The organism is Pseudofrankia coriaricola (assembly GCF_032027725.1).
GTDB lineage: Bacteria > Actinomycetota > Actinomycetes > Frankiales > Frankiaceae > Pseudofrankia.
Genome location: NZ_JASNFO010000018.1, coordinates 57,672 through 115,342, shown reverse-complemented (window position 1 = coordinate 115,342; position 57,671 = coordinate 57,672). Strand labels below are relative to the sequence as shown.

The following is a 57,671-nucleotide window of genomic DNA, read 5'->3' as shown; positions in this document are numbered from 1 at the left end:
TGCAGATCTTCACGGTCGGCACGGCGTCCTTGCCCATCTGCCACTTGCGGGTCTGGCCCATCTTCAGGTCGCCCGTGGAGAAGGCCTTGAGCGCGGCGGTGAAGTAGTCGCCCGGGCTGAAGATGACCGACACGGCGAAGTCGGCCGTGGGGTCGCCGCACCGGTCGGTGCCCGGGGTGAGCGAGGGCACACCGTGCTCGGTCGCGACCTTGGCGGCGGCGTCCGTCGCGCCGCCGAGATACGGGTAGAGCATCTGCACGCCCTGGTTGATCTGGGCAAGCGCGGCCTCCTGTCCCTTGGCGGAGTCGTCGAAGTCGCCGGTGTAGGTGGCGACGACGTCCGCGTTCGGGATGACCATGCGGATACCGGCCTTGAACGCCTTGTAGGCGACGACGGAGAAGTCCAGCTCCGGGCCGGTGACGTAGCCGGCCTTGGTGGCGCCCTTGTCCTTCATCAACAGACCGGCGGCGTAGCCGGCGGCCATCAGACTCTCGTTCGCGTCGTCGGTCGAGGTCGAGATGTACTGGGTCTGCTCGACGCCCTGGCCGGCGGCGACGTACCAGTTGGACTTGGCGCAGACGGGCTCGGCGGCGACCGGGATCGCGTCCTTGAGCTCGCTCGCGCCGACCGCGACCAGGTCGACGTTCTGCCGGCACATGTTGCGGGCCGCGGTCGCCGCGTCGGCCGGGTTGAGCTTGTCCTGGGTGATGACCTTCCAGCCCTTCTCGTCGGCGAAGGTCTTGGCGGAGGCGACGAAGCTCTCGTAGTAGCCGTTGTCGTTGGTGTCGCCGGGGCTGAGGATGCCGATGACGACCTTGCCGTCGCCGTTCACGTCGGGCTGCTTCGCCGCGGCGGGGGTACCGCTGGCCGCGGCCGTGGTGGTGTCCGCCGAGTTGTCGCCACAGGCGGAGACCAGGAGCATCGACAGGGCCGCGGCCCCGGCAGCGAGGGCGGCCGTGCGTGGGCGCAGAGACCTAACAGTCACGTCGTACCTTCCGCGAATGAGCTGGTGAAAGATCTTTATGTCGCGGCCTACGACGTTGTAGGGCCGCCTCCGCCGGGATCCGTCGCGCCGTGGAGGTGGATGCAGTTGTCGTTCCGGTGGGTCGGCCCGTGTCGGCATCATCGCCACCCCACGGTGGCTGTGGCGACGTCGAGCGTTGTTCTAACTCCGCGGTGTGTCCGGGTTGTGGCATGGGGATGGCCGATGCTCGCATCTGCGGCCCGTGATCCGACGGGCACAGGTTCGTGACACTGGTCGCTTCCCGACGATCCAGCCGCGGCGCTCGCCACCCGCGGCCGGCTCTCGGCGCCGGGCTCGTGACCGGCCCGCCGGGCGAACCAGCCAACCGGCAAACCGGCCTGCCGGCGGGATCAGCCCGGCGGGTCCGGGCGGGCCTCCACACTGCCCTGAAGGCTAGACGGGCGCGCGTCGCGCTCCCATGTGCCTTGGGCACCAACCGTTCCGGGCGGTCCCGGCCGCCCCCCGGTTCGTTACATGGACCTGTCCCGATCGCCATATGCCGGCAATCTTCGGGCGGGCCGCCGCCGCGGCCGTCGGCCGGGCTCCGTGCCGGCCTGCTCTGGCCGCCGCTACACCGTGCGCGCCGTCGGCATCCGCGCCGCGGGCGGGATCACCTCGGACGGGTCGTAGGGGGTCCGGTCAAGCTCGATCATGGACTCGGGCTGGGCGACCACGAACCAGGGAAAGCCCAGCCGGCCGACGGCGGGGATCTTCGTCGGGTCGATCCGGTGCCCCTGGGCGAGCAGCTCGTCGTCGACGACGACGCAGATCACCTCTGCGAGCACGAGGTGGATGCCGGCGAACGGCTCGTCCGGGTCGCCCCGGTCGATGATCTCGCGGACCCGGCACTCCAGCTGCGCCGGGCTGTCCGCGAGCGACGGCGGCGCGACCCGCTGCGACGGCTTGAGCTTCCAGCCGACGAGGGCGGCCTCGTTCACCCCGGCCGGGTACTCGCGGGCGATCGTCTCAAGGTGCTCGGCGAGCGGGGCGGTGGCGACGTTGATGACGAACTCGCCGCTGGCGGCGAGGTTCGCGAACGTGTCCTTGGGCTGCGGTGTCGCCTCCCGGCGGGTGCCCATCGTGATCGCGACCGTCGGCGGCAGCCCACAGACCGGCATGTAGTAGCTGTACGGCGCGACGTTGACGGCGCCGTCCGCCGACATCGTCGAGATCACCGCGATCGGCCGCGGTACCACCAGCTGCGACAGGATCCCCTGCCGCTGCGCCGGAGTCCGATCGGCAAGGTCGATGACGGGCATGCGTCTCCTTTCTGGTAGGCCCGAGAACTGGTGGGCCCGCGGTCCTAATCGCCCCAGCGCTCGCGGATGGTGGCGGCGTCGGCGATGCGGAAGCGACCGGTGTCGTCGCCGGGGCCGACCTGGCGGGCGTCCGGCGCGGCGACGACGACGTGCTTGCCGAACCTGGGCACCAGCGGCCGGTCGACGTTGCGGCGCAGCCAGATCCGCAGCAGGTGGCGCTGGTGCGCCCGGTCGGGGCCGTTGACGAACTCGGTCCGCGAGTGCAGCGCGGCGTAGTTCAGCAGCCACTGGATGTCGCCGGGCTGGAAGTCCATGTCCAGGGCGACGCCGGGCTCGTAGGTGATCTCCTCGACGAGTGCCAGCAGCTCCTTCTGCGCCGCGGTGAGGGGCGGTACGCCCGGGTAGCGGTGCGCGGACTCGATCATGTCGCCGCCGGCGTACATGCTGAACGTGCCCTGGGTCCAGCTGACGATCGGCGAGGTGTAGGTGTCGGCCGGGGCGTTCGGGTCCTGGCGGCGCCAGTCGTAGTGCCAGGGCTCAAGCAGCAGCGGCGCGAGGTCGGGGCGGCGGGCGAGCACCTCGTTGTAGACGGTCGCGCCGCTGACCAGGCTGGACAGGCCGCCGGCGGCCGGCGGGCGCAGGCACATGAGCGCGACGGCGTCGGAGCTGTCGGAGTGGAACGGCAGCTTGTCGCGGGTCCGCGACGGCAGGCCACCCTCCAGGTACTTCTTGTTCGAGACCCCGACGATGTGGTCGAGGACGTCGCCGAGCAGGTTCTGCCGCATCGGCTCGCCGAGGTGCAGCGCGAGGAGGTAGAAGATCGCGGCGGCCAGGGCGTCGTCGTAGTCATCCATCCGCAGGCCGCGGATCAGCACGAAGCCGCGGCCGGAGTCCAGGTCGGCGCCGAAGACGCGGACCGCGCCGGCGCATACCGGCAGCGGGTACTCGGCGGCGGTGACGAACCGCAGGTCCGGGTCGTCGGCGACGAACCGGCGGCCGGCCTCCTCCAGCTCGGCGACCTGGTCGCCGCTCAGCCGGAAGATCCACTCGTCGGTCCTGGACAGCTGGTCGCCGCGCCAGACGAACGGCCCCCGGACCGGTTCCAGCGTCGGCGAGGTCGTGGTGCTCATGGGTCGGTCATTCCCTTCCACGGGCGAGGGTTTGGGCGAAGACCTGCGGAGATACCCGACCGAGGCTTCTCGATCACGAGACTCTCCGCATCGCGAGTAGCCGAGGAGTAGTACGCGGGCGCCGCTGCCCGGCCGACCTGAGCGAGGCCGCGCATGCGTCCGCGCCGGGCACGCGTCCGGGCGGGCATGCGGCGGGCTACTCGCCGGCGGCGAGCGGCCAGGAACGGGGGATCTCGATGCCGGCGCGGGAGAGCAGGGACGCGGAGCGCTCCCGCGCCCACGCCCACAGCTCACCCTCGTCGACGGTGGTCACATGGCCGTCACGGACGACCGGGCGGCCGGCGACGAGCACGTCGCGGACGGTGTGGGTCGGCGCGTTCCAGACGAGCTGGCGGGCATGCTCGCCGAGCGGCACCCAGGCCGGGTCGTCGGTACGGAAGACGACGAGGTCGGCCTGCCTGCCCTCGACGAGGGCACCGGTCACCTCGCCGAGCCCGATCGCCTCCGCGCCGCCGACGGTGGCTACCTCGAACGCCTCGTGCGCGCGCAGCGGCGGCACGCCATCGACCGGTGCGTCCTGGGACAGGCCCGCGAGCAGCCGGGCGGCGCCCAGCACGTCGACCCGGTCGCCGGCGTTGTGCGCGTCGCAGCCGAGCGCGAGCCGCCCGCCGGACCGCAGGAACGGCACGTGCCGCCCGGCCCTGGTCAGGCCCTGGCCCAGGCGCAGGTAGGCCCACGGGCAGCAGGCGACGGCCGTGCCCGTCTCGGCGAGCGTCGCGATCTCGCGTTCGGACATCCAGACGGCGTGGCCGAGCAGCAGCCTCGGCCCGAGGACGCCGAGCTCGGCGAGGTGCTCGGCCGGCCCGCGCCCGCTGCGCTCGGCGTAGGCGTGCCGGTCGTCGACGCTGGGCGCCAGGTGCATCGTGAAGCCGGTGTCCAGCTCCTCGGCGAGCTGGGCGGCCCCGACGAGCAGCTCATCGCTGGCCAGGTAGTGCCCGACGAGCGTCACCCAGCCGGTGACCAGCCCATCCCCGCCCGCGCCGGCCGGCGGGAACGCGCGGATCACCTCGGCCTGGCGGGCGAGCGCCTCGCCGGTCGGCAGCGAGAACGGCACGTCCGGGACATCCCAGCCCCAGGTGCCGAGCGTCGCCCGGATCCCGGCCCGGCGCAGCGCCGCGCCGACCGTCATCGGGTGCGCGACAGTGCCCGGCTCGACGATCGTCGTCACCCCGGCCCGCAGCGCCTCGACCGCGGTCAGCAGCGCCGAGACCTCGTCGTCCTCGGCCTGGTGGGCGGCGTGCAGCGGCACCGCCCACTCGAAGATCGACGCCCGCGCGTCGATGTCATCAGGGATCGCGCTGCGCGCCAGTGGGTCCCCGGTGGTGTGCTGGTGCGCGTCCACCATTCCCGGGGTGACGACGCACCCCGTGGCGTCCAGCTCCGGCGTCCCCGGGAACGCCGCCCTGACGCCGGCGGCGGGCCCCACCATCGCGATCGTCGTCCCGCGCACCGCGACCGCCCCGCCGGCGACGACCCGCCGCCCCGCGTCCATCGTCACGACGTCACCGCCGATGACAAGCAGGTCAGCGCCCGGCGCCCGCGGACTCGGGCTGGTCGGCTCGGCTGTCATAGGCCGGATGCTAGAAACCACTCCCGCGAGCCCCTATGTGCTCGCGCCACAAGGCCGCGCCGGCGTGCTCACCACCAGCCGGACCATCGGGTGGCGATGCTCACAACCAGCGGGGCTCACAACCAGCGGGGCTCGCGGCCGGCGCGGTGGCGCGCTCAGGCTCCGGCCGCGAGCCGGTACGGTTCCGCCTCCGCCAGCCTGGATGCGAGCTGCGCCCTGGTGGTCACCCTAAGCTTGGGGAAGATCCGGTAGAGATGGGCCTCGACGGTCCAGATACTGTCTAACCTGCCACTGTCGGACACGACACGTCAGACCGAACAAGGTCCGGCGCATCTTGACACCTTGATCGTTAGGCATCATGATGACAGACATGCGTACCACCCTGACCCTCGACGACGACGTCGCGCGGCTCGTCGAGGACGCCGTCCACCGCGAGCGGCGTTCGATGAAGAAGGTCATCAACGACGCCCTGCGGCAGGCCTTGGCGCCACGAGACGCCCAGTACGAGCCCTATCGCCTAGTACCGCACGAGTCGGCCATCCGGCCTGGGTTCGACATGACCAGCCTCAGCCGGGTGGCCGACGAGCTCGAAGAGGAAGAGATCCTCGACAAGCTCCACCGCGCCTCGTGATCATCCCTGACGTCAACCTGCTACTGTATGCCGTCTTCACCGGCTATCCACAACACGCACGCGCGCGGGCATGGTGGGAACAGTCGATCAATAGTCACGCCCATATCGGCCTGTCCCACCCCGTTCTCTTCGGATTTCTGCGCATAGCCACGAATCCACGTGTCCACGCGTCCCCTATGGCCATCGAGGCCGCCGCCGGTTACATGCGCGGCTGGCTCGCACAGCCCAACGTGGAACTCTTGCCACCCGGCCCGAACCATCTGGAGACCGTGCTCGGACTGCTCCAGGACATCGGCTCCGCCGGCAACCTCACCACCGACGCCCAGATCGCCGCCTACGCCATCGAGTACCGCGGCGAGCTGTTCACCAACGACACCGATTTCGCGAAATTTCCGCGCCTAAAGTGGAGCAACCCACTGAAATAGGAAAGCCCGGGGCCGACGCGGCCGGTATGGCAACGGAAGTAAGCGGCGTTGGTGACCGCCGCGCCGCCGGGTGCCAGCCTAGGTGTCGTGAGTTGCCGCCGTGGTCAGGTGATGGGCGAGGGCGGCGGCGTGCAAGGTGGTGAGGCGGCCCGTCGTCGGGTCGGCGCCGGTGAGCCCGTCGACGAGCGTGGGCAGGCGGCGGCGCAGCTTCGCCGGCTGGGTGTCCAGCCGGTCGGCCACCGCGTCGAGGGTGCCGTCGGTCTCCAGGTAGGCCGACAGGAGGTCGACGCCGCTCGGGTCGAGGCCGGCGAGCGCCCGTTCCGCGAACGCCCGCAGCTTGGCGGCCGGGACACCCAGCAGGAGGCGTTCCAGGCCCAGCTCGTCGAACAGCAGCGTGGTCCGCTCCTGGTCCGGGGCACGCTCGTGGCTGGTGCGCAGCAAGGCGAGGACGGCGTCCGCCGAACGGAACGAGGCCGCCGTCTCCGCCGGGTCGACCGGGTCGCCGGGGACCGCGGGCCCGGCGGCGGCCAGCACCGCACGCGGCGAGCCGAGCTGGTAGGCGAGGTGGTTGCACAGGCGGGCGAGCTCGGCGGGCACGTCACCGGACAGCAGCGTCCAGGCCCGCTCGCCCTCGCGCAGCACCGGGAAGCCGATCGGCCCCCAGGCCACCGCCCAGGCGCCAGGATCCGTCCCCATGTACTGCAGTACGACTCCGGCGTGAGGGATGCAGACGTCCAGGCCGAAGCTCTCGGCGACCCGGACGAACTCGGCCGCCGGCCGGATCGCGCCGTGCCGGATGTCGTCGATGACGACATCCACCCTCCGCGCGCGGGCCGCCGCGTGTGCTTCCCGCCGGACCGCGACGATCGCCAGCGCGGTTCCGGCCGCCGCGACCAGATGGCAGGCACATGCGTCCGCGCTCTCCTCCGCGACCGCCTCTATGAGCAGGGCGCCGAGGTAGCGGTTACCCATCCGGACCGGATCCCCATGACCGCGCCATCCGTCGCGGCACACGACCGGGGCGTCCGCCCTCCCCAGCGCGTCGCTGAGGACAGGCCCGAGAGCCGGGCCGACCAGGAGCGCGGCCATGGCGACCGCGGTGCTGCCGCGGGCCGCCTGGCCGGCGGCGGGGTCAGAGGCGGTCGGTGCCGAGGCCGCGAGGAGGTTGCCCGTCATGTCGAGGAGGCGGACCGAGCGGCCGACGGCGCAGGCGAGCTGGGCCAGCAGCTCTGGCCATTCGGCCCCGTCGAGGGCGGCCGCGACGAGATCCGCCTCCAGCCGGGCCAGGTCGGGGCCTGTCATGACGGTGGCGCCTGGCCGGGCTCGGTGGCGACGACGACGAGCTGGCCGGGCAGCAGCTGACGGGTCGTCCACGGGACCAGGCCGACCTCGGCGAGCCAGGACAGCAGCGTGGGCAGCTCGACGACCTCGGCCTCGTAGGTGTTGGCGAGGATCGTGAGCGCCATCGACTGCGGCAGGCTGCTCTCCAGGTCGGGCGCGGTGGGCGGCTCGGCGGGGCGGAAGTAGTCGGAGATGACGACGAACCCGCCGGGGCGCAGGGCACCGCGGGCGCGCAGCAGCAACGCCTTGGCGAGGTCGGCCGACTGCAGGCCGATGACGTGGCCGATCATCACGACCGCCGCCTCGCCGATGGGGAGCACCGCGTCCAGGTAGCTGCCGGGGAGCACCTCCAGGCGGTCGGCGACGCCGTGCTCGGCGGCGGCCGCCTCGGCGAACGGGGTGATCGTCGGCAGGTCGACCGCGAGGGCGCGGGCGTGCGGCCAGGCGAGCAGCATGCCGATCGCCCACGGCGCCGCGCCCGCGCCGAGGTCGAGGACGAGCGCGCCGGGGCCGGGGTCGGGCAGCAGCGTGGCGGTGGCCCGGGCGACCGCCTGCTGGGTGGGGGCACTCGCGGCCGCGAGCCGGCCGTAGAACAGGCCGGCGTCGTCCTCGACGGAACGGGTCGGCCGGCCGCGCCGCAACGTCGCCGACAGCTCCGGCCAGGCCGTGCGCGGGCCCGGCGAGTGCCGGACCATCTCGACCATCGACAGCGGCGCGTCGCGCAGCAGGTAGCCGCGCGCCGCCGAGGCCAGCTCGAAGCGCCGGTCGCCGGTCGTCTTCAGCAGCCCGACGCTGACGAGGTAGTCGAGCACGACGGCGAGCCGGCCGGCGGCGACCCCGGTCGCCTCGGCCAGCTCGTCGAGGCGACGTGGCCCGCCGGCCAGCTCCTCGAACACGCCGAGGTCAAGCGCCGCGACCACCAGCCAGTACCGGGTGTAGCCGGTGATGACCTCCCAGACGGGCGTCGGCGGCCCAGCCGGAAACGCCAGCCCACCCGGCTGTGCCGTCCCCTCAGCGGTCATCGCCACCTCCCGTCCGCGCATCGTATGTACTCGCCCCACCGATCCCGCGGCACCGGCGGCTGTCGCTAAAGCGCCGGGAAGTCGCTCTTGCGGATCTTGCAGTGGACTCCCTTGACGTCGTCGACGACCTGGCTGACGGCGAAGTCGGCGGCGGCGGACAGGTAGGCCATCGCGTTCGCGCGGCTCATCCCGACCTTGGTGGACAGGAAGCCGATCGCCGCGCGGGTGGCCTTGCGCATCGCCTCGTCGAGGTCGCGGTCCATGCCGACGGGGATCCAGTACTGGTCGGTCTCGCCGAACGGCTCGCGCAGCGCGCCGATGACCCGGTCGGCATCGAGGCCCCTGAGCACGTCAAGGACGACGGTCGCCCGCAGCGGGGCCTCGAGCGCGGTGAGCGCGACCTCGCCGTCGCCCTGGGCGTAGTGCGGGTCGCCGACGTAGAACAGGCCGCCGTCGACCTGCACGGGCAGGTAGAAGGTGCTGCCGGCGCCGAGCAGGGCGATGTCGTGGTTGCCGCCGTGCGCGCCCGGCGGGACGGAACCCACCGCGGCGGTGGTGTTCGGCGCGACGCCCATGATCCCGAGGAACGGGGCGAGCGGGAACACCGCCTCGGCGTTCGGGAGGCCGGGGTTGCCGAAGGGCAGGACGCCGTAGTCGACGCCGCCGACGCTGCGGGTGCGGGCGAAGGTGAGCACCGAGCCGTAGCGCTCGGGGTGGTCCTTGTCGGCGTCGGGCTGGCGGACGGTGCCCTCGGGAAACTCGCCGGCCAGGCAGCCCAGGCCGTGGCGGTTGCTGATGACGCCGAACGTGGCGCGCAGCTCGAGGCCGACGACGCGCACGCGCAGCACGTCACCGGCCGTGGCGCCGTCGACCTGGATCGGGCCGGTGACGATGTGCGGGCCGGCGTCGAAGCCGTGCTCGATGCCGGACGCGGCGATCGCGACCTGGTCGGCCGGGATCTCCTCGGGCCGCACGCCGTGCGAGCCGAAGTAGGCGACCGGGTCGCGGCCCTGGTCCTCCATGACCCCCTCGTGGCTGACCGTGTCGACGGTGACCGCGGTGCCGGGGGCGACCCGCAGGACGGGCTCGGCCGCCGCGTTCGGCAGGAAGCCCCAGCGGACGGTTTCCGGCGTGGACGCGAGGAAGGCGGCGCCCGTGGCTGGGTTGCTGGTACTGCTGCTGGTACTGCTGCTGCTGACGGTGGTGGTCATGCGGCAACCTCACGGTCGGTCGGGTTGGAAACCGGCGCGAGGGCCGGGGTGTTGGCGCTGGTGCTGGCGCTGGTGCCCATGCTGCTGGACGAGACGCCTCGGCCGCCGCCGGGCCAGTTCTCGGTGTAGCGGCGCACCAGCCACTGGTTGAACTGCTGCTGCGCCTCCTCCAGGTAGGAATACCGGCCGCGCGGGGCGAACCGGCTGGTCAGGCCCCGCTGGACGCCGGTGGTCGCCATGACGTCCTGCGCGACGATGCTGTTCACGCCGGCCTCGGAGAGCTGGAACTTCTCCTCGAAAAGCCGGTCGCGCAGTGCCTCGGGGTGGAAGAGGTAATGCACCTCGACCTCGATGTGGCCGGCGTTCTTCGGCCGGATCAGGAAGTAGAACGCCTGGTCGGGCGCGACGCCGAGGCACAGCGTCGGCGGCACCAGCGCGAACGCCGCCCGCGACCGTTCCTCCTCCGTCAGCCCCGGGAAGATCGGCAGCAACGCCTTCTGCAGCGCGTTGAAACCGCCGTCGGGGAAGAGGAACCCGTTGGTCCGGGCGATCGAGGCGTCGTCCGGCTCGTATGGGAGGAACGACGAGCGGTTGGACGGGCAGAAGTCGTGCACGCCCGCGTGCAGCCGGCTGGCGTGGTAGCCGTCGTTGAAGTTCTCGAACATGACCTTCCAGTTCCACGGCATGGAAGGGCTCTCGAACGACTTGCGGGACACGCACCTGCCGAGCTCGTAGTGGGCGAACAGCTCGTCGAGCTTCGCCAGCCGCGGCGCGAGCGGCTCGGGATTCGTCCGGAGACTGGTGAAGACGAAGCCCTGCCAGGTCTCGACCGGCAGCGACGGCAGGCCCCACTGGGACCGGTCGAAGCCCTCGGTGCGGTCCATCTCGCGGGCGCCGACGAGGCTGCCGTCGAGGCCGTAGGTCCAGTGGTGGTAGGCGCACTTGAACGCCCGGCAGTTGCCCCGGCCCTCGGACACGAGCATGCCGCGGTGCTGGCAGACCGGGGAGAGCACCCGGACAGTGCCGTCCTGGCCGCGGACGAGGGTGAGCCGCTCGCCGATCATCTCGACGTTGACGAAGTCGCCGGGGTTCGGGACGTCGGACTCGCGGCCCAGGCAGAGCCACTCCTGGCCGAAGACGGCCTCCTTCTCGAAGGCGAAGAACTCCTCGTCCGTGTAACAGGTGGCCGGCAGGGTGCTGGCCTGGGACGTGGGCAGGACGGAGGCGGCGAAGGACTCCAGCAGCTGCGGGCTGAGCACCGTCATGGCATCTTCTCGCGTTTCGTCTCCACGCGTTTCGTGCACGCGCGCATCGTGAAATCGTCTACGGGTTCCGTGTCGAGACGGTTAGACCAAGGGCCAGCGGGCCTTGTTGGGGAGGCCCGAGCGGGCGGTGATGGCCTCGCCGGCGGCCTGCGCCTCGGCGTAGAGGCGGTCCTCGTCGATCGCCGTGTGGTGGTAGTGCTCGACGACCCTGCGGCCATCCACCCAGACGCTGTGGACGCCCCGGCCGTCGGCGGACCAGACCAGCTGGTTGGCGACGTTCAGCAGCGGGCGCCACTCGGGCCGGTCGGTGTCGTGCGCGACCAGGTCGGCCTTGCGGCCGGGCTCCAGCACGCCGATCTGGTCGGTGAGGTTCAGGCCGCGCGCACCCGCGAGCGTCGCCATCTCGAAGGCCTGCTCGGCGGGGAACATGGTCGCGTCGCGGCGGGCGTCCTTGAACAGGCCGGCGACCAGGTAGGTCGCCCGCATCAGGTCGGAGTAGTTGGACGCGTTGTTGCCGTCGGTTCCGATGGCGACGTTCACGCCCCTGGCGACCATCTCCGGGAACCTGCCGATCTGGGTGACGCCGTAGGAGACCTTCAGCGCCGTCGTCGGGCAGTGCGCGACGGACGTGCCGGTCTGCGCCATCAGGTCGATCTCGTTGTCGTCGACGTGGACGGCATGCGTCAGGATCACGTTGTCGCCCAGCACGCCGAGGTCGGCCAGATGTTCCATTGGGCGGCGGTTGTAGGTCGCGAGGAAGTACTCCGGGTCCAGATGCGCCGGGGACATGTGGAACGACAGGCCGGTGCCGCGCTCGCGGGCGAGCTCGGCCGCGGCCTTCCACAGGTCGTCGGTGCAGGTGGTGTGGCCGACGAGGATCGGCCAGGCCGACAGCCGCCCGTCCGCGACGCTCGCGAACCGGTCCAGCTCGTCGACCAGGCCCTTGACCGCCTCGTCCGTCGTCTGCCGGTAGACCTCCGGCTCCGGCGGCAGGTCCCACGCCCAGCGGCCGACCCGGCCGCGGATGCCGGTCTCGACCAGCCCGTCGACGACGGCGTCGAGGAACCGGATCGTGCCGGCCTCGAGAAACGTCGTGGTGCCGCTGCGCAGCATCTCCAGCGCCGCGAGCTGGCCGGAGATCCGTTCCTCCCGCTCGGTGTGATGGGAGTACAGCGGGGTGAGCCAGACGAAGACATTCTCGAAGAACGGCGTGTCGTCCGGGACGTAGCCGCGGGTCAGCGGCTCGCCGGTGATGTGGATGTGGGTGTTGACCAGACCGGGGGTGAGCACGAAGCGCCGCCCGTCGACCAGCTCGCGGGCACTGAACGCGGCGAGCACGTCGGCGGTGCGCCCGACAGCAGCGATCGTGTCGCCGTCGATCGCCACCGCGCCGTCCCTGATCACGCGGCGCTCGGCGTCCATCGTGACGACGAGAGCCCCGGAGATGATCGTGTCGACCTGGCGGGGAGCGGCTCCGGCGGCGGACGGGGGCTCTTCGGGCGGCATGCGTTACTCCCGGCTGTCAGACGGTGGAAAGACCGACCCGAGGGGCCGTAGCCCGGGCCGCGGGACAGGCTGGGCGCCGGCCGTGCCGGCCGCCCCAGCCGCGGCGGCGGGGCTGAGGCCGCCGGGCCGGGTCGCGGTGAGCACGGTCTGGCCGGGCAGCGGCATGTAGGTCGCCCCGGGTGTCAGCCCGGCGCCGCGCGCCCAGTTGTGCAGGTCCGCGGCCCGGAACGCGCCCTGGCCGCCGGTGGTCGCCAGGATCGTCAGCGCCATGAGCGTCTCGGTGGTGGCCGCGGACGAGGGCACGTCGGGGCGCGGGTAGTCGGCGACGACGAGGGTCCCGCCGGGCCGCAGCGCGGCGGCGGCACGGGCGACGAGGCGGCGGGCGGCTTTGCGCGGCTCGGTCCGCAGCACGTGGCCAAGGATGACGACATCCGCGCCCCCCACCGGCAGCTCCACCCGGTGGAAGCTGCCCGCGACGACGTCCAGCCGGTCGCCGACGGGGTCCGCGGCCGCCGCCTCCCGGGTGACGTGGACGACCTCGGGCAGCTCGACGGCGAGCCCGCGGGCGTCCGGCCAGGCGTCGAGGAACGCCAGCGCCCATGGGGCCGCGCCGGCGCCCAGGTCGACGACCAGCGCCTGGCGCCCACGCGGGGCCGCGAGCTCGCGCGCGACGGCGGCGGCGGCGACCCGCTGGATCGGCGCCGTGCCGCGCGCGAGGTCCGGGTAGAAGGCGCCAGGGTCGTCCTCCACCCGGGTGCTCGGGGCGCCGCGGCGCAGCGTCTCGGCGAGCTCCGGCCACCGCTCGTGCGGGCCGGGCGCCTCCCGGACCAGCCTCGCCATCGACCGCTGGCCGCCCGCGAGCAGGTAGTTCGCCGCGACGAGGCCCAGGTTGTAGACGAGCCGGCCCGGGCCGGCGGCGTTGTCGGACGACGCGGACGGCGCGGGCGGCGCGGGCGGCGGCTGGGACTCGGCCGTTGCCCCCGCCCCCGGAACGTCGGGGGCGGCGGTGAGCAGTTCCATGGCGACCAGCGCGTCGGCGAGCAGCCCGGCGCGATGGACGTCGACGCCGACGGCCTCGGCCAGCGCCGCCGCGTCGAGCGGCCCGGACGCGAGCGCCTCGAACAGGCCGAGGTCCAGCGCGGCGACGAGCGCCCAGTACCGCCGGAAGCCGTGGATGATCTCCCAGACGGGCGCCGGCGTGGGCGGGGCCGGCGGCATCGCCGGCGGCCGCATCGCTGGAGGAGACGGGCTCGGCCGCCACCCTGACGGGGGGTTGGGGGCGACCGAGCCCGCGCTCTGGGGGGCGGGAGCGGACGAGGGCGTCGGAGGGGGCACGGACGTCGGAGTGGAGAAGGATTCCGTCACGGCCGTAGCAATACCTTGCCGACCGCCCGCCGTTCCTCGAGGCGGGTCTGCGCGGCGGCGGCCTCGGCGAGCGGGAACTCCGCGTCGACCGGCGTGACGAGGCCGCCGCGCCAGTAACGTTCCAGCACCTCGGCGAACTCGCGCGCCGGGTACGGGCCGGAGCCGAGGAAGCGCAGGCCGAAGTGGAAGGCGTACTCCAGCGGAATCGTCACCTCGGGCCCCGTGGTATCGCCGACGAAGACCAGCCGGCCGCGCGGTGCGAGGCTGAAGATCGACGCTGGCCAGGTCGCGGGACCGACATGGTCGAGCACCATCTCGACGCCCCGGCCGCCGGTCGCCTCCCGCACCGCCGCGATGACCTTCTCGCTCGGCGTGTGCGCGTCGGCGAGCACGAGGTGGTCGGCGCCGATGGAGCCCGCGAACGCGAGCTTGTCCTCGCTGGAGGCGGTGGCGATGACGGTCGCGCCGAGCTGTTTCGCCAGCTGGATCGCCGCGAGGCTCACGCCGCTGGCGGCGGCGTGGACGAGCACCGTCTCCCCCGCGGTGAGGTTGCCGGTGGCGCTGACCGCGTGCCAGGCGGTGGACCAGATCGTGGGGACCAGCGCCGCCTCCGCCAGCGGCACATGGTCGGGGACGGGGTAGGTGTTACGCGCCGGGACCTTGACGTACTCGGCGTAGCCACCGGGGGCGGTGGCGCCGACGACCCTGGCGGCGGAACAGTAGCCGTCGTCGCCGGCGAGGCAGGCCGGGCACTCCCAGCACGACATCGCCGGGTTGACGACGACCCGGTCGCCCGCGGCGACGGTCGTGACGTCCCGGCCGACGGCGGTGACGATGCCGGCGACGTCCATGCCGGCGATGTGGGGCAGGGTGAAGCCGGGGATCTTGGCGGGGCCGCGCCGCTGCATGACGTCGAGGTGGTTCAGGCCGCAGGCGGCGACCTGGACGACGACCTCGCCGGGCCCCGGCGCCGGGTCCGGGAGCGACGCGACCGCGAGCACCTCGACGCCGCCGAACCCGTTCTGCACGACCGCCCGCACGCCCGCCTCCGCTGTCGCAGTGATGCACCGGGCCGGGCCGCGGGTGCGCGGCGCCCGTGGTCACGCCTCGTCGCGCGGCCCGGTGAGACAACCGCCGCCAACGCTTCGTTGTGGCGCCCGCAGGCGCGACGGAGAACGTCTCGCGTCGGCGGGGCCAGGCGTTGGCGACTGCGGAGAACGTAGGCCGCCGCCGGCGGCCTACCGATGTGCCCGGCGCACAAACGCACCCGGCGGCCACTGGGCGGGGCGCGCACCAGCCAACGCCGAGGCCGAGATCGCTTAGCACGCCCGAAACGCGCCGGGCCACAAGCGCGCCCGCCGGAACGCGCCGACGACGGCCGTCGACAACGACAAGGCCCGGCGCGTCACTGGGACGCGCCGGGCCATATCCATGTTCAGGATCCAGGTTCAGGAATGCCAGCCCCACCGGCCAGTCCGGGAGGGCCAGGTCGCGGCGGCCGGACGGCGGCTCGGCTGTGGTTCAGCCGAGCCACAGCTCTGGTCTCAGCCGTGGCTCAGCCGGTGACCTGCACGGGGGCGGCACCGACCGGGCTCACTCCGGCGGGTGCCGCGCCGGCACCGACCGGGACGGCTCCAGCGCCGGCGGGACCGGCCCCCGCAACGGGAGCGGCGCCCCCGACCGGGGCAGCACCCGCGACAGGAGCAGCGCCCCCGACGGGGGCAGGCGCGGGTGCGGCGGCCGGGGCAGCGGCCGGCGCCGGGTCGGGCTCCGCCACGGGCCCCGACTCGGCCGCCTTGCCCTCGGCCACCGAGTCGACGGGGAGTGACTGGTCGGGGCCCGTCGGGGTGGAGCCGGCCGTGGCCGTGTCGGGCTCGAGGGCGGGCTCGGTGGCGGCCAGCGGGGCGCTGGGCTTGTCGTCGGGGATGGTGAGGTTCGCCGTCGGTGAGGTGACCGTCGTGCCCTCCGACTCGACGATTCCGGTGGCGGTCGCGACGTCGGTGATGAATGACTGGTCGAAGTCGGCCTGGGTCGTCACGTAGGTGGCGGTGCAGGTCTTCGACGCGCCCCTGATGAGCGGCCCGTCGGGGCAGACGATGGGCGACAGACCGGCATGCGCATCCTGCACGGCCACGCCGTACAGCGTCTTGTCCCCGTTGTTCGTGATCAGATAGGACAGGGTCAGCGTCTGGCCGGGACCGGTGAAGGACGCGGGCTGGGACGACGTGTCCAGGGCAAGCGGGTATGTCGTGGCATCGGCGCTGGCGGCGTCCGGGCCGAGGATGATGACCGCCCCGGTCGTGGCGACGAAACCGGCGAACGCGAACGCGGCGGGCGCCGCCAGCCTCGTGGGCAGAAAGGACAACCGGGCCCGCGGCCCGGACCTGCCGGCAATACGCACTACAGCTCCTCGAACTCCAAGCCCGGCGCGCCGGCGAGATGTCTCGTCGGGGCGTACGGCGGGACGCGGCGGGACGCGGCGGGCAATACTCTCCGCACACAAGAGTTACACAAAGTAATCGGTTAGCTACATGTAACCGGCCGGCGTGTCGGCGTCGTTGGCCGGATGGTCGCTGGCGCGACCGCCGGCCACGACGCCGTGTCGGGCGCTGGGGCGCCCTCCCGGCCCGGTTCCGGGGTTGACGGATATGGCCGGGGCTGGTGTGGAGCCGGATCGGGATGTGGTTGCGCTGGTCGTGCGCCAATGCGCCGTCACCAGCGGTGGCCAAGATGCGCTGTCACCAGCAAGGTCGCTGCCGCTGCCGCCGGCCGCGGCGCCGTGTCGGGCGCCAGGGCGCCCTCCCGGCCCGGCTCCGGGGTTGACGGATATGGCCAGGGCTGGTGTGAGGCCGGGTCGGGATGTGGTTGCGTTAGAAGACCGGGCTGCCGGAGATCGTGATGGGGGAGCCGGCGGGGACAGCGCGCAGCGGCGCGAGGTCGGACAGGTGCAGGCGGACGCAGCCGTGCGAGACCTGGGCGCCGCTGTCGCCGATCTCGGCGTCGGCGCCCAGCGGGCCGTGGACGCCGACGATCGCGTCTCCGGAGGAGTCCCAGTCCGTGATCGACGTGGAGTGCGCCGAAGTCACCAGGATGAAGTCGCCGTAACCGGGCCCCGGCGGCGGGGCGAACAGGGCCAGGAAGAACTCGCCCGTCGGGGTCGGGTCGTCCGGCGTGCCGACGCCAGCCGGGGCGTCGAGCGTCACCTTCCCGTGGTCGAAGAGGCGCAGCCGCTTCGCCTGGACGTCGATCGCGATCCGGTAGGAACTGCTGACCAGCCGCGCGTCGGTGGCGCGGATCCACGCGGTGGAGAAGTTCGGCCGCTGCGCGACGCGGACCCGCAGCCAGCCGGGCCGGCTGTCGATCACCGGCAGCGCCGACGGCGCGCCGCGCCACGACCCTGGCACCACGCCGTCGCGGGCGCCCTCGTCGGGCGCGGTGAACCGCGGCACGTCGTGGGACAGCTGGGCGATCACCGTGACGTCGGGCGGAACGGTGGCCCCGTCGGCGGCGCCCGGCTGCGGTGTGGCCCCCGGCGCGCCGTCCAGCAGCCCTCGGGGCTGGTCGGCCCGGCCGACCACCAGGATGAGCGCCACCAGCACGCCCGCGGCCATCGACAACGCCGCCACCGCGAGCCCCGATCTGGTCCTCATGCCCGCCTCCCTCATGGCCAACGGCTCCTCCACGTCGCGCCGTCTAGTAATCATCCAAACACGTATAGCAACGCACGCGGTCATCCTGAGCCGGGCCAGGCGGGTCACCGCCGCCCCGGAGCAGAACCGGCGCCGGGCAACGGCCGTCGATGACGGGAGAAGCGGCCACCGTGAGCCGTATCCGCCGAGCGGGTGGGAGGCGTGGCGGCTGGGGGATTTGTGCCGACAGCACATCGGTCACACCGAGCCGTCGTTCCTAGCATTCCGGCGAGACAGTCGGCCCGCCAGCGGCGCCGGGCCGGCCGCCGCGGCGCGGACTCGCACCCAGCTGCCGTGCCGCGCCGCGCGCGGGGTACAGCAGGTACAGCAGCACTGACCAGGTCCGCACGCGGGTTCTCGAACTCGACTCCGCCGAACCATTCAGGCCCGCCCGCCAAGGCGCGGCCTGACAGAGCCGACCGACCGGTGACGACGAGCACCGGCCGCTTCAGAGGAGTGACGCCGGTGACCACCGACGCGACGCACACCGCGGTATCCCCGTCGGGGACGGGCGGCTCCGGGATCAGCCAGCCTCGCTGGACGCACATAGCGCTGCCGAGCGGCGACCTCGACAAGTCGATCGAGTTCTACACGACCATGACGCCGCTCGTCGTCGTCGCCACCCGCGAGGACGCCGACGGCCGCAACGCCTGGCTGTCCAACCCGGGCCAGTGGGAGACGCCGTTCGTCCTGGTGCTCTCCGCGTTCAACTCGGCCGCCGGCACCCAGCAGGGCATCATGAAACCCTTCGCGCACATCGGCATCGAGGTCCCCAACCGGGAGGACATCGACGCGATCGCCGAGAGGGCCCGTGAGAACGGCAGTCTGTGGTGGGAGCCGCGGGACATGCCCGACCCGATCGGCTACATCTGCGCGGTCCACGACCCGGACGGCAATGTCGTCGAGTTCAGCCACAACCAGCGCGTCTTCTCGACCGTCCGCAAGTTGTGGGGCCCGGAGCCCTCGTGACGACCCGGGCCCCCCGCCCCGACCGGGCCGCCAGCGCTGGCACGGGCATCGGCATCGGCGTCGGCGTCGACCGGACGGACGGCGCGGGTGACGCGAAGGACGGCGCGGTACCGGAAGCCGGCTGGAGTGGGCTGCCGGCACCGGCCGCCGCCTACGTCGCCGCGATGAACGCCTGCGACCCGGACGCGATCGCCGCCTGCGTGACCGTCGACTTCCGCAACGAGCACGCCTCGACGCACGGCCGCGGCTGCGTGGGACGGGCGGCCTACCGGGAACGGCTGCCGGGCTTCCTGGCCGCCTTTCCCGGCCTGCGCTACTCCCCCGACCCGGACCAGGCGCCGGTCGCCGCCGGCGGCCGGGTGGCCATGCCCTACGTGATGACGGCGGCGCTGCCGGCCGGCCCGCTCCGGCTGCGCGGCCTGTGGCTGCTGACGCTGCGGGACGGGCGGGTGGCGGCCCGACTCGACTACTGGGACAGCGGCGCCGTCCCCAGGTAGTGGGCGCGCGCGGTGAAGCACACGCCGGGCGAACAGGACGCCGAGTGACGCACCTGGCCAGGCGGGCCGATGTGAGAATGCCGTCCCGTCGGCATGACGGCGTCAGCACCTGAGTTTGCGTGCGATCCTCACAGAGGTGCCCGAACCGGGATACCCGGCCGCGCAAGGACGCCGGGGCACCGAGGTGGCAAGGGCGACATCGAGGTCGCCGACCGTCGACATCGAGGTCGGCATCGATCTTCCGCCATGCTGCCCTCGAGAGGATTTGACGTCGTGGCGAACCACGAGCTCCTCGCCCTTCCTCGGCCCGAGCGGCAGGTGATCGCCAGCCCGCCTAACGTGATCTCCGTGCCTCACCAGTCGCCTCGCCCCGGCCGGCCCACGCCGCCGCCGCGGCCGTCGGCGCCGCGGCGCGACCCGGCGGAACTGGCCAGAGAGCTGACCGAGCTCGCCCTGTCCGGCAACGACTGGCGCCCGATGATCCGCACGATCGCGTCCGCCACCGGCCGATCGGTGCGCCTGCTCGACGTCCACGGCGGCGTGCTCGCCACCAGCGGTCCGACCGGCGCCGAGGCCGCCGGCCTCGCCCCGGACGAGGCGCCGGCGGTCAGCGGTGTCGTCGGCGGCGTCCCGGCGCTGCTGGCCCGCCCCGGGTTCACCGAGGTGACCTGCGAGGATGGCTGGCGCGGGCGGGGAGCCACGGTGCGCGCCGGCTCCCGCTACGTCGGCCTGGTGCTGGTCGCCGTCGACCCCGGCGAGACCGACCTGGGCTGGCTGGACGCGCGGGTGAGCGCCGCGCTCACGGCGCTCGCGATCGTCGCGGTCCGCCAGGACGCCGAGGCCGCGGCCCGCGCCGAGAGCGCGAGCCGGCTGATGAGCGAGCTGCGCTTCGGCTCGCCGCGCGGCCACGACGAGCTGCTTCGCTCCGCGGCCCGGTTCGGCCTGGACCTCACCGTCCCGCACGCCGCCGCGCTGTTCTACTACGACGGCCGCCACGGCCGGACGTGGACCACCGGCCTGACCTGGATCGAGAACGGGGCCGCGCAGGACGGCGAGCTGGGCTGGACGGTCCTCACCGGTAACGTCGAACGCGAGCTGGCCCGGATCCGCGACCGGCTGCAGGGCATGGTCGGGCCGGACCGCCCCGTGCTCGCCGCCGCGGGCCCCGTCGTCACCGACAACGGTCACGACCTCGCTGAGACCGCGGCTTCGTTCGCCGAGGCGGAGGCGGTGCTCGCCCTGCTGCGCCACCGCGGCGACGCGACCACCCTGGTGCACTCCCAGCTGGGCCTGGTCGGGCTGCTGCTCGCCGTGCCCCGCGGCCGGCTGGAGGCGTTCGCCCGCGCCGAGCTCGGCCCGCTGCTGGAACGCCCCGACCTGCTGGAGACCCTGGCCGCGTGGCTTGAGACGAACGGCAGCCGAGCCGCCGTTGCCGAGCGCATCCACGTTCACCGCAACTCCGTCGGCTACCGTATGAACCGGGTCCGCGACCTGCTCGGCCTCCAGGAGGACGAGCCGGCCAGGATGTGGCGTCTGCACGCCGCCGTCGTCGCCCGCGAGGTCCTCCAGGCGCTCTCGGCGGCTCCGCCCCAGCCGGACAGCCGCCGCGGTGACGGGCGGCCACGTCCCACGATTCCGGGGATCGACTGACTGACTGACCGACTGACTGGCCGGCCGGCCGGCCGACGCATCGGCGGTGCCGCGGGCGGGCGGCGTCAGCTGATCTTGCGAGTGGCGACGTGGAAGCCGGGCAGCTCGCCGCCGCCGTGGACCTCGAGGTCGGCGCCGGTGACGTACCCGGCGAGCGGCGAGGCCAGGTAGAGGCAGGCGGCGGCGACGTCCGCCGGCGCGGCGGCGCGGCCCATGGGCACGACCGCGTCGATCGCGGCGGTCGCCTCGCCGTAGAAACCGCCGGCGTCGACGGCGGTGTTCGCGAGCCCGACCGTGACGTGGTTGACCCGCACCTTCGGCGCCCACTCCAGCGCGAGCGACGCGGACAGCGCGACCAGGCCGGCCTTGGCCGCCGCGTAGGCGGACGAGCCGGGCGCCGGCCGGCGCCCGGACACGCTGCCGATGTTGACGATCGCGCCGCCGCCGTCCTGGGCCTGCATGACGGCGTTAGCGGGCTGGCTGACGTAGAAGGCGGCGTGCAGGTTGAGGGCGACGACCCGCTCGAAGAACCGCGGCGACACGGTGGCCGCCTCGGCGGCCGGCGCGCCCCCTGCGTTGTTGACGAGCAAGTCGAGCCGCCCGTGCCGCTCGACCGCCGCGTCGACCACGGCCCTGGCCTGCGCCGCGTCGCGCACGTCGGCGGCGACGAAGCTGGCCACGCGCCCGTCGACCGCCGGTCGCACCTGTGGCTCCTGACGCCCGCACACGACGACCTCGGCTCCGGCCGCGAGGAATGCCAGCGCGATGGACCGGCCGATCCCCCGGGTCCCGCCGGTGACGACCACCGTCCTGCCCTCGAAGCTCAGCCCGTGCGCGGCCACGGCTACCGCCGCCGCGACGTCATTCTCGGCTCGCGCCATCCCGCCCACCTCGCCTCCCGAAATTCTTCACGATGCGTGACCGTTCATAAGCGGCTGAGCGGGCCGCTGACGGGCGAACGCGGGCCACCGGGGTAGGTGGGCTGGCTCCGAGGCGGCCAGACGCGGGTGCTCCTTCGCCGCGCTCACCGGCGATCAGCGAACCGTGGCAGATCAGCATGCCTATAGACGGGCTCATCTGACACAGAGCGAAACCGTGCCGCGCAAGTGTGTCGGATGGGCACGTCCATAGACGGGGTGAGCCAACACAGTTCGCCCGTCAGAGGCGTTCGATGATGGTGACGTTGGCCTGGCCGCCGCCCTCGCACATGGTCTGCAGGCCGAAGCGGCCACCAGTGCGCTCCAGCTCGTGCAGCAGGGTGGTCATCAGCCGGGCGCCGGTCGCGCCGAGAGGGTGGCCGAGCGCGATCGCGCCGCCGTTGACGTTGACCTTGTCCAGGTCGGCGCTACACTCGGCCGCCCAGGCGAGCACGACGGACGCGAACGCCTCGTTGATCTCGACCAGGTCGATGTCGCCGAGCGCGCGACCGGCCTTCGCCAGGGCGTGCGCGGTCGCGGGGATCGGCGCGGTGAGCATCCAGACCGGGTCCGCGCCGCGCACCGACAGGTGGTCGATGCGGGCGCGCGGAGTCAGCCCGTGCGTGCGCAGCGCCGCCTCGCTGGCGATCAGGAGCGCGGCGGAGGCGTCCGAGATCTGGCTCGACGTAGCCGCGGTCACCCGCCCGCCCGGCGTCAGCGTCGGCAGGGAACGGATCTTCGGCCAGTTCGGCTCGCGCGGCCCCTCGTCGGCGGCGAGGCCGAAGGTGGACACGATCTCCCGGTCGAAGCGCCCCTCGGCGCGGGCCGCGATCGCCCGCTCGTGCGAGCGGACCGCGAACTCCTCCATCGTGTCCCTGGTCAGCGACCACTTCTCGGCGATCATCTCCGCGGAGCGGAACTGGGAGACCTCCTGCTTCCCGTAGCGGGCGCGCCAGCCCTCCGAGCCGCTGAACGGGTCGGGGAACCCCAGCGCCTGTCCCGCGGTCATCGCGGCGGAGATCGGGATAGCGCTCATGTTCTGCACGCCACCCGCGACCACCAGGTCGGCGGTGCCGGACATGACCGCCTGGGCGGCGAAGTGCACCGCCTGCTGGGAGGAGCCGCACTGACGGTCCACGGTCGTCCCCGGCACGTGCTCGGGCAGCCCGGCGACCAGCCAGCAGGTGCGCGCGATGTCGCCCGCCTGCGGGCCGACGGTGTCGACGCACCCGAAGATCACGTCGTCGACCGCGGCCGGGTCGACCCCGGACCGCCCCATCAGCGCGTTGATCGCGACCGCGCCCAGGTCGGCGGGGTGTATGCCCGACAGCGCGCCCCCGCGCCGCCCTACCGGGGTCCGGACCGCTTCGACGATATAAGCCTCCGCCACGGCCACAGACACTACCAAGCGCTTGCTCGGGAGACCAGCGATCCGCCGACGCATGAGCGCGCACCACCGGGCGGCCCGGCCACCGGGCGGCCGGTGGCCGGTGGCCGGCGGCCGTCGTTACGTCCCGGCCGGGGCGCGCAGGTCGGCGGCGGCGGCGCGCAGGCAGTCGGCCAGCGCGCGGGCGGCCGGCGTGGGCGGGCGGCCCGCGGGCTCGGTCACGCCGACCGACGAGCCGAGCGAGGGCAGCGCCACGGGCAGGTGGCACAGGCCGGGCTCGTCGCGGATGACGAGCTCGGGCAGGGCGGCGATCGAGTCGGTGTGCAGCAGCAGGTGGCGGGTGGTCAGGATCGACATGCACTCGACCCGGTCGGCTGGCAGTGGCAGCGCCTCGCGCAGGAAGGCCGCCTCCAGTTCGCGGCGCAGCGCCGTCTCGGCCACGGGCACCACCCACGGGTAGTGGATCAGGTCCGCGAGCCGGGCGGCTCCCGGAGTTCCCGCCGGATCGGCGGCAGGGTCCCCGCCGGATCCGGGGTCCCTGCCCGATTGGCGACAGGATTCCTCCTCGATCGGCTCCGCCGATCGAGGAGGTAAGCGATCGGGCAGGTCTGGAAGCCGATCCGGCGGGGACCCTGGGAGGTCGGCGATCTGGGAGGTCCGAGTGGCCGCCGGGTGCCCCGTGCGGGCGACCAGGCGGATCGGCTCACGGTAGAGGGTCTCCTGGCGCAGCCGCTCCGCGTCGTCGAGCACGGTGAGACGGCCGACGACGAGGTCGAGCGTGCCGGCGAGCAGTTCGGCGGTGAGCGCCTCGGGGTTGGCCTCCCGCACGATCACGGTGACCTTCGGCCGCTCACTCTTGAGCCGCCCGATCGCGAGCGGCAGCAGCAGGTTCGAGCCGGCGAGATAGGTGCCGACGGCCACCGTGCCGGCGTCGGCCCCGGCAAGCTCCGCGAGGTGGTCCGACGCCGAGCGCAGCTGGGCGAGCACGGCCCTGGCGTGGTCGACGAACGCCTCCCCGAAGGCGGTGGGGGCGAGCCCCCGCGGGCCGCGGTCGTAGAGGCGCACGCCCAGGATCGACTCGACCTCGTGCAGCGCCCGGGTGGCCACCGGCTGCGTCACGTGCAGCCGCTCGGCGGCCCGCACGACGCTGCCGGCGGAGGCGATCGCGTCGACGAGGACGAGATGCCGGATCTTGAGCCGCCCGTCCAGGAGCTGAGGCCGTTCCATCCCGCGAAGCTATACCCATTCAGGCATAGCTCCTCGTCCCCTCGGTATTTGCGGAACATATCTGGGGGCCAGACACTGAACCCATGCAGTCGCCCAGCCGATCGACCAGTCCCGGTCCGGCGCAGACCCGCCCGCTCGAGGCACTCGCGAGCCGACGGACGGACCGGCCGGGAACCCTGACGATCGCCGGGCAGGGAGCGCCCGTGCCGCCCACGATCCACGGCTTCGTCGACGGCGGCTACGCGGAGTCCGCCGGCGGCGCCTGGGACAACGTCGACCCGGTCGACGGCTCGGTCCGGTCCCGCGTCCAGGAGGCCGACGCCGCGCTCGTGGACCGGGCCGTCCGCGCCGCCCGCGCCGCGCTCGACGGCGCGTGGGGCCGCACGTCGGTGGCCGAGCGGGCGGCCCTGATGCGCCGGGTCGCGGACCGGATCGAGGAACGGTCCGAACAGTTCGCCCGCGCCGAGAGCGGCGACACCGGCAAGCCACTGGCGCAGGCCCGGGAGCTGGACGTCGCCCGCGCGGCCGCCAACTTCCGCGCGTTCGCCGACACGGTCGCCGCCGCCGGCCAGCCGTCCTTCCTCACGGAGCTCGCCGGCGGGAAGCAGGCGCTGAACTACGCGGTACGCAGGCCGCTCGGCGTCGTCGCCGTGATCGTGCCGTGGAACCTGCCCCTGCTGCTGCTGACCTGGAAGGTCGCGCCGGCGCTGGCCTGCGGCAACGCCGTCGTCGTCAAGCCCAGCGAGCACACCCCGACGACGGCGACGATGCTCGCCGAGGTGCTCGCCGAGGCCGGCGTGCCGGACGGCGTCTACAACGTGGTGCACGGCTTCGGCCCGGGTTCCGCCGGCCAGGTCCTCACCGAGCACCCCGGGATCGACGGGGTGACGTTCACCGGCTCGTCGGCCACCGGCTCAGCGATCATGCGGGCGGTGGCGCCCCGGGTCCGCCAGGTCTCGTTCGAGCTGGGCGGCAAGAACGCCGCGGTCGTGTTCGCGGACGCGGATCTCGAGGCGACGCTGGCCGGCCTGACCCGCTCGGTCTTCGCCAACACCGGCCAGGTCTGCCTGTGCACCGAACGGGTCTACGTCGAACGGCCCGTCTTCGACGAGGTGGCGAGTGGGCTGGCTGAACGGGCGAAGGCGCTGAAGCTGGGTCATCCGGATGACCCAGCGACCACCACCGGCCCGCTGATCTCGGCCGAGCACCGCGAGAAGGTGCTGAGCTACTACCGGCTCGCGCGGGAGCGAGGCGCCCAGGTCCTCGTCGGCGGCGGCGTGCCGGCGCTCGGCGGCGGGCTCGACGGCGGGTCGTGGATCGAGCCCACGCTGTGGACGGGGCTCACCCACGCCGACCGGCCGATGCGCGAGGAGATCTTCGGCCCGTGCGCCGCCCTCGTCCCGTTCGACACCGAGGACGAGGCGGTCCGCCTGGCCAACGACACCGACTACGGCCTCGCCGCGGCGGTCTGGACGACGAACCTCTCCCGCGGCCACACGGTCGCCCAGCGGATGCGGGTCGGCCTGTCCTGGGTGAACACCTGGTTTCTGCGCGACCTGCGCTCCCCGTTCGGGGGCATCGGCCTGTCCGGCATCGGTCGCGAGGGCGGCGAGCACTCGCTGGAGTTCTACACGGAACTGACCAACGTGTGCGTCGCCCTGTGAGCGCAGGAGCAAGCGAGCGGAGTGGTCGTCCGAGGAACGAGGACGGCCGCGAGCAGGGGTCCCCGTTCGGCGCGGATGCGACGAACGGGGGGGCGATGAGTGCGGCGACGGAGCGAACCCGAGAAACTGTGAGCGCCGCGAGTCCCGTGGGGTCCATCGAGGAGACGGCGGACTACCTGGACGGGGCGAGGCTGCGGGCCGAGGCGGTGCCGCAGCTGCCGCCGGGGCTGCCGCTGGCGGACGCGTACCGGATCCAGCACGCCGTCGTCGGCCGGCGGCTGGAGCGCGGCGAGCGGCTGGCCGGCACGAAGCTCGGGATGACCAGCCGGGCCAAGATGGCGCAGATGGGGATCTCGGAGGTCATCTGCGGCCAGATCACCGACGCGATGGCGGTTCCCGACGGTGGGGCGGTGGACCTCGCCAGGCTGATCCACCCCAGGGTGGAGCCGGAGGTCGCGTTCCGGCTGGCCCGCGACATCGACCTGACCGGTCCCGACGCGGAGGTCGACATCCTCGCCTGCGTCGACGCCGTCGCGCCGGGACTGGAGATCATCGACTCGCGCTACGCGGACTTCCGGTTCAGCCTGCCGGACGTGGTCGCCGACAACACCTCGGCGGCGTTCTTCGTCGTCGGGCCGTGGTGGGCGCTGGACGAGGCGACGCGGGAGGCGCTCGGCGACCTGACGGTCGAGCTGGTTATCGACGGCGAGGTCGCCGAGCGAGGGTCGACCGGCGAGATCCTCGGCCATCCGCTGGACGCGCTGCGGGCGCTGGTCCCGCTCGCGCGCGAGCGCGGGTTCCCGCTGACCGCCGGGCAGATCCTGCTGGCCGGCGCGGCGACCGCGGCGGCGCCGCTGCGCCCCGGCCGGGTCCAAGCCCGGGTCGCGCGTCTCGGCATCGCGAGTGCCGTCGCGGAGTACGCATGACCATCGAACCTGCGGCCGGCCCCGAACCACGGCGCTCGCCGGGCCCGGATCCAGCACTGGCCCCGGATTCCGGTCCGCGTCCGACGGTCACCGGGGCGGGCGACGCGCGGGTCGTCGCTGGGAAGGCGAAGCCGCGAGGGCGGTTTCCGCACCTGAGGCGGGCCGGTGACTTCGTGTACGTCTCCGGGACGTCGTCGCGGCGGCCGGACAACACGTTCGCCGGCGCCGACGTCGACGCGATGGGGACGGCCTCGCTCGACATCCGGGCACAGACGAGGGCTGTGATCGAGAACCTCGGCGCGCTGCTGGCCGAGGTCGACGCGGGCCTGTCCGACCTGGTCAGCGTCACCGGCTATCTCGTCAACATGAACGATTTCGGCGGCTACAACGAGGTGTGGGCCGAGTTCTTCGACGAGACCGGGCCGACCAGGACGACCGTCGCCGTTCACCAGCTGCCACACCCACTGTTGCTGGTCGAGATGCAGGCCGTCGCGCACGTTCCGAGAAGGAGAGAGGGCGGCTCATGACGCTTCCGCAGCCGATCAACTTCCCGAAGTGGATCGAGGAGAACCAGCACCTGCTCAAGCCGCCGGTGGGCAACAGGACCCTGGTGGTGGGCGACGACTACATCGTGCAGGTCGTCGGCGGCCCGAACGCCCGGACCGACTACCACGTCGACCCGTACGAGGAGTGGTTCTACCAGCTCAAAGGCACCATGCACGTCAATGTCATCGACGACGACGGCGCCCCTCGACGCATCGAGATCCACGCGGGCGACACCTGGCTGCTGCCCCGCAACGTCCCACACTCGCCGCAGCGGCCCGAGGCCGGCTCGATCGGCCTGGTCGTCGAGCGGATCCGCGAGGAGGGGCTGCTGGAGAAGTTCCAGTGGTACTGCCCGGCATGCGCGGCCCTGGTACACGAGACGGAACTGCAGGTCCGCGACATCGTGAAGGACCTGCCACCGGTGTTCAACGCGTTCTACGCCGACGAGCAGGCCCGCACCTGTCCGAAGTGCGGCACCGTGCACCCGGGAAAGGCTGCGCTGCCCGAGAAGACGCCGCAGCCGGGAACGACAGCGCAGCCTGAAGAGGCGGCGCAGCCTGAAGAGGCGGCGCAGCCGGGAACGACCGAGCTCCCGGGCAAACGCTGAGATGGGCCCTACAGACGAGATCATCGACGTCCACACCCACTACGTCCCGAGGGGCTGGCCGGACCTCGGCCCAGGCACGCCGACGCCGCGGTTCGAGACCGAGTCCGAACTCATGATCATGATGCGCGGCGAGGAGTTCCGCCGGGTCGCCTCGGACTGCTGGGGCGCCGAGGTCCGGCTGGCCGACATGGACGCCGACGGCGTGAGCAGGCAGGTCGTCTCGCCGACGCCCGTCTTCTTCTCCTATGCCCACGACGTCACCCAGGCGTCGAAGATCGCGCACATCCTCAACGACCTGGCGCTGAAGATCTGCGCGCCGGCGCCCGACCGGCTGCTCCCGATGTGCCAGGTGCCGATGCAGGACCCCGACGCCGCCTGCACCGAGCTCGAGCGCTGTCTGGCCGCCGGGCACGTGGGCGTCGAGATCGGCAACCACGTCGGCGACCTCGACCTCGACAGCGAAGGCGTCGTGACGTTCCTGCAGCACGCGGCGGCACTCGGCGCCCCGGTCTTCGTGCACCCGTGGGACCTGCCGAGCTCGCCCCGGCTGGACCGCTGGATGGCCCAGTGGCTGGTCGGCATGCCGGCGGAGACGCACCTGTCGATCCTCGCGATGATCCTCGGCGGCGTGTTCGACCGGGTGGACGAGCGGCTACGGATCTGCTTCGCCCACGGCGGCGGGTCGTTCGCGTTCTGGCTCGGCCGGCTCGGCAACGCCTGGCACCGGCGGGGTGACGTGATCGGGAGGTCGGAGCATCCGCCGGAGCGCTACCTCGGCCGGTTCTACGTCGACTCGGTGGTCTTCAACAAGGGCGCGCTGCGGCTGCTCGTCGACACGGTCGGCGCCGACCGGGTCGTCGTCGGCAGCGACTACCCCTACCCGCTCGGCGAGCGCCCGGCGGGCGCCGTCGTCCGCACGGCGGAGTTCCTCGACGACGCGACGCGCGCCCGGCTCCTGTCCGGCAACGCGGCCACGTTCCTCGGCCTCGCCGACGCCGACGCTCCGGACCCGGCCGGCACCGCCATGCCAAACCCTGCCGACGACACCGTTCCACGCCCGGCCGACGCCGGCAGCCTGGCCGGGGCCTTGGCCGGCGACGCAGGAGCGGGTACCGCCGGCGCCCGGGCCGTGGCGCCCTCCCCGGCCGCCGGTCCGGCCGGTCCGGCCGGTACGGGTCGAGCGGCGCCAGCATGAGCCCGGCCCAGTCCGGGCAGGAGCGTCACGCGCTGAAGCTCGACGCCGGCGACCCGTTGCCCACGCGGCGGGCCGAGTTCCGCATCCCACCGCACGGCGGCGGCGAGGCGGCGTACTTCGCCGGCAACTCGCTGGGCTTGCAGCCGAAGGCGCTGCGTGCCCGCCTCGGCGAGGAGCTCGATGACTGGGCGAGCCTGGCGGTCGAGGGCCATCTGGAGGGCCGACGGCCCTGGTTCTCGTACCACGAGCTACTGCGCGGGCCAGCCGCCCGGCTGGTGGGCGCCCTCCCCCGCGAGGTCGTCGTCATGAACTCGCTGACGGTCAACCTGCACCTGCTGATGGTCAGCTTCTACCGGCCGGCCCCCGAGCGGCACGCGATCCTCATCGAGGACGCCGCGTTCCCGTCCGACAGCTACGCGGTGCGCAGCCAGGCCGCCTTTCACGGCTACGACCCGGACGAGGCGGTCATCCGGCTCGCGCCTCGCGTGGGCGAGGCGGCGCTGCGTTCCGAGGACGTCGTGTCCTACCTGGCGGAGCACGGTCACAAGGTCGCGCTCGTTCTGCTGGGCGCCGTGAACTACTACAGCGGCGAGCTGCTCGACATAGCCGCGATCACCGCCGCCGGGCACGCGGCAGGGGCGGCGGTCGGCTGGGACCTGGCACACGCGGCCGGCAACGTCGAGCTCCGGCTGCACGACGCGGGCGCCGACTGGGCGGCCTGGTGTTCGTACAAGTACCTCAACGCCGGCCCCGGCTCGCTGGCCGGCGCCTTCGTCCACGAGCGGCACCTGGCTGACCGGGCCCTGCCGAAGCTGGCGGGCTGGTGGTCGACGGACCCCGCGACCCGCTTCCAGATGGCGCCGGTCGCGCGCCCGGTCGACTCCGCCGACGCCTGGCAGCTGTCGAACCCGCCGATCCTGTCGATGTCGGCCGTGCTGCTCTCGCTGGAGATGTTCGACCAGACAGGCATGCCGGCGCTGCGGGCCAAGAGCCTGCGCCTGACGGCATACCTGGAGGCGCTGCTCGACGAGGTGTGCGTCGGGCGGCCGGCCCAGATCGTCACGCCGCGCGAGCCGAGGCGCCGCGGCGCGCAGCTCTCGGTGCGCGTCCACGGCCGCGACGTCGGCCCTCTCACCGAGCGGCTGCGCCAGGAGCACGGCGTCTTCGCCGACGCCCGCCGCCCGGACGTCATCCGGCTGGCTCCGGCGCCCCTGTACAGCACCTTTCACGACTGTTGGCGCGCCGCCACCGCGCTCGCGGCCGTGCTCGACGGCGGAAGACCCGGATGAGCAGGGCTTCCGATGGCTGAACGAGCCGGGGTCCGCATGAGCCGGGGTCCGCATGAGTCATGGCCCGCCGGGTCAGAACGGGGAAGACGGCGGAGGGCGAGCGCCCAGGATCAGGTGACGGAGGACAGGTGACAGAACACCCGGGCGCGGCGGGCGGTCAGCGCGTCGTGATCGTCGGCGCGGGCCTGGCCGGCTGCCTGCTGGCGACGCTGCTCGGCCGGCGCGGGATCGAGGTCGCCGTCTACGAGCGGCGCGACGACCCGCGCGCGAGCGCGGCCGAGCGCGGCCGCTCGATCAACCTCGCGATCTCGGCCCGCGGGCTCGCGGCGCTCGGCCAGGTCGGCCTGGAGGAGCAGGTGCTGTCACGGGCGCTGCCGATGCACGGCCGGATGGTGCACGACCAGTCCGGCGCGCAGAGCTTCCGGCCGTACAGCGCCGACGGGACGCGCGCGATCAACTCGATCAGCCGGGCGGAGCTCACCCGCGCCCTGCTCGACGTCGCCGCGAAGACCCCCGGCGTCCGGCTGTCCTTCGGCTGCCGGCTGACCGGGGTGGACCTCGCCGCCGGCGAGCTGCGGTTCGAGACGGCCGACGGGCCTCAGCCAAAGCGGCTGGCAGGCTGGCCACAGACGACCTCCCAGATCGCCGACCTCCCAGATCTGCTTCGCAGATCCGGCAGGGACCCTGTCGCCGATCCGGCAGGAACCCCGAGCCGCGGAGGCGTTTCCCCATCGACACAGCTGGCGCGGGCGGACGTCGTGCTGGCCTGTGACGGCGCCTTCAGCGCCGCCCGCCGCGCGGTGACCTTCCGCACCGGTTTCACCTTCAGCCAGGACTACCTGGACCACAGGTACAAGGAGCTGACGATCCCGGCGCGCGGCGGCGAATTCGCCCTGGACCCGGACGCGTTGCACATCTGGCCACGCGGCGAGTCGATGATGATCGCCCTGCCGAACCTGGACCGGTCCTTCACCTGCACCCTGTTCTGGACCGCCGAACAGTTCGCGGCGCTGACGACGCCGGACGAGATCGTCGGGCACTTCCGCGAGCACTATCCCGACGTCGCCAGACTGGCCCCGAGCCTGGTCGACGACTACCAGCGCAACCCGCTCGGGTCGCTGGCGACGATCCGCGCCTGGCCGTGGGTTCACCACGGCACGAGCAGCACGGCTGGCACAGGCGACCCAGGCGACGCGGCCGACCCAGGCGACGCGGCCGGCACGAGCGACACCGCCAGCACGAGCGGCCGGGGTGGCGGCGCGACGCTCGCGCTCGTGGGAGACGCGGCGCACGCGATCGTCCCGTTCTTCGGCCAGGGCGCGAACTGCGCCTTCGAGGACTGCGTTGAGATCGACCGGTGCCTGGCGGAGACCGGCGGCGACTGGGCGGCGGCGCTCGCCAGTTACGAACGGCGCCGCAAGGCCAACTGTGACGCCATCGCCGAGATGGCCCTGGACAACTTCGTCGAGATGCGCGACCGCGTGAACTCGCACGCCTTCCAGGTCAGGGTCGCGGCCGAGCACTGGCTGGAGCGCCGCCTGCCAGGCCGCTACGTCTCCCGCTACGAACTGGTGAGCTTCACGACCAGGCCGTACGCCGAGATCCCGAACCGGATACGCCGCCAGAACCGGCTCACCGCCCTCGCCGCGGGCGGCCTGGCCGGAGCCGCCGGCCTGCTGGCCGCGACCGTCCGCGGACGGAACCGGTGAACGCGGGACCGACGCCGTCGACGCCCGCCGAGACCCCGCTGGGCGCCGTGACATCCCGGCCAGACATCACCGGCATCCACCCGGTCCTCCGCGGTGACGTGCCCGGTGGACGAGGAAACGGAGGACATTGGTGAGCACGGCATCAGGCACCTCCGCACCGGCCGGCGGCCCCGGCGGCCGCGCCGAAAGGGCCGACGCCACGACCAGCCACGGTGATCTGACCTATGGCGGCTACCTCCACCTCGACGAGCTGCTGTCCTGCCAGCACCCGCGCACCGACGAGCACGACGAGCTGCTGTTCGTGATCATTCACCAGGTCTACGAGCTGTGGTTCAAGCAGATCCTGCGCGAGCTCGACCTGTTGCGGCACCGCCTGGAGTCCGGCGACGGCGTCGGCGCTCTGCAGACCGCCAGGCGCGTCGCGAAGATCCTCAAGACGGTCGTGGGCCAGCTGGACGTCCTGGAGACGATGACCCCGCGCCAGTTCGCGCGCTTCCGCCCGGAGCTCGGCAGCTCGAGTGGCTTCCAGTCGTTCCAGTTCCGCTGGATCGAGGCCACCCTCGGCCGCCGCGACTTCGCCGGCTCCGGGAGCCCGGACGACGCCACCCTCGACGCCATCATGCGCCGCCGCTCGATCTTCGACTCCCTGCTGCGCTACCTCGCCACCGCCGGCTGGAAGCTCCCTGACGAGATCCTCGACCGCGACCCCCGCCTGCCCTGGCCCGGTGGGGACGAACTCGTCCAGGCGGCCCTCGCCGAGGCGTACGCCGACGAGCGCGGCGTACCCGCCGGCGTGTGCGAGGCCCTCGTCGACATCGACGAGGGCATCCAGGAGTGGCGATACCGCCACGTCAAGATGGTCGAACGCATCATCGGAGCCAGGACCGGCACCGGCGGCTCCCCCGGCGCCGAGTACCTGCGCTCCACGCTCTTCCATCCGAGTTTCCCCGACCTCTGGCAGGTCCGCTCCCGCCCCTGACGCCCAGCTCCAGGCCGGGAGGGCGCGCCGAGCACGGGCATCAGCCAGGCCCGCCGTCGCCGCGTTCGCGGATAAGATCCCCAAATGATCTCTGGTGGACAGTTGGCCGGGTTCGCCGTCGCCGCGTTCGTCCTGATCGTGGTTCCGGGTCCGAGCGTGCTGTTCGTGGTCGGGCGGGCGCTGTCGCTGGGGCGGGGGCCCGCGATCGTGAGCGCGGTCGGCAGCGGGCTGGGCAACTACGTCGTGGCGGTGCTGGTCGCCTTCGGCCTGGGCACGCTGGTGGAGCGCTCGGCGATCGCCTTCCTGGCCGTGAAACTGGCCGGCGGGACCTATCTCGTCTGGCTGGGCATCCAGGCGATCCGGCACCGCCGCGAGCTGGCGGCGGTGGCCGGTGAGCATGTCGAGGCGCTGTCGAGGTGGCGGACGATCCGGCAGGGCTTCGTCGTCGGGGTCACCAACCCCAAGGCACTGATCATGTTCGGCGCGGTGCTGCCCCAGTTCGTCAGCCGCGAGGCGGGGCACATTCCCGCCCAGATGCTGCTGATGTCGCTGCTCGCGATCGGCATCGGGCTGGTCTCCGACAGCGGGTGGGCGATGGTCGCGAGCGCCGTGCGGTCGTGGTTCACCGGGAACCCGCGGCGCCTGGCGGCCATCGGCGGCGCCGGCGGCCTGGCCATGATCGGCGTGGGCCTCAACGTCGCCGTCACCGGCCGCCATAGTTAGGGGGCGTCACCGCCACCTGCCGGCGACAGCACCCGCGGTTTCGGAGCCACCGGTCTACGCTCCGGCCGCTCCGGCCGCTCCGGCGGTCCAGAACTCGCGGACGGCGTGGGACAGGGACCAGCCCTGGCGGCGCCCGGCGCGGGCGGAGGCGGGGCGGACGGCGGGGTCGAGCGAGTTCAGGCCGAAGGCGGCGCGAGCGGCATCGTCGGCGGTGACGACCAGGACGCGGCTACCGGACTTCTCCAGGTCGTGTACCTCGTCCTCGATGCCGAGGAACGGGCCGCGGCCCGGGGTGGTCATCGGGGCCATGACGAGGACGGTGTCGTGGCCGGCGGCGAGGGTGGCGTTGGTCGCCGAGCCGGAGCCGCCGTCGAGGTAGCGGCGGCCGTCGATGCTCACGGGCGGCCAGACCCCGGGGACGGCGCAGCTCGCCGCCACCGCGTCCACCAGCGGCACGCCCGAGTCCTTGTCGAAGGTCACCAGCGTGCCGCGCTCGGCGTCGATCGCGGTGACGAGGAGCCGGCGCGCCGGCCACTCGTGCCGGGGAAGCCGGGCCTCGATGACGCGGCGCCGCTCGGCCTCGCTGACGGTCGGGGTGGCCAGCGCCATCGCGCCGATCCGGGACAGCGCGCCGGGCAGGTCACGGGCACCGCTGATGGCCTCGCCGAACATGTTCGCCAGCAGGTCGACGTCGAGCTTCACGGTGAGCTCGGCGCCAGCGCCGGCGCCCTCCAGGTGGGCGGCGAGCTGCTCGTCGAGGCTCTGCCCGGTGCGCAGCAGGGCGCCGACGACCGAGCCGGCGGACGTTCCGATCACGGTGTCCGCCGCGGTCAGGTCCGACCCGCCGTGGGTGAGCTCCGCGAGCAGCCCGATCTCCCATGCGATCCCGGCCAGCCCACCACCGCCGAGCACCAGCGCCCGCGACATCCGCCCCTCCTTCTTCCTGGTTCGCTCCGTGCGGGCACGGCGCTCCGGCCCCTCACTCGCTTCGCTCCCGAGGGACCTCCGCGCCGTGTCCTCCTCCGCTCACGGGCGCTACGGCGACCTCGCTGCGGCCCAACCACGTTCGCTTCGCTCGTGGCCGGGCCTCCGCGAGGCGCGCCTCCGCGCCCAGCACGGTCACCCACCGCCGAAACCTCACCTATCCACAGCCAGCCCGCACGGGGTCCCTTCGCTTCGCTCGTGGCCGGGCCTCCGCGAGGCGCGCCTCCGCGCCCAGCACGGTCACCCACCGCCGAAACCTCACCCATCCACAGCCAGCCCGCACGGGGTCCCTTCGCTTCGCTCGTGGCCGGGCCTCCGCGCCGACGCGGTCACCCGCCGCTGAACGTCCAATCCCTGCGGGCTCCGTTCCCGGGGTGGGCGGCCGGGTCCTGGGTGTCCTACACCAGCTGGTCGCGGAGGGTGGCGGCCGCTGCCCGGACCTCGTCGTCGAAGGCGCGGCGCAGCTGCTCGCGACGCTTGCGGCGGGCGGCGGAGACCGTCTCCGGGGTGACCGGCTCGGAGTCGGCCACGGGCGGCGCCGGTGCCGGTGGGCGGGGGACGCTCGGCGGGTCGGCGAACTCGCGGTAGAGCAGCCAGCAGCCGTGGATCCCGGCGAGCAGGTCCTCGAGAAGGTCGACCGCCGGCCGGCGCGGGTCCAGCGGGGTCAGCCGGTCCGGCAGCAAGAGCGTCTCGCCGAACTCCTCGTCGTCATCGTCATCGTCGTCGTCATCGAGGCCGCGGACGTCGTCCAGGTCGTCGTCCGCGGAACGGTCGCCCACGCCGCGGATCTGGATCGCCAGGCCCTCGGTCGGCAGGATCGGCGTGCGCGTCTGCCGGCGCGGCAGCCGCTCCTCGCCCTCGTCGTCCGGGGCCGGCGGACCGTCCTCGACGATCTCCGCGACCCATTCGAAGATGTCGTCCAGGTCGGGGTTGCGGCCCTCGGCGACGACCAGCGCGTGCGCGATCAGGTCGAGCACCGCCTCGCGGGGCGAGTCGCCCCCGTCGACCTGGTGAAGCACCAGCGTGGGCGTGCGGTGCGGGAGCGGCTCGATGGTGTCGGCCTCGGCCACGACCTGGGTGACGTCGAGGTCGGCGTGCCGGGCGGCCACGATCGCCGCCGCGTGCAGCCAGTGCGCCGCCGCGATCGCGGCCGCCGTCGGTTCGACGTCGGTGAACAGCGCGCGGCTGCCGAGCGGGTCGCCGCGCAGCAGCGCGTCGGCGGCGGCGACCTGCAGCGGCGACGCGTCCGCGCGGCTGAGCGTCACCGCCTGGCGGGCGCGGCCCGACAGCTCGCCCAGCTCGGCGCGCTCGACGGCGTCGAGCTCAGCCCGCACCTCCGCGGCGACCTCGGTGGTCAACTCGGTGTCGGAGATCGCGTGCAATGCCCGGCCGACCCGGTGCGCCGCCTCCTCGACGACGACCACGGCCTGCTGGATCAGCCCCTCATGTGGCAGGTGCGGCTGCTCGATCGCCGCTATCGCCTTGCCGAAGACATCCCTGCCGCGGCCGGTCAGGCTGTCGTCACCCGTCGGCAGCGCCTGCAGCGCCGACTCCTCCGGGTGCGTGTAGGTACGCCAGGCGGCGGCGGAGAGAAATGTCAACGTGCGCGCCAGTTGCAGCGCGTCCGACTCGTCGACGGCCCGTGGGAACCGGGCGACCTTCTCAGCGACGTCACCCAGCCCGGTATCCCACGACACCATCAGCGTGCGGTCGTGGACGTCCACCGCGTACCGGCTCATCGGCGGCCACCTCCCCGTGCGCCCGGGCACGGCCTGTTGGCATTGTGCCCGGAGGGCACCGCCCCGTTGGCATGATGCCCGCCACGTGCGGGAGAAACATGATCATGCCTCCTCCGGAGGGCGGGCACCCCCGTGATCAGGCTACGTCGAGCCAGGCGTCCTGGCACCGCCAGCCGCCCACGACGTCCACCGTGGGCCCGTCTGCCCCGCGCTTGTCCGGCTCAGGGCGGCCGCCGGCCGCCAATCGGACCGAAATGTAAATCGAACCGTAACTTACCGGTTACATTTGCGCCGCCCGGCAGCCACGTCCCGAGGCGGGCCATTGCCGATCTGCCGGGGAGAATGGCGGGATGAGGCCCGCGATCCACAGGTATGGCCCCGGTCCGGACCAGTTCGGCGAGCTGTGGCTGCCCGTGGATGACGCCGGCGCCTCGCCCACCACCGGCGTAGTGATCTTCTTGCACGGCGGGTTCTGGCGGGCGCGTTACGGTGTCTCGGAGGGATGGCCGCTGGCGGCCGACCTGGCCCGGCACGGGTACGCGGTGTGGAACCTGGAGTACGGGCGGGTCGGCCGGGGCGGCGGCTGGCCGGCGACGTTCGCGGATGTCGCGGCCGGAATCGACCTGCTCGCCGACCTACCCGTCGACACGTCACATGTCGTCGCGATCGGGCACAGCGCGGGCGGCCACCTCGCGACATGGGCGGCCGGGCGGGCGAAGCTGCCCGCCACGGCGCCGGGCGCCGGGCCGCGGGTGCGGCTGACGGCGGTGGTGTCCCTGGCGGGCGCGCTGTGGCTCGCGGACTGCGCGCGCGGCGGCGTCGGCGGGACGGCGGCCCTCGACCTCATGGGCGGCGGCCCGGACGACCTGCCCGGGGAGTACCGCCTGGCCGACCCGTCCGCGGCCATCCCGCTGCGCGTGCCCGTCCTGTGCGTCCACGCCCGCGCCGACGACGAGGTCCCGTTCGGCCAGAGCGTCCGCTACGTCGAGGCCGCCACCGGAGCCGGCGCCCCCGCGAGCCTGCTGGAAGCCCAGGGCGACCACTACACGCTGACCGACCCCTCTTCCCCCGACTGGTCCCTGGTCGTCGAGGCCCTCCCCGGCCTTCTCGGCGCCGGGTAGGGCCTGGCGGCCTATGCCCGCTCTGGGTGGCCTTGACGCCAGCTATTCACTCACTACATAGTTGCGGAGTGTCTTCGACCGGATCCGTCACGTCGCACGTGCTGCTGGGCCTGCTGGCCGGCGGGCCCCGGCATGGATACGAGCTGAAGCGGTCCTACGACGAGCAGCTGCCGCGCGCGCGGCCGCTGGCGTTCGGGCAGGTCTACACGACGCTTGCCAGGCTGGTGCGCGACGGCCTGGTGACGCCCGTGGGCCAGGACCAGGCCGGCGGCCCCGAGCGCACCAGCTACGCCATCACCGCCGAGGGCCTCGCGGGCCTGCGCGCCTGGCTCACCGCGGTGGAGCCGCCGGCGCCGCACGTCGCCGGCGCGCTGCTGGCCAAGGTCGTCGTCGCCCTGTTCGCGGCGGACGCTGCCACGGCGCGGGACTACCTCGTCGCGCAGCGGGCGACGCACGCCGCCAGGCTGCGCGAGCTGACGGCGCTGAAGGCCGACCCGGCGACGGGGCTGTCCGACGTGATCGCCCTCGACTACGCCATCACCCACCTCGACGCCGACCTGCGCTGGCTGCGCACCACGCTGGAACGGGTCGCGACTCAAGCCCAGGAAGGCTCTGCATGACCACAGTCCTGCTGGAGGCCCGCGGCCTCGTCCGGTCGTACGGGGCCGTCGCGGCCCTGCGCGGGGTGAATCTCGCGATCGCGGAAGGGGAGATCGTCGCGGTGACCGGGCCCAGCGGCTGCGGCAAATCCACCCTGCTGCACTGCCTCTCGGGCATCCTGCGCCCGGACGCCGGCGAGGTCGTCTACCGCGGCCGACGCATCGACAACCTGTCCGAGGCCGAGCGGTCCCGGCTGCGGCGCACCGAGCTCGGTGTGCTGTTCCAGTTCGGGCAGCTGGTCTCGGAGCTGTCCGCGGCGGAGAACGTGGCCCTCCCACTTCTGCTGGCCCGCACCAGCCGCCGCCGCGCCCGCACCGCCGCCCTGTCCTGGCTCGAGCGGCTCGGTGTCGCCGAGGTGGCGGACGCGCTGCCCGGGGAGATGTCCGGCGGGCAGCGGCAGCGCACCGCGCTGGCACGCGCGCTGGTCACCGAGCCCCGGGTGCTGTTCGCCGACGAACCCACCGGCGCGCTGGACACCCTGGCGGGCGAGCAGATGCTGGGGCAGCTGGTGCGGCTCGCGACCCAGCAGAGGACGACGGTCGTCCTGGTCACGCACGATCCGAAGGTCGCCGGCTACGCGCACCGCGAGATCACGCTGCGAGACGGCCAGATCGACCCGACCGGGCTCGGCCTCGCCGGCGCCGGGCTGGCCATGGTGGACACCGAGGGCGTGGGATGAGGCCCGGAACGCTTGTGCGGCTGGCGTCCGTCGGCAGCCGGGCCGATGCCCTGCGCGTCGCGCTCACCGCGTTGTCCGCGACGCTGGCGACGCTCGCCGTTCTGACCGCCGCCACAGTGCTGGCCATCCCCGAGCTCGCCGGCCCGCTCGCTGGCACGGCGGCCAACAACACGACCTACCGGAGCGCCCTGCTGAACGAGCCCGGCCTGCGGCCCGGCGTGGTGATCGCCCTGATGCTGCTGACCATCCCGGTGCTGGCGCTCGCGGGCCAGTGCGGACGCCTCGGGGCGCCGGCCCGCGACAGAAGGCTGGCCGCGGTTCGGCTGGCGGGCGCGACCCCTGGTCAGACCGTCTCGCTGACTGCCGCGGAGACCGGGCTGGCGAGCACGCCCGGCGTGGGTATCGGGTTCGCGGCCTATCTGGTGGGCCGGCGGGTACTGGACCGGCCGAACCAGGACGGCCGGCTGCCGCTGCCGACGGATGTTCTGCCGCCCTGGCCGGCGTTGCTCGCGATCGCCCTGGGGCTACCGCTCGTCGCCGCCCTGACGGCGGCGCTCGTGCTGCGGCGGGTCCGGGTCACGCCGTTCGGCGTCGTGCACCGGCAGCGGCTCCCGGCTCCCCGGCCGTGGCCAGCCTTCCTGATCGTGCCGGGGGTGGCCTGCTTCGCCGTGTTGCGACCGCTCCTGCGGTACGCCGAACGCCACCGGCTCGACGTGCCAGAGGGCGCCTTCATCGCGCTCCTGTTCGCGGGCGCGCTGGCCGCACTCGTCGGGCTCCTGCTGGGCACCGGCTGGATCTCCCACGTCGCCGGCCGGGTTCTGCACCGGGTCGCGCGCCGGCCAGCCGCACTGCTCGCCGGGCGCCGGCTCATCGCGGACCCATGGGCCAGCAGCAGGGTCTTCGCCGCGGTGCTCGCCTGCGTCCTGTTCGGCGGCGGCGCGGCGGGGATGCGGGCCTACTTCGCCACGGAGGCCGACACCCGGCGGGCCTACGACCAGTGGTGGACCGTCCAGCAAGGATTCCGATACACGCCGGGTGGCGATGATTCCTCCCTACGGGACATGGACCTGGTCTACGCGGCGGTGCTGGTGGGTCTGACGATCGCGACGCTCGGCCTGCTGGTCGGCCTCGCCGAGGGGATCGTCACCCGCCGCCGGACCTACGCGGCCCTGGTTGCCTCCGGGGTGCCTCGCGGCGTTCTCGCCCGCTCGATGTTCTGGCAAACCCTTACACCCGCCGTGCCCGCGGTGCTGGTAGCGCTGGCGGTCGGCGTGACGATGACCTGGTCGCTGACGATCGAGGCGAGTACCGGAGGCCAGGTCGGGACGCTCCCGGGCGGCCCCACCGCCGTGGCACCCGAGCTCACTCGCGGGGTCCCGATCCCGTTCGCCGACCTCGGGCTTTTCGCCGGCGGCACGATCCTCGCGATCGTCGCGATGACCGGCCTCGCCCTGCTCTTCCTCCGCCCGAGCGTGTCCACGGAGGAGCTGCGCACCACGTAACGCGACGCTGACCTCGCCCGCCGGTCTGGCGGACGAGGTCAGCGGTGACGACGTGCCACCGTTGTCCCCGCGGTCATCTGTCCCCGCGGTCGCCGCCCGCCTGGGCGCACGGCGACCGCGGGAATCCGGTCACCCGATCAGATGGTCAGCGGGTCAAACGACTACTTGGCGCGGACGTAGGTCTTCGCGTTCGGGCCCTCGTAGAGCGGAGCCACGATCTTGAGGCGGACGTCTGCGGTCGCGTCTGGCTTGACGACGAAGGACTGCCTGGTCGGGGAGATGCCGGGCTTCGAGTAGTCCAGCTTGCCGGTCAGGCCACCGGTGTCCAGCGTGGTCAGGCCCTTCTTGGCGGCGACGATACCGGCGGGGGTCAGGTCGCCGGCGGCGCAGGCCGCTTCCAGGATCTTGGCCATCACGGTCGCGGTCGCGTAGCCCGTGGAGAGCGCGGGGGTCGGGATCGCGTCGGCCTTGCCCACCGCCTGCCGGTAGGCGGCCAGCACGGTGGCGGCCTCGGCCGTCGGGAGGGTGCCGTTCCCGCCGGCGAAGTAGAACCGGTCCAACAGGACGTCCTTCGCGTCGCCGGTCAGCAGGTCCGGCGTGTAGGTCGGGCCGTTGCCGAGGAGCGGCACGTTCAGGCCCTGGGTCTTGGTCGCGGCCGCGAGCGCGGCGGTCTGCGTCGGCGTGCCGGTGATCGCGATGACCCCGACTCCCTGCCCCTTGAGGGCAGTCACCTGCGAGCTCAGGTCGTTCTGTAGGGGGCCGACCTTCTGCTCGAAGACCTGGGACCCGTTCTGCGCGGCCCAGTACTTCACGCCGGCGTCGGCGTTGATGCCGTACTCGCTGTCGTGGTAGATGTGGCCGATCTTGACGCCCTTGGAGATGACGCCCTTCTCGAGCAGGTAGTCCAGGCCGTTGATGGACTCGACGTCATAGGTCGAGCCGACGATCGCGTAGTTCGGGTTGTCCGAGAGGGACTGCGACCAGGCCAGTGGGATCCCGACCAGGTCGTCGGCGGTGAGGTCCTCGGACAGCGCGGTGGCGATGGCCGAGCCGAGCACCATCTGCATCGCCGCCACCTTGGGCTTCATGGCGGCGTACGCGGTGGTGGCCTTCTGAACGTTGTAGCCGCTGTCGGCGTTCTCCAGCTTGACGGTGTACGTCCCGCAGATCCCGCCGTTCTTCTGGTTGTAGTCCTTCCAGAAGAGGTCATAGGCGATCGCGAGGTCCTTGCCGCTGGCGGCGAAGAATCCGGTCACGTCGTTGAGGTTGCCGAGAGTGAGCTCGGTTCCGCTGATCCCTTGGCCGGTCTTGACGACCTTCGCGCTTCCGCTGGCCGCGGGCGCCGCGGGTTTGTCGTCGTCGCCCTTGGTACTGCAGGCGGCGGCCAGCAGGGTGACCACCGAGAGGCCTAAGGCCAGCGAGACGCGGCCAGCTGACCGCCATCGCGGCCCGCGGCCCCGCCCAGCCATGACTGGAGACATAGAGGTTCCCTTCTTCCCCCGGCTCACCCGAATGGCGAGTCCGACACACGGCGTCTGGCAGGTTCCGACCCGGTGGTCCGTCAGCCGCCGGAGGTCGCGTCGGCCGGCGCGCCCACCGGGACGGATGTGGCGGCGCCGGCCGCGTCCACGTCGGCGGTGCCGCCCGCCGAGGCGCGTTCGCCGCGCGGCGGAGCGGTCCCACCGCCGTCAGGTGGTAGCCCGTCGTCTCCACGGCGCAGCGCCGCGGCGCGGCGGCGGCGCACCAGTGCGTAGGCGATGCCGGCGAGCCCGCGCGGCTGGAAGAGGACGAAGAGGATCACGGCGATGCCGTAGGCGTACTTGGCCGCCTCCGCGGAGGTGACGCCGCCGCTGCCGGGCTCTGCCAGGAACGGCAGGCTTTCGCTGTACTGCTCGAGCAGCAGGGGCAGCCCGATGACGAAGACCGCGCCGGCCATGGCGCCGCCGACCGAGCCAAGACCGCCAAGCAGGATGATCGCGAGGTACTGGATCGAGACCTCGACGGTGAACGACTCGGGCGCGACGCTGCCGATCGACAGGGCGTACAGCACCCCCGCCAGCCCCGCGTACATCGAGGACACGAGGAACGCCCTGGCCCGGTAGCCGGTGACGTCGATGCCGGTGACCGCGGCCGCGATCTCGCCGTCCCGGACCGCCCGCAGCGCCCGCCCGGGCCGAGACCGCAGCAGGCCGTAGGCGAACCAGGCCGCGAGCACGACGAGGACGAGGCCCAGGTACCACAGCCGCTCCGCGCGCCCGAACGGTACGCCCAGCACCTTGAGGCCGGAGTTGTCATCGTCGAAGACGAACCCGAACAACGAGAAGTCCGGGGTGCGCCGGCCGTTGTAGCCGCCGGTCAGCGGGGACGCGGAGTTCAGCACGTGCTGGCCGACGAACACCAGCCCCAGCGAGGCGATGCCGAGGTAGATCCCGCGCAGCCGCGCGGCGACCGGGCTGAACAGCAGGCCTGCTATCCCGGAGATCAGGACGGCGAGCACCATCGCGAGAAGCGGTGGAAGGCCGAGCCCGCCCAGGTGACGGCTGCCCAGCGTGCTCGGCTCGCTCGCCAGCCAGCAGTAGCTGATCGCGCCGACGGCGAGGAAGAAGGCGTGCCCGAGCGAGAGCTGGCCCGTGGTGCCGACGAGGATCGTCAGGCCGATCGCGCCGATCACCGCCGCGAAGATCGAGAAGCCGACCCGCAGCCAGAACTCCTCCAGATACAACGGCAGCGCCGCGAGGATCAGCAGGGCCACCAGCAGCGACACCAGGAGGAGCCGGGTGGCCAGCGCCGCGCGCGGCCCGTGGGAGACACGAACGTCAGACACGGGTCAGCTCCCTCGTGCCGAACAGGCCGGCGGGACGCGCCAGCAGGACCGCCAGCATCAGGACGTAGGGCACGGCCCCGCCGAAGTCGCCGCCGAGGAACTGCAGATGTTCGGCATAGCCGGCGATCAGGGACTGGACGACGCCGACGAGCACTCCGCCCGCCAGCGCGCCGGTGGTCGAGTCCAGGCCACCGATGATGGCGGCCGGGAAGGCGAGGAACGCGACGGTGCGGATCGACGGATCCAGGCCGGGCGTCGGGCTGCCGGTCAGGAAGACGGCGGCCACGGCCGCGAGCCCGCCGGCGACCAGCCAGGCCAGGGCGCTGACCTGCCAGTGCCGGATCCCCATCAGCGCGGCCGCCTCCGCGTCCTCGGCGCTGGCACGCAGCGCCACTCCCCAGCCGGTGAAGCGGAACGCGGCAAGGAACGCCAGGATCAGGACGGCCGCCGTCCCCATGGCGATCAGCCGGTTGTAGGAGAGGCCGACGCCGCCGACCGAGAAGGCTCCGGTCCCCCAGGGCTGGTCCAGGGAGAGCACCCTGGAGCCGATCCGCCGGGTCAGGTCGGTCGCGATCACGATGTCCAGGCCCAGCGTCATGATCGTCAGGGCGGCGACCTGCCCCTGGCTGGCCAGCCCCGTGCCCCGGCCCACCCGGGAGAACAGCAGCCGTTCGAGGACGACGGCCAGCAGCGCCGTCCCGGCGACGCCGATCGCCACCGCCGCGGCGAACCCGATCGACGGCACGAGCCGGGCGGTCACATAGGCGCCCACGAAGAGCATCGAGCCGTGCGCGAAGTTGAGCACCTCACTCGCCTTGAAGATGATCACAAATCCGAGCGCGATGAGCGCGTACACCGCGCCCTGCGAGATCCCGTTGACCAACAGCGAGACGAACGTCGTCACGGCTGCTCCTTCCCTGTGCTGACCGCGACGGTTCCGACGTCCCCGCCGTCCGCGGGCGGGTCCTTCGCCTCCGCGCCAGCGCCGGCGCTCTGGGTGCCGGTACCGCGCACGCCGGTGTTCTCCTTTTCGGCGCTCTCCTCCGTGGCGCCGCCCTCGGCTCTGTCGCCCGCGGAGCTGGCGCCTTCGGGGCTGGCGCTCGCGGGGCTGGCGCTCGCGGGGCTGGCCGCGGGGTCGTCCTCGTCGCCGGTGCCGAGATAGGCGCGGATCACGGCCGGGTCGCGGCTCACCTCGGTCGGGGTGCCGTCGGCGACCACCCGGCCGAAGTCGAGCACCGTGACCTGGTCGGCCAGCGACATGACCATGGTCATGTCGTGCTCCACCAGCAGGACCGTGATCCCGAGGGAAGCCCGGATCGCCCGGATCGTCGCCGTCATCTGGGCGGTCTCCACCGCGTTCATGCCGGCGACCGGCTCGTCCAGCAGCAGCACCCGCGGCTCCGTCGCCAGCGCCCGCGCCACCTCGACCCGCTTGCGGTCGCCGTACGGAAGGATTCCGATCGGCACGTGCAGGCGCTCTCCGAGGTCGAGGAACTCGGCGATCTCGCGCGCCCTGGCCCGGTGCAGCCGCTCCTCGTGGCGCGCCGAGGGGATCCGCAGGCCCGCGCTGAGAAAGCCCGTGCGCATCAGGTGATGCCGGCCGATCATGATGTTGTCGAGCACCGACTCGTACGGTGAGCCGGCGAGGTTCTGGAACGCGCGGCCGACCCCGAGTGCCGTGACCCGGTGCGGCCGCTGTCCGGTCAGCACCGTGCCCCCGAGCAGCACCCGGCCGGACGTCGCCCGGTACACCCCGGAGATGACGTTGAACAGCGTCGACTTGCCGGCGCCGTTCGGCCCGATCACCGCGTGGACGGTCCCTGGCTCGGCCCGCAGTGACACGTCGGCGAGCGCGGCGAGCGCCCCGAAACGGACCGTCACACCCTCGACCACCAGCGGCTCGGCCACCGCCAGCGAGTCGGTCACCTCCGTGGCCACGACGTCGCTCACTGTGCCTCGGGTTCGCTCCGTCGCCGCACTCGCTCCGCGGCCGTCCTCGTCCCTCGGACGACCACTCCGCTCGATTGCTCCTGCGCTCACTTCGGCTCCCCCGCGGGCACGCCGCCCTGGTCAGCTGCGGCACCGACCCGGCCCCGAGGCCGGGGCAGGACCCGCCGGGCCGGCGACGGCTGCCACCGGGACAGCGTCCGCGCCGGGCTCGCCGGCCGCGGGGGTTCGGGATCCGGAGATGCGGGGCTCGCGGGATCACCTGGGGCGGGAGGTGCGGCGCCCGGAGCGGCCTCACCCGCCACCGCCAGGTAGCGCCGCGCGACCTCGTCGGAGGCTGCGAGCTCGGCCGACGGCCCCGACAGCGATGTACGCCCGAGCTCCAGGACGTAGGCCACCTCGGAGAGCGCCAGCGCCATGGCGGCGTTCTGCTCGACGAGGACGACCGAGACGCCCTGGGCGTTGATCTCCCTGATCGCCGCGCCGATCTTGCCGATGATCTGGGGGGCGAGCCCCAGCGACGGCTCGTCGAGCAGCAGCATCCGGGGCGCCGACATCAGGCCGCGCCCGATCGCGAGCATCTGCTGCTCGCCGCCGGACAGCAGCACGGCCCGGGAGTCGCGCCGTTCGGCCAGCAGCGGGAAGAGCTCGTAGACCCGGTCGCGGGCCTGGGTGCGGGCCGCCCGCCCGCGCACCGACATCCCGCCCGCCCGCAGGTTCTCCTCGACGGTCAGCCGGCCGAAGATCCGGCGTCCCTCGGGCACGTGCACCAGGCCTAGCCGGACGATGTCCGCGGCGCCCCGGCCGGCGAGGTCCTGACCGTCGAACCGGAGCGCGCCGGCGGTGACCTTCCCGCCGTGCATCCCCAGGGTGCCGGACACGGTACGCAGCAGCGTCGACTTGCCGGCGCCGTTGCTTCCCAGCACCGCGACGACCTGCCCTGTGCCGACCGAGATCGTCACGCCGCGCAGCGCCCGGACCACGCCCGCATAGACAACCTCGAGTGAATCGACGACTAACAACTCCGGCTGGCTTCCAGCAACCACGCAGGACCTCCGCGGCACCCAGGACCCGTCAATCCAAAGATCAACGGGAGACAGTTGCACAATGAAACGTGTCGCAGGTCACCAGGATTGCGGTATCAGGCCGACGACACAAGCGACTCGGGCAAACACGCACAGCGCCGGCCAGGCCGGGCAACCGGCCGCCCGACTCGCGCCGGCCGAGCCAGGGCAGGCCGAACGTCCGGCCTGCCCAACCCGCGCCGACAACGGAACGGAGCCGGGCGCGAAACGGGTGGTCGCACCCGTCGCGACCCCGCCAATGAAGATCGGCAAGCTGATGGAGACCGCGCGCCGAAACCGCCAGGGGACTGTCGCGAGTGAGCAGCCGGGCACCGCGCGTTGCCACAGTCGCCCGCGCGAGACCGATCAGTGCGAAAGCAGCCGACCCAGGTCGGCACGAAACGCATTCACGACACCACCGGTGACTAGTACGACACCCGAGTAGCTGTGCCGTGGGTCACAAGAATCACCGCATGCGGCGGCAAGCGCAAGTGATCCGGAGCGGTGAGGCGCGAGACCGCCCGGCCGTCGGTCACCAACGGGCGAACGGCCACCCGTCACACCCGCACGGCCCGCGCAGGCATCTGACACGTTCGGCGCGCGGCCCGCCGCTCCCGGATCCGTCGGAGATCGCTGGCCGGGTATGCGTATCGACGCGGCGCCTGGCCAACGAGGACTCGCGGAAGCGGCCTGGTGCCGCTTCCGCCAAGATTCGGCCGGTGGCATCGCCGCGCCGCGGGCTAGACCAGCGGTTCTGTGTCCGGATCCGAACCGGCGAGGGTTCGGAGTCCGGATCCGGATACAGCCCCGGCGATCCCCCGGGCCGAGGGCGGGCGAACGTCGCCGGGGACGGCCCTAGCCGCGCAGCGGGCGGCCGAACTTGTCGCGGACGTTGCCGGTCAGCATCATCACGCCGTCGATGAGCGACCAGATACCGAGGCCGCCACAGGTGAGCAGCTGGGCGACCGCGATCCCATAGTCGCCCATGTACCAGCGGCCGGCACCCACTCCGCCGAGAAGAAGCTGCAGCAGACCGGCCGTCAGCTTGTCCTTGTCCGAGAGCGGCTCACCGGTGATCTGGTGCCGGCCGAACGGCGCGGACGGGTCGGCTCCGTACGGGTAGCCGGGCCCGTAGCCAGGAGCCGGCGGATAGCCCGGGGCTGGCGCGAATCCGGGGCCTGGCGGATAGCCCCCCGGCTGCGCATACCCGGCATTGGGGTCGGCGCCGGGCGGGTAGCCCCCGGTGGGCGGGTACCCCGCGTTCGGATCCCCATAGCCCGGGGCGGGCGGATATGCCGCGTTCGGATCCCCATAGCCCGGGGCGGGCGGATATGCCGCGTTCGGATCCCCGTAACCGGGGGCAGGCGGGTATCCCTGGCCGGGCTGCGGGTAACCCGCGCCAGGCGGCGGCTGATCGGGCCCGGGCTTCGCGAACGGGTCCGGCATCTGGCCAGGCGCTGGGGTCGTCATAGGGGCTCCAAGTGTTCCCGGACTGGGCGGAACCGTACCAGCGACGATCCAGGCGCAGTGCGGCGCCGTCCCCGACGCGACACCGAGCCGTACGGACGACCAACAAACGGCTATCGGTACGGAAGCGCACTACCGGGCCACATCCGCGGCGGCGCGTCCCGCCGGTCGACCGTGGCTCACGGTGACAAGGTCACCGCGAAGAGGGGCCGGTGCCGAACGGACATCCCGGCCGACCCGACGGACAGCCGGTGGCCGGAGCTCACGCATGGACAACCTCTCGGTGATCCCAGCCGCACGCGGTGAGCGGCCGCCCCCGCCCGGCTCGCCGACGGTACCGGTCACGATGAACCGCCCGACCACCACGAGGCACGTCGCCAGTGCGACTGCCGGCACCGACGCGACTACCGGCACCGACGCGCCCGTACCGTCGCCACCGCGCGACCGGACTCTCGCCGACGCCGACGCCGACGCCAATGCCGAGGCACCGACCATCACCATCGCCCTGCCGATGCCGAGACGCGACGAGTCCTCGCGGGTGAGGGGCGGGCCGCCCGCGGCCACCGTTCCCGACGCCGGCAGCGCGTCGGACCCGCGTCGGCCGCCCCGTGCGCGCGGCGGCGCCACGGCGGCGCGGCGCGCGGCGGCGACGGCGTCCAGCTCGGCCAGGGCGACGTTGGAACCGCTGGGCGGCCGGGTCGAGCACCTGCTGCGCGAGCGGCTCGGGGTGACCCTTCGCACGCCCGGTCGAGGCGGCCGGATCTTCCTGACGATAGCCGGCGGCACGGTCATCCTCATCGCCCTCGGCTCGGTGGTGCTGGGCATCGGCGGCGGGCCGGCGGCGCTGCGCCCGCTCACGCCGGCCACCACCACCGCCCCGATCGCGACGACGAGTGAGCCCCGCCAACCGGTGAACGAGGTGGCGGGTATCCCGATCACCGCCACGCGGACCTACCTGCTGACCTCCTACGCGCCCGGCCGTGGCTACCGGAGCCGGGTGGAGGCCTCGCCGCGCGAGCTAGCCGTCGGTCGGCAGTACCGGCACCTACCCCGCCGCGGTGACGACCACATGTCCACCGCGGAGATCGTCTTCCCGCTGCTGCCGGCGCCGGCGGCCTGCGTGAGCCGGGTGGAGCTGCGGCTCACGCTGCTCGGGACCGAGGGCGACCTGGACAACGAGGGGCCCTACCCGCTGGCCGCCTACCCGTCGGCGCTCACCGGGCTCGCCGCCGGGAAGGTTCCGGCCAGGGTCCCCACGCTCGACCTGGTCGCGAACCGCCCGCGTGGCAGCCTCGACTGGACCCGCTACGACGGGACGCAACCGGCCGGCGACCTGGCTGCGCCCCACCAGCCCGCCGACGACCTGGCGGCGGCCGATCGGCCCGCCGGCGGCGATGCCACGAGACAGGCGCCGCCCGCCGGGCCCCGAGAGGTCAGTGCGGATGTCACCGAGCTCTACCTGCGCTGGGTCGCTGGCATGCCGACGGCGAAGGGAGAGATCAGCGTCCCGCTTGGCACGCCGCTGGTGCTGGCCGTGCGCCCCGCCTTCACCAACATTCTCGGCACCTGGCGGCACACATACGGCGGCAGTGACACCAGCGCCCCGCCACGCCTGGTCTGGAACCGCCTCGTCCACTGTCCTCCCCGACCGGCGGCACCTTCCCCACCGATCGCGCCCTCCCACCGATCGGCTAGGTAAGGCACGAAGCAGGCGACGCGTTTCAGGCGTCGATGCTCAGCGCCGCGATCCGGTCCAGGTGCTCGCCGGCGTCGCCGAACGTGCCCACGAGCCGCTTGGCCCGCTTGTAGAAGAAGTGCGCCTCGTGCTCCCAGGTGTAGCCGATCCCACCGTGATACTGGATCATGGCCCCGGTCGCCCGCTCGGCCGCGTCGTTGGCCTTGGCCTTGGCGACCGCGACGGCGAGCGCGGCGTCCGGTAGCGCGGCGTCGACGGCGTGCGCCGCGTAGAGCGCGGCGTGCTCGGCCATGAGGACGCCGACATGCAGGTCGGCGAGCGTGTGCTTGATGAACTGGAAGCTGCCGACCGCCTTGCCGAACTGGACTCGGGTCTTGTCGTACTCGATGGTCCTGGTCAGCGCGGCCCGGGCGGTGCCGACCAGGTCGGCGGCCGCGAGGACGGCACCGCGTCGGCTCAGCTCGGCGAGGACGGCCGCGTTCGACTCTGGCAGCCGCTCGCCGGCGGCGCCGTCGAGGGTGAGCGCGCCGAGGCGGGTGGTGCCGTCATAGGTGTCGAGCGCCGTGACGGTGACGGACGCGGACGTCGGGTCGACGAGGTAGAGGCCGATCCCGCCATCCGGCTCCTTCGCGGCGACGACCGCCGTCCGGGCGACCCCCGCGTACTCGACCGGAGACGCCGTCCCGGTCAGCCGGGTACCTCCCGGATCGATGTCAGCCGTCACGCCCACCCCGGACTGGTCGAACGAGCCGCCGGGGGCGCGCAGCGCCACGGTGGCGACCAGCTCGCCGGCCGCGAGCGGGCCGAGCACGGCCGCCCGCTGGGCGGGTGAGCCGGCGAGCCGGACGGCCTCCCCCGCGAGCACGGTCGGCAGCCACGGCCCGGGCACGGCGCCGGCGCCGAACGCGCGGGCGAGCACCTGCGCGTCGAGCAGGCCGAGGCCCATCCCGTCGTTCTCCTCGGGCACGAGCACGGCGAGCCAGCCCTGCTCGGCGAACGCCTTCCACAGCTCGGCCGGGTGGCCGTCGCCCGCGGTGTCCTCGAACACGGCGCGCACGGCCGTCAGGTCGAACCGGTCGGCGAGAAAGTCGCGGACGGTCTCGGCAAGTGCCCGCTGTTCGTCGGTCAACGCGAAGTACACGGCGATTCCCCCTACCGCGGCAGGCCGAGCACCCGCTCGGCGACGATGTTGCGCTGCACCTGCGACGAGCCGCCCCAGATCGTCACCGACCTGGTCCAGAACGCCTCGAACTGCAGCGAGGCGAGGTCGAGGCCGTCGACCGGGCTGGTGACGACGCCATCCAGGCCGAGCAGATGGTCGAACGTCTCGAAGAGCTTCTGGTAGGTCTCCGACCACTGCAGCTTGGTGATCGACGACTCGGAGCCGAGATCGCGGCCCTGCTCGACCTGGGTGAGCACGTGCATCGCGTGGTAGCGCAGGCATTCCAGCTCGACGAGGCGGCTCGCGAGCTCGCGGCGCAGCGTCGGATCGGTGTCCCGGCCCAGCCGGCGCGCGGCGGCGACGATCTCGTCGTAGCCACGCCGGTACGTGGCGTACTGCGAGATGCCGGACGCGCCGCGCTCGAACGACAGCAGCAGCATCGCGGTCTTCCAGCCGTTGCCGACGCCGCCGAGGCATTCGGACGCCTTCACCCGGGCGTCGGTGAAGAACACCTCGCCGAACTCGCTCGCGCCGCTGAGCTGGCGCAGCGGGCGGGTCTCGACGCCCGGCTGACGCATGTCGACGAGCAGCATCGAGATGCCGCGATGCATCCCATGGCTGCGCCGCGCTTCCGGGTCGCGTCGCGCTGTGCCCGCCTCCAGAGCACCCGATTGATCATTATTTGTGCCGACTGGCGAGATCCCACCCTCTGCCTGCCGGCCCGGGCCCGGTCCTGGCTCGGTACGCACCAGGGTGAACAGCTTGTCGCCGTGCATGGCGTTGGTCGTCCAGATCTTCTGGCCGTTGACGACGTACTCGTCGCCGTCGAGCACACCGGACGTGCGCAGCGCCGCGAGGTCGGAGCCGGCACCCGGCTCGGAGAAGCCCTGGCACCAGATCACCTCGTTGCGCAGCATCGGGCCGATGATGTCGCGCTTCTGCTGGTCGGTGCCGATCGCCATCACCGTCGGCGCGAGGAACGTCAGGCCGAGCGCGTTGGCCGACTGCGGGGCGTGGGCGAGCGCCATCTCCTCGTCGTAGATCGCCTTCATCCCCGGGGTGCCGCCGCGGCCGCCATACTCCGTCGGCCAGGCGATGCCCGCGAAGCCCGCGTCGTGCTTGCGTCGCTCCCAGTCACGGCGCAGCTCGAAGCCCTCGTCGTCGGAAACGCTCCGCCAGAAGCTCGGGTCCCGCCAGGCGGCCGGGATGTTGGCGTCGAGCCAACCGCGCAGCTCCGAGCGGAACTTCTCCTCCTGCGGGGTGAACGTCAGGTCCATGGTGCTCGCTCCGCGACTCGTCGGTAACGTCGACTCGTTAGCAATGTTGACTCGTTAGTAACATGACGGCGGATCAGGTGGCAGCTGACGGGCCCGTCGCCGGCCGTGCCGCGCCCCTGCGGGCCGCCGCTCCGTCCGGACGGGGCATCTGCGGGTCAGGTAGCTCGTTGTAGCGCGCGAGCAGGCGGCCGAAGACGGCCAGGTCCTCGTCGGGCCAGCCGTCCAGGCGGGTCTGCATCCGGGCGCGCAGCACCTTGTCCACGGCGTCGAGCGTCGCCTGGCCGACGACGCTGACCCGGACGAGCTGGACGCGGCTGTCGGCGCGGTCGGGCTCGCGGTCCACCAGGCCCGCGGCGACCAGCTCGCTCAGCTGTCGGCTCACCGTCGACTTGTTAAGCCGGAAGAAGGCGACCAGGTCGGCGGCCCGCGCCTCACCCACCTCGGAGAGGTACAGCAGCAGCGAGTACGCCGCCAGCGACAGCCCCGGATGCAGCTCGCTCGCCTCCCCCCGGACCCGCCGGACCAGCTGCGCGAGTTCGCTGTAGATGGCCGCGGCCAGATCCTCGCGCCCGGACCCGGCGGCCCGTTCCGTCATGCCTGCTCCCCTGGTATGGCCATCCTTGCCCCCTACTGCCCGCGACGGGCTCCAAGCGCGCCAGGCGGCGCCGTCGTGGCGCCCTTCCCCCGAACAATGCCTGGACGGGCTCCAAGGGTGCGAGGCCGCGCCATCCGGCAGGTCAGCACGCCTTCGCCCGCGGCCACGTGCACGCGGGAAATTTGGTTGAGTTAGGCAACCGAAACGTATGACAGTCTGCCGGGTCGCGGCCCGACAACGGCGCACTATCCCGGCCGGAGTGGGCCGGAGTGGACGGCCCCGACGGCGACTGTCGGCGCCACCCGGCACGATGGTGTCGGGCGGCCCACCCGCCCGCCCGCCCGCTCCCCGGTCGCAGGAGCCAGGAGGTAGACCCGATGACCGGATCGGCCCGTTCGGCCGGCCCCGCCCCCATATCGAGCGCCCCGACCATCGAGGTGGCCGGCAGCCCCGGCCGGCTCGGCCCGGCCGGGCGGGCGGCTGCGCTGCGCCGCCTCGCCGAGGAGACGTTCGACGTCCTCGTCATCGGCGGCGGCGTCACCGGCGCGGGCACGGCACTCGACGCGGCGTCCCGCGGCCTGTCCGTCGCCCTCGTCGAGGCCCGCGACCTGGCGGCGGGCACCTCGAGCCGCTCCAGCAAGCTGATCCACGGCGGCCTGCGCTACCTCGAACAGCTCAACGGCGCGCTGGTGCGCGAGGCGCTGCGGGAGCGGACGCTGCTGCTCGACACGCTCGCCCCGCACCTGGTCCGCCCGGTGCAGTTCCTGCTGCCGCTGACCCACCACGGCTGGGAACGCGCCTACATCGGCAGCGGGGTGCTGCTGTACGACACCCTCGGGCAGGGCCTGTCCCGGATCGGCCCCGGTGCCGGCGCTCCACGCGTTCCACGGTCTGCCTCGTCGACCGGGGAGGGACCCCGTGCCGGCGGCCTGCCGATGCACCGGCACCTGACCCGCAAGGCGGCGCTGCGCGAGTTCCCGTCGCTGCGCCCGGACGCGCTGGTGGGCGCGATCCAGTACTGGGACGGCCAGGTCGACGACGCCCGGCACACGATGTTCGTCGCCCGCACCGCCGCCCGGTTCGGCGCCGCGGTCGTGACGTCGGCGGAGGTCGTCGGCCTGCTGCGGGAGGACCGGGACTCGTCCCCGATCGGCGAAGACGGTCCGGGAGATCCGCGGGTGACCGGCGCGATCGTGCGCGACCTGGAGGCGGGCGAGGCAGCCGGCTCCCCCGGAACCCGGGAGATCCGCGTCAGGGCGCGGCAGACGATCAGTGCGACCGGCGTGTGGACCGACGACCTGCACGCGCTGATGGGCCGGCCGGGGCCGGTGTCCGTGCGCGCGTCCAAGGGGGTCCACCTGGTCGTCCCGCGTGGCCGCCTGCTGGGCGCCACCGGGCTGATCCTGCGCACCGAGCGCAGCGTCCTGTTCGTCATCCCCTGGGGCAACTACTGGATCATCGGCACCACCGACACCGACTGGGAGCTGGACCTCGCCCACCCGTCCGCGACGCGCGCCGACATCGACTACCTGCTCGACCAGGTCAACCGGGTGCTGCGCACCCCGCTCACCCACGACGACATCGTCGGCGTCTACGCCGGCCTGCGCCCGCTGCTCACCGGCGAGTCCGACGACCCGGCGCAGCTGTCCCGCGAGCACGCCGTCGTCGCCGCGGCCCCGGGGCTCACGACCGTCGCCGGAGGGAAGTACACGACCTACCGGGTGATGGCCGCCGACGCGGTCGACGCGGCGGTGGCCGGGCTGGCGAATACGGTCCCGCCGTCGTGCACGGAGAAGGTCCCGCTGCTCGGCGCCGACGGCTACCACGCGGTGTGGAACGGGCGTGAGCGGCTGGCCGGGCGCGCCGGCCTGCCCGTCGCCCGGGTCGAGCACCTGCTGCGCCGGTACGGGACGCTCGCCGAGGAGCTCGTCGGCATGATCACCGCCGATCCGCGGCTGGCCGCGCCCCTGCCCGGCGCGGAGGCCTACCTGGCGGTCGAGGCGGTATACGCGGCCTCACACGAGGGCGCGCTGCGCCTGGAGGACGTGCTGACCAGGCGCACGCGGATCTCCTTCGAGGCGGCGGACCGGGGCCTGGCGGCCGCCCGCCCGGTGGCGGAGCTGATCGCCCCGGTGCTCGGCTGGGACGAGACGCGGACGCACGCCGAGGTCGAGCTGTACGAGGCCCGCGTCGCCGCCGAGCGCGCCTCCCAGCAGGAGGACGACGACCCGTCCGCGGACGCCGCCCGCCTCGCCGCCCCCGACGCCCGCCGTCTCCCCTCCGTCCGCGCCACCGCGCACCCCGGGCTGGCACCCACCCCCGCGCCGGCGGGCCCTGAGCCCGAGCCGGCGACCCCCGCAGCCGGGGTCTCGATCAACGCGGCCGCGGCCAGCGCCGCGGCCGGCCTGCGCGCGGCCCGCCGCGTCGTCGTCGGCAGCATCGCCGGCTCCCGCGCACATCCGCCGATCGGCCCGACCACCGACGGGACAGGCCCCGACCGCTCCGGCGGCACCGACGACGCTGGTCCCAGCACGATGACGGATCTGGCCTCCTAGCGGAGTCCCGCTGTCTGGCGGCGCCATGCACCCCATGTCGCCGCCAGACAGCGTCCCGTGCCAACGCCACGAGCGGTTCCGGGTTCACACTTTACGCGCACTGCAGTGCGCTTGCCAACATGGACAGACATGCGCTACCTTCATCCGTAGCGCATGATCTCGTCCGGTCAAAGCCGGTACCTGCACCAGGGCGGGAGCAGTCGCTCCACCGGGCCCAAAAAATGCCGTGCCCCGGGCGGCATGCGATGCAGAGGCGTGCCCGGGGCGTACAGCGCGACCATACCACGCGGCCAAGAGCCGCGTCACGACCTCGCATGCCTCGGAGAGCGCCATGAACACCGCGCCACCCCTCTGGATCCACGACATGCTCTCGGCCCCGCGCTTCGCCCGCTACCTTCAGACAACCAACGGGGACGCCGAGCAGGCGATGCGCCTGTACTGGTGGAACGTCGAGGTGTCCGCGGCTTTCTACGGGCCGCTGCACTGTCTTGAACTGGCGCTACGTAACTCCATGAACACCCACCTACGCGCTCGCTATGGAGTGGCAGACTGGTGGACAGTCGCTCCGCTCTCCGAGGCGAGCATGCGGAAGGTAAATGAGGTCCGAGCCAGTCTCGCCGCACGACGCTCGCGGCCCAGACGTGCCGACGACGTCGTTGCCGCGCTCACCTTCGGTTTCTGGGTGTCCTTGCTGAGTAGGAGCTACGACCGACACCTATGGGTCCCCGTCCTGAACAGGGCATTCCCCCGATACTCCGGCAGGCGCGACCAGCTTCACGACAATTTTCTCTCCATGCAGCTCTTCCGTAACAGGATTATGCATCACGAGCCCATTCATCACCGCGACCTGATAGCAGATCATGCGAAGATATACCGTCTAATTGGTTATATCTCGCCGAATGCGGCGCAATCCGTAGCGGCCCTCGACCGTGTGCCTGACGTACTGGCGCGGAGGCACACGCTCCTCAACGGCAGCCACCGATCCAGCTTCTAGCTCAATTGTTGCCGTTCGTTCGCCCGGAGGCGAACCTCTCACATTTAGGTTCCTGGATGCCGACGGAAGAGAAGCGTGTCTCAGCGGCCGACATTGCGCGGCTCGCCGGGGTGAAACTATCAGCCGTCAGCAACTGGCGAAGGCGGCATCCAGACTTTCCCTCGGCCATTGTCGAGAACGGGCGCGAGACGTTTGCCGGCATCGAGGTCTCGGCGTGGCTCGATCGACGGAAGATCGCAGCTGGCGATCTCCGGCCGAACGAGAAGCACGGCATGACGTACGGCGACCGGTTTCAACGTAGGATACCGACCCCTACTCCCGTGGACACAGTCGCAAGCCAGTCCCAATCCCTTTGGCGGCCCTTGGACCACCTTCGCGGGCTGGGAGTCCGCCGCGCTCTCCCACTGGTTCTCACGATGCTGTGGATACGCTTCTACGCGCCGGAGGCATGGGCCGACGTCCGGCTGTCCGCCCTTGTCAACGGCGACTTGAATAGAGCGCTCGAGCGCTGCCTCAGGATCGACGAGCAAGCCCTGTCGGAAAGTCGGCGCCTCTTCGACCCCGTACATGACGCCGGAGAGGCACGCGCTCTTCAGCAGGTCATAGGGGCGGTCGACCGCATCGATCCAGGGGACATGAGCGGCAACGCGGCTTTCGTGCGCCTGCTCACCGATGAGATCATCACCCGCTTTGCCGCCACGGAAGGGCGGGCGGGCGACACCCTGACACCGAACTTCCTGGTCGATCTTGTCATGCGGTTGACCGACCCTACACGCGACGAGAAGATCTACGATCCATTCTGCAGACTGGGTGAATTCCTCACGGGAGCGGCCGCGTACATCAGATCGACGGACGGCGGCAACGAGGCGGTGCATCCGACACTGTGCGGCTTTGCCTCGAATCTCGATGTTCTCACGCTCTCCAGGCTGCGCCTTCGCCTGCACGGTCTTCCCATCGGCGAGCTTCGCCTGGCTGGAGCACCGGCGGAGAGCAACGATCGGCGCCTGTTCGATGTCATCACGACGAATCCCCCCTTCAACGTGCGGAACTGGGCCTATGAAGATCTGGTTGGAGACGAGGGCTGGCCCTATGGACCACCTCCTTCCAGCAACGCCAACTTCGCGTGGATCCAACATGCGGTGGCGCGTCTCGCTCCGGGCGGGCGAGCGGCGATCATCATGGCCAACAACGCCGCCTCGTCGGAACACGGTATAGAAAAGGCGATACGGTCTTCCCTCGTAGAGGATGGTGCCATCGATGCGCTCATCTCACTGCCAGGAAAACTTTTCTTCTCCACCTCCATACCAATCATGATATGGATTCTCAGGAGAGCGGAGAAAAATACCGGAGAAGATATTCTTTTCGTCGACGCCAGCGGCATCGGAAAGATGGTCGACCGCACGCATAAAAAATTGGACGAGAACGACATACGGCTTGTCAGTAAAATTTTTCACGATCGAAGTACGGCCAGTTCTGGGTCGACAGCTTCGCGACTTGTCCCGATCCAGGAGATTCGCGAGAAAAACTATAATCTGAACCCCGGAAGATACGCCACCCGCACCACGAACAAGGTCGACATCAAGTCGACGATCGACTCGGCGGAGCGGCTCCACCGGGATATT

Annotated in this window: 49 protein-coding genes (2 of these 49 cut by a window edge); 22 read left to right on the top strand and 27 right to left on the bottom strand. The window is 72.6% G+C overall.

Translation table 11 applies throughout. From position 1 onward, the window contains the following. The 4 genes from QOZ89_RS10815 to QOZ89_RS10800 all read right to left on the bottom strand — a co-directional run. Positions 1–985: the 5' portion of a BMP family ABC transporter substrate-binding protein gene (locus QOZ89_RS10815; RefSeq protein ID WP_071053124.1), read on the bottom strand. Its footprint begins 101 nt before the window's first position; the window shows 985 of its 1,086 coding nt (coding positions 1–985); the start codon lies at positions 983–985; its stop codon lies beyond the left edge, outside the window. A 608-nt stretch (positions 986–1,593) separates the two neighbouring features. Continuing rightward, the gene (locus tag QOZ89_RS10810) at positions 1,594–2,283 is read right to left on the bottom strand and encodes a flavin reductase family protein (RefSeq protein ID WP_312623654.1); all 690 of its coding nucleotides are present in this window, start codon (positions 2,281–2,283) and stop codon (positions 1,594–1,596) included. A 44-nt stretch (positions 2,284–2,327) separates the two neighbouring features. Then, positions 2,328–3,413 (bottom strand): TauD/TfdA family dioxygenase, encoded by a 1,086-nt coding sequence (locus QOZ89_RS10805; RefSeq protein WP_071053122.1) that lies wholly within the window; start codon positions 3,411–3,413, stop codon positions 2,328–2,330. Between the two features lie 196 nt (positions 3,414–3,609). Then, the gene (locus QOZ89_RS10800) at positions 3,610–5,043 is read right to left on the bottom strand and encodes an amidohydrolase family protein (RefSeq protein WP_071053121.1); all 1,434 of its coding nucleotides are present in this window, start codon (positions 5,041–5,043) and stop codon (positions 3,610–3,612) included. 370 nt (positions 5,044–5,413) lie between these two features. Here QOZ89_RS10800 and QOZ89_RS10795 point away from each other — a divergent pair, with 370 nt between their 5' ends. Both QOZ89_RS10795 and QOZ89_RS10790 read left to right on the top strand, forming a co-directional pair. Beyond that, positions 5,414–5,674 carry an antitoxin gene (locus QOZ89_RS10795; protein ID WP_071053155.1) on the top strand — a complete coding sequence of 87 codons (261 nt, stop codon included), beginning with the start codon at positions 5,414–5,416 and terminating at the stop codon, positions 5,672–5,674. Continuing rightward, a complete protein-coding gene (locus tag QOZ89_RS10790; protein ID WP_071053120.1) occupies positions 5,671–6,099 on the top strand; it encodes a type II toxin-antitoxin system VapC family toxin in 429 nt (142 codons plus the stop codon). Before QOZ89_RS10795 ends, QOZ89_RS10790 begins: the two co-directional genes overlap by 4 nt. A 78-nt stretch (positions 6,100–6,177) precedes the next feature. Here QOZ89_RS10790 and QOZ89_RS10785 read toward each other — a convergent pair whose 3' ends face one another. From QOZ89_RS10785 to QOZ89_RS10745, 9 genes are all read right to left on the bottom strand, one after another. Next, a complete protein-coding gene (locus QOZ89_RS10785; RefSeq protein WP_071053119.1) occupies positions 6,178–7,401 on the bottom strand; it encodes a hypothetical protein in 1,224 nt (407 codons plus the stop codon). Continuing rightward, positions 7,398–8,462: a class I SAM-dependent methyltransferase gene (locus QOZ89_RS10780; RefSeq protein ID WP_083419786.1), complete on the bottom strand. Its 1,065-nt coding sequence runs from the start codon at positions 8,460–8,462 to the stop codon at positions 7,398–7,400. Before QOZ89_RS10780 ends, QOZ89_RS10785 begins: the two co-directional genes overlap by 4 nt. A 65-nt stretch (positions 8,463–8,527) precedes the next feature. Then, complete coding sequence (locus QOZ89_RS10775; protein WP_071053117.1) at positions 8,528–9,673, bottom strand: acetamidase/formamidase family protein; 1,146 nt, start codon at positions 9,671–9,673, stop codon at positions 8,528–8,530. Beyond that, entirely contained in the window at positions 9,670–10,938 is a 1,269-nt protein-coding gene (locus QOZ89_RS10770) for an aromatic ring-hydroxylating oxygenase subunit alpha (RefSeq protein ID WP_083419785.1), read from the bottom strand. Before QOZ89_RS10770 ends, QOZ89_RS10775 begins: the two co-directional genes overlap by 4 nt. A gap of 81 nt (positions 10,939–11,019) precedes the next feature. Then, entirely contained in the window at positions 11,020–12,444 is a 1,425-nt protein-coding gene (locus tag QOZ89_RS10765; protein ID WP_071053116.1) for an amidohydrolase family protein, read from the bottom strand. A 3-nt stretch (positions 12,445–12,447) separates the two neighbouring features. Next, entirely contained in the window at positions 12,448–13,662 is a 1,215-nt protein-coding gene (locus QOZ89_RS10760; RefSeq protein WP_241842304.1) for an acetylserotonin O-methyltransferase, read from the bottom strand. 143 nt (positions 13,663–13,805) lie between these two features. Then, positions 13,806–14,849 carry an alcohol dehydrogenase catalytic domain-containing protein gene (locus QOZ89_RS10755; RefSeq protein WP_071053114.1) on the bottom strand — a complete coding sequence of 348 codons (1,044 nt, stop codon included), beginning with the start codon at positions 14,847–14,849 and terminating at the stop codon, positions 13,806–13,808. A gap of 515 nt (positions 14,850–15,364) precedes the next feature. Continuing rightward, entirely contained in the window at positions 15,365–16,210 is an 846-nt protein-coding gene (locus tag QOZ89_RS10750; protein ID WP_131804179.1) for a DUF7507 domain-containing protein, read from the bottom strand. A 469-nt stretch (positions 16,211–16,679) separates the two neighbouring features. After that, positions 16,680–17,459 carry a L,D-transpeptidase gene (locus tag QOZ89_RS10745; RefSeq protein WP_312623653.1) on the bottom strand — a complete coding sequence of 260 codons (780 nt, stop codon included), beginning with the start codon at positions 17,457–17,459 and terminating at the stop codon, positions 16,680–16,682. A gap of 504 nt (positions 17,460–17,963) precedes the next feature. Here QOZ89_RS10745 and QOZ89_RS10740 point away from each other — a divergent pair. The 3 genes from QOZ89_RS10740 to QOZ89_RS10730 all read left to right on the top strand — a co-directional run bounded on the left by QOZ89_RS10740 (position 17,964) and on the right by QOZ89_RS10730 (position 20,614). Further along, positions 17,964–18,467, top strand: coding sequence for a VOC family protein (locus tag QOZ89_RS10740; RefSeq protein WP_071053111.1), 504 nt, complete (start codon positions 17,964–17,966; stop codon positions 18,465–18,467). Next, complete coding sequence (locus QOZ89_RS10735) at positions 18,464–18,964, top strand: nuclear transport factor 2 family protein (protein WP_198543557.1); 501 nt, start codon at positions 18,464–18,466, stop codon at positions 18,962–18,964. The genes QOZ89_RS10740 and QOZ89_RS10735 overlap by 4 nt, the downstream gene beginning before the upstream one ends. Before the next feature lie 273 nt (positions 18,965–19,237). Continuing rightward, positions 19,238–20,614, top strand: coding sequence for a PucR family transcriptional regulator (locus QOZ89_RS10730; RefSeq protein WP_083419784.1), 1,377 nt, complete (start codon positions 19,238–19,240; stop codon positions 20,612–20,614). Between the two features lie 65 nt (positions 20,615–20,679). Here the strand turns inward: QOZ89_RS10730 and QOZ89_RS10725 are convergent, their stop codons facing one another. From QOZ89_RS10725 to QOZ89_RS10715, 3 genes are all read right to left on the bottom strand, one after another. Further along, positions 20,680–21,495 carry an SDR family oxidoreductase gene (locus QOZ89_RS10725; protein WP_071053110.1) on the bottom strand — a complete coding sequence of 272 codons (816 nt, stop codon included), beginning with the start codon at positions 21,493–21,495 and terminating at the stop codon, positions 20,680–20,682. A 277-nt stretch (positions 21,496–21,772) separates the two neighbouring features. Further along, on the bottom strand, positions 21,773–22,921 hold the full coding sequence (locus QOZ89_RS10720; protein ID WP_071053153.1) for an acetyl-CoA C-acetyltransferase: 1,149 nt from the start codon (positions 22,919–22,921) through the stop codon (positions 21,773–21,775). 117 nt (positions 22,922–23,038) lie between these two features. Then, positions 23,039–24,145 carry a LysR substrate-binding domain-containing protein gene (locus tag QOZ89_RS10715; protein ID WP_312623651.1) on the bottom strand — a complete coding sequence of 369 codons (1,107 nt, stop codon included), beginning with the start codon at positions 24,143–24,145 and terminating at the stop codon, positions 23,039–23,041. A gap of 203 nt (positions 24,146–24,348) precedes the next feature. Here QOZ89_RS10715 and QOZ89_RS10710 point away from each other — a divergent pair, with 203 nt between their 5' ends. The 9 genes from QOZ89_RS10710 to QOZ89_RS10670 all read left to right on the top strand — a co-directional run bounded on the left by QOZ89_RS10710 (position 24,349) and on the right by QOZ89_RS10670 (position 33,783). Further along, the gene (locus QOZ89_RS10710; protein ID WP_071053152.1) at positions 24,349–25,809 is read left to right on the top strand and encodes a 2-hydroxymuconic semialdehyde dehydrogenase; all 1,461 of its coding nucleotides are present in this window, start codon (positions 24,349–24,351) and stop codon (positions 25,807–25,809) included. 128 nt (positions 25,810–25,937) lie between these two features. Beyond that, entirely contained in the window at positions 25,938–26,735 is a 798-nt protein-coding gene (locus QOZ89_RS10705) for a 2-keto-4-pentenoate hydratase (RefSeq protein WP_241842302.1), read from the top strand. After that, positions 26,732–27,262: a RidA family protein gene (locus QOZ89_RS10700; RefSeq protein WP_241842301.1), complete on the top strand. Its 531-nt coding sequence runs from the start codon at positions 26,732–26,734 to the stop codon at positions 27,260–27,262. The genes QOZ89_RS10705 and QOZ89_RS10700 overlap by 4 nt, the downstream gene beginning before the upstream one ends. Beyond that, positions 27,259–27,888, top strand: coding sequence for a 3-hydroxyanthranilate 3,4-dioxygenase (locus QOZ89_RS10695; RefSeq protein ID WP_241842300.1), 630 nt, complete (start codon positions 27,259–27,261; stop codon positions 27,886–27,888). Before QOZ89_RS10700 ends, QOZ89_RS10695 begins: the two co-directional genes overlap by 4 nt. Position 27,889: 1 nt before the next feature. Beyond that, positions 27,890–29,083, top strand: a complete 1,194-nt coding sequence (locus tag QOZ89_RS10690) for an amidohydrolase family protein (protein WP_241842299.1) — start codon at positions 27,890–27,892, stop codon at positions 29,081–29,083. Next, on the top strand, positions 29,080–30,372 hold the full coding sequence (gene kynU / locus QOZ89_RS10685; RefSeq protein ID WP_071053107.1) for a kynureninase: 1,293 nt from the start codon (positions 29,080–29,082) through the stop codon (positions 30,370–30,372). The genes QOZ89_RS10690 and kynU overlap by 4 nt, the downstream gene beginning before the upstream one ends. A gap of 128 nt (positions 30,373–30,500) precedes the next feature. Beyond that, positions 30,501–32,081 (top strand): FAD-dependent oxidoreductase, encoded by a 1,581-nt coding sequence (locus QOZ89_RS10680; RefSeq protein ID WP_241842298.1) that lies wholly within the window; start codon positions 30,501–30,503, stop codon positions 32,079–32,081. 130 nt (positions 32,082–32,211) lie between these two features. Further along, positions 32,212–33,060 carry a tryptophan 2,3-dioxygenase gene (locus QOZ89_RS10675; protein WP_083419782.1) on the top strand — a complete coding sequence of 283 codons (849 nt, stop codon included), beginning with the start codon at positions 32,212–32,214 and terminating at the stop codon, positions 33,058–33,060. Between the two features lie 84 nt (positions 33,061–33,144). After that, positions 33,145–33,783 carry a LysE family translocator gene (locus tag QOZ89_RS10670; RefSeq protein WP_071053106.1) on the top strand — a complete coding sequence of 213 codons (639 nt, stop codon included), beginning with the start codon at positions 33,145–33,147 and terminating at the stop codon, positions 33,781–33,783. A gap of 54 nt (positions 33,784–33,837) precedes the next feature. On the opposite strand, the gene QOZ89_RS10665 is transcribed toward QOZ89_RS10670, so the two are convergent. Next, complete coding sequence (locus QOZ89_RS10665; protein ID WP_071053105.1) at positions 33,838–34,710, bottom strand: patatin-like phospholipase family protein; 873 nt, start codon at positions 34,708–34,710, stop codon at positions 33,838–33,840. Positions 34,711–35,165: 455 nt separating this feature from the next. Continuing rightward, positions 35,166–36,506: a hypothetical protein gene (locus tag QOZ89_RS10660; RefSeq protein ID WP_071053104.1), complete on the bottom strand. Its 1,341-nt coding sequence runs from the start codon at positions 36,504–36,506 to the stop codon at positions 35,166–35,168. A gap of 350 nt (positions 36,507–36,856) precedes the next feature. On the opposite strand from QOZ89_RS10660, the gene QOZ89_RS10655 reads away from it, so the two are divergent. The 4 genes from QOZ89_RS10655 to QOZ89_RS10640 all read left to right on the top strand — a co-directional run bounded on the left by QOZ89_RS10655 (position 36,857) and on the right by QOZ89_RS10640 (position 40,468). Further along, positions 36,857–37,627, top strand: a complete 771-nt coding sequence (locus QOZ89_RS10655) for an alpha/beta hydrolase family protein (protein ID WP_071053103.1) — start codon at positions 36,857–36,859, stop codon at positions 37,625–37,627. 68 nt (positions 37,628–37,695) lie between these two features. Further along, positions 37,696–38,247 carry a PadR family transcriptional regulator gene (locus tag QOZ89_RS10650; protein ID WP_071053102.1) on the top strand — a complete coding sequence of 184 codons (552 nt, stop codon included), beginning with the start codon at positions 37,696–37,698 and terminating at the stop codon, positions 38,245–38,247. Beyond that, positions 38,244–38,966, top strand: coding sequence for an ABC transporter ATP-binding protein (locus QOZ89_RS10645; RefSeq protein WP_071053101.1), 723 nt, complete (start codon positions 38,244–38,246; stop codon positions 38,964–38,966). The genes QOZ89_RS10650 and QOZ89_RS10645 overlap by 4 nt, the downstream gene beginning before the upstream one ends. Next, positions 38,963–40,468 carry an FtsX-like permease family protein gene (locus tag QOZ89_RS10640; RefSeq protein WP_071053100.1) on the top strand — a complete coding sequence of 502 codons (1,506 nt, stop codon included), beginning with the start codon at positions 38,963–38,965 and terminating at the stop codon, positions 40,466–40,468. The genes QOZ89_RS10645 and QOZ89_RS10640 overlap by 4 nt, the downstream gene beginning before the upstream one ends. Before the next feature lie 161 nt (positions 40,469–40,629). Here the strand turns inward: QOZ89_RS10640 and QOZ89_RS10635 are convergent, their stop codons facing one another. The 6 genes from QOZ89_RS10635 to QOZ89_RS10610 all read right to left on the bottom strand — a co-directional run bounded on the left by QOZ89_RS10635 (position 40,630) and on the right by QOZ89_RS10610 (position 47,773). Next, positions 40,630–41,868: an ABC transporter substrate-binding protein gene (locus tag QOZ89_RS10635; RefSeq protein WP_157910608.1), complete on the bottom strand. Its 1,239-nt coding sequence runs from the start codon at positions 41,866–41,868 to the stop codon at positions 40,630–40,632. A 161-nt stretch (positions 41,869–42,029) separates the two neighbouring features. Continuing rightward, complete coding sequence (locus QOZ89_RS10630) at positions 42,030–43,292, bottom strand: branched-chain amino acid ABC transporter permease (protein WP_071053099.1); 1,263 nt, start codon at positions 43,290–43,292, stop codon at positions 42,030–42,032. Beyond that, on the bottom strand, positions 43,285–44,196 hold the full coding sequence (locus QOZ89_RS10625; RefSeq protein ID WP_071053098.1) for a branched-chain amino acid ABC transporter permease: 912 nt from the start codon (positions 44,194–44,196) through the stop codon (positions 43,285–43,287). The genes QOZ89_RS10630 and QOZ89_RS10625 overlap by 8 nt, the downstream gene beginning before the upstream one ends. Next, on the bottom strand, positions 44,193–45,230 hold the full coding sequence (locus tag QOZ89_RS10620; RefSeq protein ID WP_312623650.1) for an ABC transporter ATP-binding protein: 1,038 nt from the start codon (positions 45,228–45,230) through the stop codon (positions 44,193–44,195). The genes QOZ89_RS10625 and QOZ89_RS10620 overlap by 4 nt, the downstream gene beginning before the upstream one ends. Before the next feature lie 98 nt (positions 45,231–45,328). Continuing rightward, positions 45,329–46,285 (bottom strand): ABC transporter ATP-binding protein, encoded by a 957-nt coding sequence (locus QOZ89_RS10615; RefSeq protein WP_312623649.1) that lies wholly within the window; start codon positions 46,283–46,285, stop codon positions 45,329–45,331. Between the two features lie 873 nt (positions 46,286–47,158). Continuing rightward, positions 47,159–47,773, bottom strand: a complete 615-nt coding sequence (locus QOZ89_RS10610; protein WP_071053096.1) for a TM2 domain-containing protein — start codon at positions 47,771–47,773, stop codon at positions 47,159–47,161. 265 nt (positions 47,774–48,038) lie between these two features. Between QOZ89_RS10610 and QOZ89_RS10605 the strand changes: the two genes are divergently transcribed. Further along, positions 48,039–49,469 (top strand): hypothetical protein, encoded by a 1,431-nt coding sequence (locus QOZ89_RS10605; protein ID WP_312623648.1) that lies wholly within the window; start codon positions 48,039–48,041, stop codon positions 49,467–49,469. Between the two features lie 22 nt (positions 49,470–49,491). Here the strand turns inward: QOZ89_RS10605 and QOZ89_RS10600 are convergent, their stop codons facing one another. From QOZ89_RS10600 to QOZ89_RS10590, 3 genes are all read right to left on the bottom strand, one after another. Beyond that, positions 49,492–50,607 carry an acyl-CoA dehydrogenase family protein gene (locus QOZ89_RS10600; RefSeq protein ID WP_312623647.1) on the bottom strand — a complete coding sequence of 372 codons (1,116 nt, stop codon included), beginning with the start codon at positions 50,605–50,607 and terminating at the stop codon, positions 49,492–49,494. Between the two features lie 11 nt (positions 50,608–50,618). After that, positions 50,619–51,905 (bottom strand): acyl-CoA dehydrogenase family protein, encoded by a 1,287-nt coding sequence (locus QOZ89_RS10595; protein ID WP_071053093.1) that lies wholly within the window; start codon positions 51,903–51,905, stop codon positions 50,619–50,621. A 73-nt stretch (positions 51,906–51,978) separates the two neighbouring features. Then, positions 51,979–52,500, bottom strand: a complete 522-nt coding sequence (locus QOZ89_RS10590; RefSeq protein WP_071053092.1) for a MarR family winged helix-turn-helix transcriptional regulator — start codon at positions 52,498–52,500, stop codon at positions 51,979–51,981. 377 nt (positions 52,501–52,877) lie between these two features. On the opposite strand from QOZ89_RS10590, the gene QOZ89_RS10585 reads away from it, so the two are divergent. The 3 genes from QOZ89_RS10585 to QOZ89_RS10575 all read left to right on the top strand — a co-directional run. Next, positions 52,878–55,055 (top strand): glycerol-3-phosphate dehydrogenase/oxidase, encoded by a 2,178-nt coding sequence (locus tag QOZ89_RS10585; protein WP_071053091.1) that lies wholly within the window; start codon positions 52,878–52,880, stop codon positions 55,053–55,055. A gap of 331 nt (positions 55,056–55,386) precedes the next feature. Then, a complete protein-coding gene (locus QOZ89_RS10580; RefSeq protein ID WP_071053090.1) occupies positions 55,387–56,049 on the top strand; it encodes a hypothetical protein in 663 nt (220 codons plus the stop codon). 56 nt (positions 56,050–56,105) lie between these two features. Then, positions 56,106–57,671: the 5' portion of a type I restriction-modification system subunit M/S gene (locus QOZ89_RS10575; RefSeq protein ID WP_071053089.1), read on the top strand. Its footprint extends 696 nt past the window's final position; the window shows 1,566 of its 2,262 coding nt (coding positions 1–1,566); it begins with the start codon at positions 56,106–56,108; its stop codon lies off the right edge, out of view.

Excerpts from the sequence above, each read along its gene's own strand:
- QOZ89_RS10595 (WP_071053093.1), bottom strand. The coding sequence starts at position 51,905 with ATGGACCTGACGTTCACCCCGCAGGAGGAGAAGTTCCGCTCGGAGCTG.
- QOZ89_RS10745 (WP_312623653.1), bottom strand. The coding sequence starts at position 17,459 with ATGAGGACCAGATCGGGGCTCGCGGTGGCGGCGTTGTCGATGGCCGCG.
- QOZ89_RS10795 (WP_071053155.1), top strand. The coding sequence starts at position 5,414 with ATGCGTACCACCCTGACCCTCGACGACGACGTCGCGCGGCTCGTCGAG.
- QOZ89_RS10690 (WP_241842299.1), top strand. The coding sequence starts at position 27,890 with ATGGGCCCTACAGACGAGATCATCGACGTCCACACCCACTACGTCCCG.
- QOZ89_RS10770 (WP_083419785.1), bottom strand. The coding sequence starts at position 10,938 with ATGACGGTGCTCAGCCCGCAGCTGCTGGAGTCCTTCGCCGCCTCCGTC.
- QOZ89_RS10725 (WP_071053110.1), bottom strand. The coding sequence starts at position 21,495 with ATGGCGCGAGCCGAGAATGACGTCGCGGCGGCGGTAGCCGTGGCCGCG.
- QOZ89_RS10765 (WP_071053116.1), bottom strand. The coding sequence starts at position 12,444 with ATGCCGCCCGAAGAGCCCCCGTCCGCCGCCGGAGCCGCTCCCCGCCAG.
- QOZ89_RS10800 (WP_071053121.1), bottom strand. The coding sequence starts at position 5,043 with ATGACAGCCGAGCCGACCAGCCCGAGTCCGCGGGCGCCGGGCGCTGAC.
- QOZ89_RS10590 (WP_071053092.1), bottom strand. The coding sequence starts at position 52,500 with ATGACGGAACGGGCCGCCGGGTCCGGGCGCGAGGATCTGGCCGCGGCC.
- QOZ89_RS10645 (WP_071053101.1), top strand. The coding sequence starts at position 38,244 with ATGACCACAGTCCTGCTGGAGGCCCGCGGCCTCGTCCGGTCGTACGGG.
- QOZ89_RS10605 (WP_312623648.1), top strand. The coding sequence starts at position 48,039 with ATGGACAACCTCTCGGTGATCCCAGCCGCACGCGGTGAGCGGCCGCCC.
- QOZ89_RS10810 (WP_312623654.1), bottom strand. The coding sequence starts at position 2,283 with ATGCCCGTCATCGACCTTGCCGATCGGACTCCGGCGCAGCGGCAGGGG.
- QOZ89_RS10670 (WP_071053106.1), top strand. The coding sequence starts at position 33,145 with ATGATCTCTGGTGGACAGTTGGCCGGGTTCGCCGTCGCCGCGTTCGTC.
- QOZ89_RS10785 (WP_071053119.1), bottom strand. The coding sequence starts at position 7,401 with ATGACAGGCCCCGACCTGGCCCGGCTGGAGGCGGATCTCGTCGCGGCC.
- QOZ89_RS10805 (WP_071053122.1), bottom strand. The coding sequence starts at position 3,413 with ATGAGCACCACGACCTCGCCGACGCTGGAACCGGTCCGGGGGCCGTTC.
- QOZ89_RS10665 (WP_071053105.1), bottom strand. The coding sequence starts at position 34,710 with ATGTCGCGGGCGCTGGTGCTCGGCGGTGGTGGGCTGGCCGGGATCGCA.
- QOZ89_RS10760 (WP_241842304.1), bottom strand. The coding sequence starts at position 13,662 with ATGCCGCCGGCCCCGCCCACGCCGGCGCCCGTCTGGGAGATCATCCAC.
- QOZ89_RS10775 (WP_071053117.1), bottom strand. The coding sequence starts at position 9,673 with ATGACCACCACCGTCAGCAGCAGCAGTACCAGCAGCAGTACCAGCAAC.
- QOZ89_RS10715 (WP_312623651.1), bottom strand. The coding sequence starts at position 24,145 with ATGGAACGGCCTCAGCTCCTGGACGGGCGGCTCAAGATCCGGCATCTC.
- QOZ89_RS10660 (WP_071053104.1), bottom strand. The coding sequence starts at position 36,506 with ATGAGCCGGTACGCGGTGGACGTCCACGACCGCACGCTGATGGTGTCG.
- QOZ89_RS10695 (WP_241842300.1), top strand. The coding sequence starts at position 27,259 with ATGACGCTTCCGCAGCCGATCAACTTCCCGAAGTGGATCGAGGAGAAC.
- QOZ89_RS10585 (WP_071053091.1), top strand. The coding sequence starts at position 52,878 with ATGACCGGATCGGCCCGTTCGGCCGGCCCCGCCCCCATATCGAGCGCC.
- kynU (WP_071053107.1), top strand. The coding sequence starts at position 29,080 with ATGAGCCCGGCCCAGTCCGGGCAGGAGCGTCACGCGCTGAAGCTCGAC.
- QOZ89_RS10655 (WP_071053103.1), top strand. The coding sequence starts at position 36,857 with ATGAGGCCCGCGATCCACAGGTATGGCCCCGGTCCGGACCAGTTCGGC.
- QOZ89_RS10640 (WP_071053100.1), top strand. The coding sequence starts at position 38,963 with ATGAGGCCCGGAACGCTTGTGCGGCTGGCGTCCGTCGGCAGCCGGGCC.
- QOZ89_RS10700 (WP_241842301.1), top strand. The coding sequence starts at position 26,732 with ATGACCATCGAACCTGCGGCCGGCCCCGAACCACGGCGCTCGCCGGGC.
- QOZ89_RS10780 (WP_083419786.1), bottom strand. The coding sequence starts at position 8,462 with ATGACCGCTGAGGGGACGGCACAGCCGGGTGGGCTGGCGTTTCCGGCT.
- QOZ89_RS10610 (WP_071053096.1), bottom strand. The coding sequence starts at position 47,773 with ATGACGACCCCAGCGCCTGGCCAGATGCCGGACCCGTTCGCGAAGCCC.
- QOZ89_RS10580 (WP_071053090.1), top strand. The coding sequence starts at position 55,387 with ATGAACACCGCGCCACCCCTCTGGATCCACGACATGCTCTCGGCCCCG.